Origin of the sequence: Dolichospermum compactum NIES-806, assembly GCF_002368115.1 — a bacterium.
GTDB classification, from domain to species: Bacteria; Cyanobacteriota; Cyanobacteriia; order Cyanobacteriales; family Nostocaceae; genus Dolichospermum; species Dolichospermum compactum.
The window spans coordinates 3,050,186-3,107,856 of sequence record NZ_AP018316.1 but is presented as its reverse complement, the minus strand read 5'-3'; the positions used below and the strand labels follow the sequence as shown (position 1 = coordinate 3,107,856).

Below are 57,671 nucleotides of genomic sequence, written 5' to 3'. Positions count from 1 at the left end.
CCAGAGGAATTTTCTGATCCTTTTTTTCGCGGATTTTTTGGCAATAGAATCCCCACACAACCTAGAGAACGAGTAGAAAGAGGTAGTGGTTCGGGATTTATCATTAATTCATCTGGGCAAATTTTGACCAATTCTCATGTTGTAGATGGTGCTGATTCGGTAACTGTCACCCTCAAAGATGGCAGAACTTTTAAAGGTAAAGTATTAGGTGAAGATGCGGTAACAGATGTCGCAGTGATTCAAATTGACGCGAATAATTTACCCAGTTTAGCTTTAGGTAAATCTGATACTTTACAACCGGGCGAAGCTGTTATTGCTATTGGTAATCCTTTGGGTTTAAATAATACTGTTACCTCTGGAATTATCAGCGCCACAGATCGTTCTAGTAGTGATATTGGTGCTAGTGATAAGCGTGTTGACTATCTACAAACAGATGCAGCAATTAACCCCGGAAACTCCGGTGGACCATTACTAAATGCTCGTGGTGAAGTCATTGGCATGAATACAGCAATTATTCAAGGCGCTCAAGGTTTGGGATTTGCCATTCCTATTAATACTGCCCAAAAAATCGCTGAAGAATTAATTGCTAAAGGTAGTGTTGATCATCCCTATTTGGGAATACAAATGGTAACACTAACGCCAGAAGTTAAGGAAAAAATCATTGCTCGATTTGGTGAGAAAATAAATTTATCTGCAAATCAAGGGATTCTATTAGTCAGGATTGTTCCTAACTCACCCGCAGCTACTGCTGGATTACGTCCAGGAGATGTGATCAAAAGTATGAATAATCAACCCGTTTTGAAAGTTGATGAGGTTCAAAGAATAGTAGAAAATAGTAAAGTTGGCATTCCTTTACAAGTGCAGGTGGAGCGTGATGGTAAAATTTCTCAATTCTTAGTTAAACCTGCACCTTTACCAGTTAACAAGGAAAATTGATATTTGGTCAGTTGTCCCGGATTTCCTGCTCAGATTCTCAAAACTGATAAAACTTGGCGTTGCTAATAGCCCAGATGGCGATCGCCATATTATGCAACGCCAAAATTTTTAATTCACGTGATTTTTGTGTTTATTCTTCATTTCTCATAGCTTTCTTAATCAGATTTAAGCCAGTTTTCTACTTTCAAATTAGGAACGCGAGAAAATTCACGAACATTAATAAAATCAGAGAGTATATTAGTGTCGAGTAAGTAAGAATAAGACATTTTTACAGTTCAATATCATCTAGGGGTAATAATCCTTCATCAACATTGGGAAAATCTTCTTCAATATCATCTAAGGTGGCAAAAATTTCCAGGAGGGATTTTTTATGATAGGGTTCTATGATCAGTTTTCCGTCTTCTTGTCGGATAATTACTTCTGTTGTTGATAGGTTTAATTCTTGAGGAATTGTTAAGGTTTGGGTGTTACCTGCTTGAATAAGTTGGACATGATATTCTGTACTCATTGTCATGATCCTTTTCTGTTGTTTTATGGGATTAGGAAATAGCAACTCGACATCTAAGTAGGTTAGCATTGAAAATCGTCGTTATGGCAAGGCAAGAGGCAAGAGGCAAGAGTGAAGAGTGAATGGGGTTTGGGCGATTTTACTTTTCGTTACAAGATCCCCACGACAACAGTTAATAAGATCCCCCTTCCCGCCCCACCTCGACAAAAATCTGGATCATCACAATCCCAGAACCCCTTTTGGACGTACAATATTCCTCAAACCCTCTTCTGTGATCTTCCGTGTTCTCTGCTGGCGAGTGCTTCGTTTATTCCGTAACTCGTGCGAGGTAGAAGGCGACGCAATCGGAGGGCGATCGCACATCATCAATGATATACTGCTCTCACTTCAAAAATCGGTGATCTATTTAAATTGAAATAAAACTGTCTGATAGCGAAGCGTGGCGCAAGCCATATCAGGATGTCCAGGATTAAAGGATGAACAGGATGGAAACAGGAATTAAAAAAAATAGATTTAATAGATTTGAAACATAATGAATAAATTAGCACCAATCATTAAATTAGGTAATCCGATATTAGGACAAAAAGCTGCTGCGGTTGAGAATATTCAAAGTCAAGAAATTCAAACCCTGATTGATGAATTAATTACCTCAGTTGCTCAAGCCAATGGGGTGGGAATTGCTGCACCACAAATAGCAGCATCCTACCGTTTATTTATCGTCGCTTCCCGTCCTAATGTCAGATATCCCCATGCGCCAGAAATGCAACCAACAGCAATGATCAATCCCCGAATTGTTGCCAATTCTTTAGAAGTGGTTAAAGATTGGGAAGGTTGTTTAAGTGTACCTGGAATTAGGGGTTTAGTTCCTAGATATCAAACAATTGAAGTTGAATATACAGACCGAAACGGCAATTTACAAAAACAAGAATTAACTGATTTTATTGCCAGAATTTTTCAACATGAGTATGATCATCTCGAAGGATTAGTATTTTTAGATCGGGTAGAAAACAATCAGGATTTAATTAGTGAGGAAGAATATCAGAAATCTGTAATTGGTAATAGGTAAACCAAAAAGTTTTTCCCAAAGAGTGATTTTTACGGAGTGCTGACGCTATTGCTACAGATGCAGCAGGCATCACTAACAAAATACGACAGATACTCATGTACTATAGAATACCAAATATATAAGAAATAGTTATCATAATTTGCACTGGATCAAAATATGAAATGATGAAAGTAGTGTGTAGCATATTGGCTGAAAAAATTGACTGTTTCATCTCTAACAAAAGCCACGCGGGGCGAGTCTACAGAAGAACTCGTTTTAACCGACTCAGAAACTCTTGATGAGGTTATTCAGTGTTTAGTAGAAAATTTTTCCATTGAAACTCAAGGAGCCTGTAACCAACAAACTTTATTCGAGATTCTGGTTAAAGCAGCCAGCAGTGGAGATAGTATTGAAAACACTGCTAAATTGTTAAAAAATATTCCGACAGCTAATGATATTAGATATCATCTCAATAAAATTAACAATTTTGAGGAATTAGAAGGGCAAATCAATCAAGCATTAAAAAGTCGAATTCCTTTAGGATTAAAAAAACGGTGTTTAAAAATAGCGATTGATTTAAATTTAATTTGTTATTATGGTCAACCAACATCGTCAGAATTACCCTACATATATCGAAGTGAAGCTAAATCTGGTACTAATTCATTTTATGCCTATGCCACTTTATATGTTATTAGTAATAATAAGCGTGTAACTCTAGCAATAAGAGGTGTTCGCCAATTAAATACTAGTGTGGCTTTAATTACTTATTTATTAGCAGAACTTGAATCCCTAAAAATAAATGTAAAAAAACTCTATTTGGATAGGGGATTTTTTAATACTCCTGTAATTACATGGTTACAGGCATTAGATATTCCCTTTCTTATGCCTGCTATCAAGACTGGAAAAAAAGGAGGAATCAAACAATTCCTCAAGGGTAAAAAAAGTTATAAAACTACCTATACCATTACAAGAGATAAAGATGATTTCGTCACATTTGATTTATGGGTTGTCTGTAAATATAGAAAGGGAAAGCATAAAAAGCATGGAGTTCAATATTTTGTTTATGTTGCTTATAAGGTAAAAACAAATTTAAATTACATCTATCAAGATTATCGAAAAAGATTTGGCATTGAAACTAGTTATCGTCTGAAAAATATTTGTCGAATTAAGACGAATAACAAAAATCCAGTCTTGAGATTACTATTCATTGGAATATCCTTTCTTCTAATTAACATCTGGGTGAATCTACTATGGCTCAAAATCAGTCGTAAAAGGAAAGGTAGTAGATTAATTTATCGCACACTTTTTACACTCAAACAGATGTTAGCCTTTTTATCTCAAGCCCTACAGAGGAAATATCAAGTCGTTGAAAGCATTTATATTCCATCCGGTTAGCGTCAAGAAATTATTAACCAGCTAATCATAAGTAATTATTATCTATACTATGTCTGCTGATTAGAGTATCGAGAATAAAAAAGTATTTTATACTACACAGTATTTGGCGATCTCCCTTCAGGAAAAAACTTTTTGGTTTACTGAATATGAATGGGGGGATAATTCGTAATTGGTAATTCGTAATTCGTAATTCGTAATTGGTAATTCGGAATTGAAGAGTCGGATGGTGATACAGCGCGGTGGGAAATGCCGTAGGTTTGCCCTTCTACCACTTCAGCTTTAGCGGTATATACGAGGGTATATCCCAGACTTTTTAACAGCAGCACAGCCATTTCACGGGTGATACTGGTGGCAGTATCTTCCGCATCCAGCTTATTTAATTGACGTTGAAAAGATGCCCAATAGGCTTTTGCATCACCCCAAGCGATCGCAATTTCATCTTCTAATTTATCAGATTTAAAGTGGTGCGGGTGGTGCGGAGTCTAGCCGTAATCAGGGTTTGAGTGGTGCGGGTACTCCCACCTATAACCCAGGGGACAGAATCACCTGCTACCCAACCTATGAACACGCCCAAAAGAATTGGAAAGTAACCGCCACGATTACGGAAATAGAATACCAGCAAGGATACTTACATCACTGCGAAGTAGAGTACACTACCAAGAACGGATCGCAGATACAAACTATCGGCGGTGGCACAGCCGAATATATTCTAGGGATGGCATAGCATGACCTTTGACAACTTCAGCTTCACGGGTTTTGATTGCAAAGTATGATTGGGCTGCTGCAATTTCTGGTTTTCGTGGATCTCCATTCATTGGGGTAGATATAGCGAAGCTGTCACCAGGGGCAAGATAAGCTGAAACCTTTACTGTAGGTAGGCGGGAAAATACAGCGATCGCATTGCCTTGTAACTTTACCAAAGCAGTTATTGTAGGGGGATTTGAGGCGATCGCTGTCGGACAAAATTGGGGCAAAACTAGGACGCGGCGGTGGCGAATTTTCCCACGCCACACCCTAAGAAATCATAAGATTTTGGGTATATTTTGATGCTGAAATTTAATGTAGTATAACAAGTTGTAAAAATACTACATAGGAGATGCGAGTAAGGATAATGAAATAAACCTGCTAACCCGTCCCCTGTAGTTGTAAGCTGTAGATCACAAGGGTCTATAGTGACTTATGAAAATCAACAGGCACGGGCATAGGAATTTAGAACAGTTGCAAAGGTATTTAGAAGTGAGTGATGAGCAGGTATTAGGCGCTGTTTCGGCGTTATCAATGCTGTCACCTGTGGGTCAAGTTGTTAAACGCTCATTTAACGACCTCTCTACTCCTGAATCAATACGGGTGCAAACTAAACATGATTAGATATGATTAATTGTATATATAAGCATATTTTTATGCACGGTTTAAAATAACTAATAGGTTGTGGGAAGGGTAAATTGAGCTTTAACTTTTGGATCTTGACTAAGCTAACAATAACTTCTATACTATAGTTGTAAGAAAAGGATGCAGCAGACGTGCTTAATGCACGACATCCCGTTACCTGTATGGTCGTGGCAATCCCGGTAAAGACGTTCTGAATACCAAAAAAATATTTTTTGGCGAAGACTCCTTAAGGGGTCTTTGTTATATGTGGCTGTGGTAGTTTCTTGCCAGTTAATAGATTGTTAGCTATAGCAAAAAAATTTACTTTTTGTGTTTTTCCTAAATCTAGCTTAGGATAAGCACTTGTTATGTGTAACCTAAGTTTTTTCTTCTCTCTAAAGGCTGAAAAAGGAATAAAATAATTAACTTCGTAACCATTGGAATCTAAAACTTTAAATGTTGCATAATTTTTATAACCAGCATGAAAAGTTAGTGTTGTTTTCTCACCTAGTGTTTTAATAATGTTGGGTAGATGCTTTGAAAGATGATATCTTTCAATACTAAAAAGCCTTGATTCAGTTGGTGTCTTATATATTGACTGTAATTCTTGATTAGAAATTACATCAGGTATTTTACTTGTAAAACAGTGTGAACTATAAGTTATTAAAAAAGTGTATTCTTTTTGTTTATCCACATCTAAATATGTAACTGAATGCGAATTAAGATGTGATAAGTCAAATATGTTACCATCAAGTGTAAAGTTTCTCCAGCAGTTAACCTCTGGTACAGTATTAAAATTTTTACCCATTAGAGAAGATAAATTGACAATATTTATACATTAACCCCTAGCTGTTTAGTATAACAGTATTTTTTGTGTTTAAATGCTACCAAGTTTTAACCAGAATAAACACAGGTGGAATTGAATCAAGATTAGTGTAATATTGCAAAGAAATTAAAGTAATGTTTCCGAATAGTTTTTGAGTTTGAAAACTAACTTTTACTAACCAACCATCCCATCTGATTACCCAGCTTCCCTGCTTTGGTGAAGGTAAAGCTACCCCATACAAAGGTCATTTCATCCTTACCTACCCTTGGGGTAACACCAATTAATTCTTTTACCTTAGCTGTACTCAATATCCACTGATGAGTAACTGCTTTTTCTAATTCCTCATATTCTGCTAGATGCGATAGCGAAGCGCTGCTGCAAGCAGTTCGCTGATTCCCGATATACCCCATCATTTTCTCAACTAAACCAGCCATAACAGTAATAGCGGTAAGGTTTTCGCTGTTGTCTAGTTGGTTGTCCAGTATGTCTAGTTGATTGTCCAGTTTTTCCAGCGCTGGTACTTCTACTTCAGGGTGAATAGGGAAATTAGCGATCGCTCCCCCTTCCCTGATATGCTTGTCTAGTTTGTCCAGTAGGTCTAACTGCTGTGGGGATATTTTACCCCGTTCTACTGGTTTTATGTCCAGTCCGTTGATTCTGTCATATACCGCTTGACGTGACTCTAAACCGTATCTTCCTTGTAGAGTGGCGATTTTAATCAGTTCTGTGTCTTGACTGTCCATCTTGGTTTGTCCAGTTCCATACTTGACAATTTTACTTTGTCCAGTGACTTGGTGGACAAAAACTTTGTCAGGTTGTTAATAGAGACAACGATGGTACAAGTTGTGATTGAAATTAATCTTCTATATCAGGATAATATATTTGGGTAGCATTATATTCCGCGTTTTCAGTTCTTGTATTTGCGTCACGCACAACAATGTTACGAGTGTTTATACAATTCAATTTGTTGTATATATATATTGCATCAGAAAATAGACCTGAAGAGTCGTCCATGTAATCAGTAAGAAATAAAGAATAAGCATGATAAAGACGAGCTAAGTTCAACCAATTTTTGAGACTGGGTATAGTAGACGAAATATAGTCAAATATGGCTAATGCGTTTATATAACAATCTTGAATAAGTTTTATGTCTTGTTGATACTCACTATCAGTATCACATTGATCATTAGATTCTTTTCTTGACTGTATCTTCAGTTTACGAAAAAGAGTTTCTGCTTTCCAGAAATAAGCAACTCCTATCTTGTCAGTTTTATACGCAATTATTACGTCAAAACATATAAGTGCCAATTCATAATCGTCTTCAAGGAAAAATTTAATTCCAAAATCTAAAAAGTCATTTACCCTGATAAAACCTTTAAGTAAAGCAAGTTGAACTAATTTAAACCCCTTATTTAAAGATAATTTATCTAAAAATAAATTATCTTTGTTATTTTCTTCTTTTAAGTCTACCTCTAACTTGTTTTCTATTAGGTCTACGTCTGCTAGTTTGATAGGCGTATCGCTATAATCAGTTTTATATAAAATTTGCTCATTAAATTGAAGAAAATTCATGTCTTGTATAACATTTTCTACTTGTTCATCAGTTAGTTCAAACCACTCTCCCTTACGTCTATAGTCTTTATATTTATGATGTAGTGTTTTTTCTATTGGTAGAGCGTTAATGACTTCTATACTGGAGACTACGAAAACTTCATAAGGAGATTGTTTACCGTTTAGCTGTTGTAAACGACGAGCAAGATTATCACTCATTCCAATTTTATATCTAGTAGTGTCGCCGCTTCTTACTAAGTAAACAAATTCTGACATAATCGTATTAAAATGGTGTAATAGGTTAGGCACTTTTTTCATCTTCCCAAACCATTACCAATTAATCAACCTAAATATAAACTACTACAATCTGATGGTTTAGCGTGTAAATAGCGGCTGGTAGTAGCAACGGAAGCGTGTTCTAAACAACTAACCAGATGGATAGGTGCGCCCCGGTCTAGCAGCAATTCTCATTTTAAGGCATGACATTTAAACCCTTACATTCATAGGGTTTTACAATTCTTAACAAATTCGGGGTTTGCTGAAATGGCGGAAACTCGTTTCAAAATGAGAATTGCTGTTCAAAATCAGCTTAATTTCTGTTATAAAAAGCGATAGGGGGTAGTACCTACCCCTGAAAATTAATCGAGATGTTAATTGCTGAATTATATTAGCGTATTGTTTCAGGAGGTTAAAAATGAAGTTCTTAGATAATTATAAATTCTCAAAAATTCAAATTACATTAGGTATTTTTTTTCTGTGTTTAGTTGGAATAATAGGGTTTAGTTTATTTAAAGTTTTTCTTGCAGATACACCCGAAAGAAGTGCCAATAAATATTTAAAAGCATGGAAAGAAAATAATGTTAACGAGATGAAAAAATTAAACTGTTTTTCTAAAGAGGTTTTAGATGCTCCTAATTTTGATGTTCAGTCATGGGATATACAGTCATGGAATATAATAGAAACAAAGGAGAATAATGAAAACATGGACTCTAAGTATTTTAGCATTTTTGTAAAAGTAAATTACTTTTATGGTAATAATTCTATCAAACGTACAATTGTTTTTGATGTATGGAATAGTGAAGAATTATTTGAAGCTGGTAAAAGAGCAATAGAAGATAGCCGTCAACAAAGCCTAGCCAAAATTTTGGATTACACAAATGAATGGTTAGGTAAGCCTACCGATGAACCTATTATTGTAAATCGTGAGTCTTATTCACTAGAAAAGTACTGTATTCATGAAATTAAGGAGGATAGTTAGGACTTACGCATTGACAGGAAAGCTTACTGCAATCATCAGTAAACCAAAAAGTTTTTCCCAAAGAGTGATTTTTACGGAGTGCTGACGCTATTGCTACAGACGCAGCAGGCATCACTAACAAAATACGACAGATACTCATGTACTATAGAATACCAAATATATAAGAAATAGTTATCATAATTTGCACTGGATCAAAATATGAAATGATGAAAGTAGTGTGTAGCATATTGGCTGAAAAAATTGACTGTTTCATCTCTAACAAAAGCCACGCGGGGCGAGTCTACAGAAGAACTCGTTTTAACCGACTCAGAAACTCTTGATGAGGTTATTCAGTGTTTAGTAGAAAATTTTTCCATTGAAACTCAAGGAGCCTGTAACCAACAAACTTTATTCGAGATTCTGGTTAAAGCAGCCAGCAGTGGAGATAGTATTGAAAACACTGCTAAATTGTTAAAAAATATTCCGACAGCTAATGATATTAGATATCATCTCAATAAAATTAACAATTTTGAGGAATTAGAAGGGCAAATCAATCAAGCATTAAAAAGTCGAATTCCTTTAGGATTAAAAAAACGGTGTTTAAAAATAGCGATTGATTTAAATTTAATTTGTTATTATGGTCAACCAACATCGTCAGAATTACCCTACATATATCGAAGTGAAGCTAAATCTGGTACTAATTCATTTTATGTATCCGCTCAATAAATGGGGGCGGACTACCCATTCGGGGACGATTTTACGCCATTTGAGGCTTGTCATGGAAGGATTTACCCCGGATTATTGAGCGGTTACCATTTTATGCCTATGCCACTTTATATGTTATTAGTAATAATAAGCGTGTAACTCTAGCAATAAGAGGTGTTCGCCAATTAAATACTAGTGTGGCTTTAATTACTTATTTATTAGCAGAACTTGAATCCCTAAAAATAAATGTAAAAAAACTCTATTTGGATAGGGGATTTTTTAATACTCCTGTAATTACATGGTTACAGGCATTAGATATTCCCTTTCTTATGCCTGCTATCAAGACTGGAAAAAAAGGAGGAATCAAACAATTCCTCAAGGGTAAAAAAAGTTATAAAACTACCTATACCATTACAAGAGATAAAGATGATTTCGTCACATTTGATTTATGGGTTGTCTGTAAATATAGAAAGGGAAAGCATAAAAAGCATGGAGTTCAATATTTTGTTTATGTTGCTTATAAGGTAAAAACAAATTTAAATTACATCTATCAAGATTATCGAAAAAGATTTGGCATTGAAACTAGTTATCGTCTGAAAAATATTTGTCGAATTAAGACGAATAACAAAAATCCAGTCTTGAGATTACTATTCATTGGAATATCCTTTCTTCTAATTAACATCTGGGTGAATCTACTATGGCTCAAAATCAGTCGTAAAAGGAAAGGTAGTAGATTAATTTATCGCACACTTTTTACACTCAAACAGATGTTAGCCTTTTTATCTCAAGCCCTACAGAGGAAATATCAAGTCGTTGAAAGCATTTATATTCCATCCGGTTAGCGTCAAGAAATTATTAACCAGCTAATCATAAGTAATTATTATCTATACTATGTCTGCTGATTAGAGTATCGAGAATAAAAAAGTATTTTATACTACACAGTATTTGGCGATCTCCCTTCAGGAAAAAACTTTTTGGTTTACTGGTAATAGGTAATGGGTAATGGGTAATGGGTAATGGGTAATGGGTAATGGGTAATGGGTAATGGGTAATGGGTAATGGGTAATGGGTAATGGGTAATGGGTAATGGGTAATGGGTAATGGGTAATGGGTAATGGGAAGAAAAATATTATTCCCTTCCCACAATTTCATCAGAATCCTAGTTTTTCTAAAATGGGTTTTGTAGACACAATATGTCTCTCTAAACCCAATTCTTTGGGACTGACACCTAAAGCCAAAGCAATCAATTGGGGTAGGTGTAAGATTGGTAAACCTAATTTTTGACCAATTACCTTTTCTACTTCTGGTTGACGAGAATCTAAATTCAAATGACACAGCGGACATGGTGTGACAATACAATCAGCCCCATTCGCTAAAGCTTCTTGAATATGATTTCCGGCCATTTGGAAAGATTCGGTTGTCGCGTAGCTGGATAAAGGCCAACCACAGCATTGAGTTCTGCCACGATAATATACAGGTGTAGCCCCTACAGCCCGAAATACATTTTCCATTGCTTCGGGTTGAAAAGGATCATCATAGGGCATGGATTTTTGAGCGCGGAGTAGATAACAACCATAGAAAGCTGCACATTTTAATCCACTTAATTTTTTGGTGACTCGCTGGGTAATTTCTTCTAAACCATAATCTGCGACTAAAGCATAAAGAAGATGTTTAACTTCTGTACTCCCCCGATAGGGTGAACAGCCTTCTTTTTCTAATAAACCATTAACTTTGTGGAGATAGTCGGGATTTGTTGATTGGCATTCTTTTAACCGTTCATCAACATGACCGATTACACCCTGGCAAGTGCTGCAATGGGTGAGTAACGGGAGATCTAATGATTCTGCTAAGGCGATATTTCTGGCGTTAACTGTGTCTTCTAATAGTTGAGAATCTTCTTTAAATGTCCCTGAACCACAGCAAGAGGCTTTTTTTAGTTCAACCAGTTCAATTCCCAAGGCTTGGGTGAGAGATTGGGTGGATAGGTACAGTTCCCGACAAGCCCCTTGAGCTACACAGCCAGGATAGTAAGCGTATTTTAGCGGTTTAGATAGCATAGAATTATATTAGGTTTAATGTTTTAGATGTGATGGGCATTTATTGGCAGTTAATTGGGTTATTAAACTCTCTATGTCTCATTTTCAGGATCTCCCTAACATTCAATCCTCAGTTTTAATGATAGAACCTATACTCAGGTTCACTCTTTCCGATAAGATGTATATGCCCAAAAAAAACTTTGTTCATTTAGAGCAAATCATAGCAACTTGTTAAGGACTTTTATTTATGAGCCAAGCAGCAACTTTTGATAAGGTTAAAAAAATTATCGTTGAGCAACTGAGTGTAGAGGATGAGGCTAAGGTTACAGAAGAAGCCAGTTTTGTTGATGATTTAGGGGCTGATTCCCTAGATACAGTTGAATTGGTAATGGCTTTGGAAGAAGAATTTGATATCGAAATTCCTGATGAAGCGGCTGAAAAAATTCTCACTGTTAAAGACGTTATAGAGTATATAAATAATAACGCTCCTAAATCTGCATAGACAAGTCTTAATTCAGTATTGGCGGGTTTAAATGAATACTTTAGGAGTATATTAATTAACTGGATAAACCCGCCCGTACATGAGTGTTAAGTGTCTAAGCTATAAGTTTGACTTCAAAAAAAAGCACTAAAAGTCCGTAATATTGAGCAAACAGTATACTCTTGACTAAGAATACTTAACTCGGAACTCAGCCCTCTTTATTGTCCAATCTGCTGCTTTTTCGCCATATTTAATGTAATCATGACAGACTATAAACGTAACCGCGTTGTTGTAACAGGTGTGGGCGCGATTACACCTATTGGTAACACATCTGCTGAATATTGGGAAGGATTATTAAGCGGACGCAATGGAATTGACTATATCACCGCTTTTGATGCGTCTAAACATAGTTGCCGCATTGCGGGTGAAGTCAAGAACTTTGATCCAGAGAGTTATTTAGAACGCAAAGAAGCCAAGCGGATGGATCGGTTTGCCCAATTGGGTGTATCGGCAGCTATTCAAGCTGTTGCAGATTCAGGTTTGGTGATTAATGACCTCAACGCTGAACAAGTTGGTGTGATCATCGGTTCGGGCATTGGTGGGATTAAGGTATTAGAAGATCAGCAAACTATTTACTTAGATCCTAAGCGGGGTCCTAGTCGTTGTAGTCCGTTCATGATTCCCATGATGATTGCCAATATGGCAGCAGGATTAACAGCAATTCATACGGGTGCAAAAGGTCCGAATTCCTGTTCTGTAACGGCTTGTGCTGCTGGTTCTAATTCTATCGGCGATGCTTTTCGGCAAATTCAAGGGGGGTATGCCAAGGCGATGATTTGCGGTGGTTGTGAGGCAGCGGTTACACCTTTGTCGGTGGCGGGGTTTGCGGCTGCTCGCGCTTTATCAACTCGCAATGATGCTCCAGCCCATGCTTGTCGTCCTTTTGATCGGGATCGGGATGGTTTTGTTATGGGTGAGGGGGCAGGAATTTTAATTCTTGAAGAATTGGAACACGCTCTGAGTCGTGGTGCTAGGATTTATGGGGAGATGGTAGGTTATGGGATGACCTGTGATGCTTATCACATGACTGCGCCTGTTCCTGGTGGTTTGGGTGCAGCTAGAGCGATTGAATTAGCTTTAAAAGATGGGGCGATCGCACCGGAAATGGTTAGTTACATCAATGCTCATGGAACTAGTACAGAGGCTAATGATAAAAATGAAACCGCTGCGATTAAGAAAGCTTTGGGAGAGTATGCTTATAAGGTGGCAATTAGTTCTACTAAATCCATGACGGGACATTTGTTAGGTGGTTCTGGTGGGATTGAAGCTGTAGCGACAATTTTGGCGATCGCTCATAATAAAATTCCCCCTACTATCAACATTGAAAATCTTGATCCTGAATGTGACCTAGATTATGTTCCCCATAATAGTCGTGATCAGGTAGTCGAGGTGGCTTTATCTAATTCTTTCGGCTTTGGTGGTCATAATGTTACCCTGGCATTCAAGAAATTTACTCCCTAATGCCGCCAAGCGGAAGTCAAAAGTCAAGGGTCAAAAGTAATATTTAGCAAGTAAGCTTTGTGACCATTGAGAATGGTTGGTTTATTTACGCCCTGCGGTACTAGTGACTTGCAAATAAAAAATATCCTATCGCTTTTAGCGCAGGGAGCAGGGAGAGAAATTCCTTTCTTCTTATCCTGAATCCTGACTCCTGACTACTGACTACTGTAATTTTGTTATTGGTTGGCTTTTTAGAAGTGAACCTGTGGCAAGTATGATAGAGATCATTCTTTGCTGAACCGTTAGTATGGCTTATGCCACGCTTTGGGAACAGCAAGACCAAATTATTGGCTTTATTCATCACCAAAAACTCAGAACATCCCCCTTGTCCATTGACAATTAGGAATGGGATGATGAGAAAAGTGGGATCACTTGATAATGAACCCAGCAAGAAAAAGCTAAAAAGAGTCCTAACCCGTCGTTAACAATAAGAGATTATGGCTGTTGCAACCCAATCCATCCAAGAACTTTGTATTAATTCGATCCGCTTTTTGGCTGTAGATGCCATAGAAAAATCTAAATCGGGACACCCTGGACTACCGATGGGCGCGGCTCCAATGGCTTTTGTACTTTGGGATAGCTTCATGCGCTATAACCCCAAAAATCCTCAGTGGTTCAACCGCGATCGCTTTGTTTTGTCCGCTGGTCATGGTTCAATGTTGCAGTATGCCCTACTGTACTTGACCGGCTACGATAGCGTTACCATAGACGACATCAAGCAATTTCGTCAATGGGGCGCTAAGACCCCAGGCCACCCCGAAAACTTTGTTACACCCGGTGTAGAAGTCACAACAGGACCTTTGGGTCAAGGAATTGCCAATGCAGTGGGTTTAGCAGTAGCAGAAGCACACCTAGCTGCCAAGTTCAACAAACCAGATGCCAAGATAGTTGATCATTATACTTATGTACTTCTGGGTGATGGTTGCAACATGGAAGGGATTTCTGGTGAAGCTGCTTCCATTGCTGGACACTGGGGATTAGGTAAACTGATTGCTCTTTATGACGACAACCACATCTCCATTGATGGTTCTACAGATGTAGCTTTCACCGAAGATGTTTCCAAACGGTTTGAATCCTACGGTTGGCACGTTCTCCACGTTAAAGACGGTAACACCGATTTAGCCGGAATTGCCAAAGCGATTGAAGCTGCAAAAGCTGTCACCGATAAACCAACCATGATTAAGGTGACAACCACCATTGGTTATGGTTCTCCCAACAAACAAGATACCGCTGGTATTCACGGTGCGGCTTTGGGTCCAGAAGAAACCATCGCTACCCGCAAAAACTTAGGTTGGGAATATGATGCCTTTGTAGTTCCTGAAGATGCTCTAAATCATGCTCGCAAGGCTGTTGAACGCGGTGCTGGCTACGAATCTGAATGGAACACAGTTTATGCTGGTTACAAAGCTAAATACCCCCAAGAAGCGGCGGAATTTGACCGTTTCATTAGCGGCAAATTACCAGACGGTTGGGACAAAGTATTACCTACCTACACAAACGAAGACAAAGCATTACCCACCCGCAAACACTCAGAAAACTGCCTCAACAAACTAGGGGCTGTTTTACCAGAATTAATTGGTGGTTCTGCTGACTTAACCCACTCCAACCTCACCGAACTCAAAGGTGCTGGAGACTTCCAAAAAGGACATTTTGCCAACCGCAACATCCACTTTGGTGTGCGGGAACACGCAATGGGTGCAATCTGTAATGGTATGGCGTTGCACAACTCAGGTTTAATTCCCTACGGTGCAACCTTCCTCATCTTCACAGATTATATGCGGGCTGCTATTCGTTTGGCGGCTCTCTCTGAAGCTGGTTCAATTTGGGTCATGACTCACGACTCCATTGGCCAAGGTGAAGATGGTCCTACTCACCAACCCATTGAAACCCTAGCTTCCTTGCGTGCAATTCCTGATTTAACTGTAATTCGTCCCGCAGACGGAAATGAAACCTCTGGTGGTTACAAAGTCGCAATTGAGAAGTCTAAAGCAAACGCTTCTACTTTATTGGCGTTCACTCGTCAAAACGTTCCTAACTTAGCAGGTACATCTATTGCGGGTGTCGCTAAGGGTGGATATACAATTGTTGATTGTCAAGGTACACCAGATATTATCTTGATTGGTACTGGTTCAGAAGTAAGCCTTTGTGTGAGTGCAGCGGAAAAATTAACTGCTGAAGGGAAGAAAGTTCGTGTTGTTTCTATGCCTTCTTCTACCTTATTTGATACACAAGACGCAGCTTACAAAGAATCTGTTCTCTCTAAAGCTGTTACCAAGCGTCTATCTGTAGAAGCAGCTAGTAGCTTCGGTTGGCACAAATATGTTGGTTCTGAAGGCGACACCGTAAGTATTGATACTTTTGGTGCTTCTGCTCCTGGTGGTACTTGTTTGGAGAAGTTTGGCTTCACTGTTGATAATGTTTTAGCTAAAGCTAAGGCTTTGTTAGGTTAATTATTGCAGAATATTTTCTGATTTTGTTAGGTGGGCTGAATAAGCTCACCTTTTTTATGGGGTAATTACTATTATCGCAAGGTGGAAGTTAAAAGTTAAAAGTAATAGGTTATACTCCCATCCCCCACACCTCCAAACAGCGACTCCTAAACCTTGACATTATAGTACGTGGGGACTCCGCGAAACTTGCTGTTTAACAGCTAAACGCCCAGAAGATGAGCCAGTGCGGTCTTGGGGTTTCCCCAAGTAGAGCAACTGGCGGTATCAGCACGCACTTTTGTGCAAACGTACTGAGTCTGGGAACTTGTGCAAACAAGATATTAAGATTGTGAAATCTTAAGAATCCCCGTGTCTTTAGACCGGGGAGTGTCAATTCCTAACTTCCTAGTAACATTAGGAAATTTTCAGCGAAATAAAAATATTTTCATGATTGACTTGAGAAAAATCACACATCGCGCTAGTCTTCATAGCGTCAACCCGTGAAACTCAAACCATGACAAACCACCCCCAAATACCCCCCTGCACCTGGAAACGTCCCATTGGCTTAGGCTGGGAGAAACCCTACACCGTCCGTTATCCTAGTAATATAGATGATGGTCCCTGGCACGGAATGCCTATTGGTGGCTTTGGTGCAGGGTGTATAGGACGTTCTTCACGAGGAGATTTTAACCTGTGGCACATTGACGGAGGAGAACATACTTTCAAAACTGTTCCCGCTTCTCAATTTAGTGTTTTTGAATCTGGACAAGCTTACGCATTATCTACACAACCTCCAGAAGATCATACACTGCAATCTTGGCAATGGTATCTACCTTCTCCACTCTCTGTTGACGGAGAGGGGATGGGGGTGAGGTCAGGTACATATCATGCACTTTATCCCCGCAGTTGGTTTGTTTATGAAAATGTCTTAAAAACTCAATTAATCTGTGAGCAATTTTCGCCAATTTGGGCAGATAATTATCAAGAAGCTAGTTATCCGGTTGCGGTTTTTTTGTGGAAAGCACACAACCCGACAAATGCACCAATTACTATTAGCATCATGCTAACTTGGGAAAATATGGTGGGTTGGTTTACCAATACTTTGAAGTCTCCCGAAGTTAAAGTTAGAGATGATGGCAGTCCTGTTTATGAATATCTACCACCTTGGGGAGAAAGTCAAGGAAATTATAATTGTCTAGCAGAAGATGATCAATATTTTGGTTGTGTTTTAGGTCAAGTTTCTAATTATCAAAATGTTCAAGAAGGAGACGGAACTTGGTGTATTGCGACTACCAAAAATCCCCAGGTGGAAATATTTCATCATTCCCGATTTAATCCGGTGGGTAATGGTGAAGATGTTTGGCAAAGTTTCTCTACAGATGGTTCTTTACCTAATTATATAGATGAAAATCCCGCAGATGAAAATACTCGTTTAGGTGCGGCAATTGCGGTGCGTTTCACTTTGCAACCTGGGGAAAATTTAGAAGTTCCTTTTGTGCTAAGTTGGGATTTTCCCGTTACGGAATTTGCAGCGGGGGTGAACTATTACCGCAGATATACAGACTTTTTTGGTTGTAATGGTGAGAATGCTTGGCAGATTGCCACTACTGCTCTTAAAGAATATCAGAATTGGCGATCGCTCATCGAAAATTGGCAAAACCCCATTTTAGAAAAATCAGATTTACCTGACTGGTTCAAAATGGCTTTATTTAACGAACTCTACGACTTGACCAGCGGCGGAACTCTCTGGAGTGCCGCCTCGGAAATTGATCCCGTTGGTCAATTTGCTGTGTTAGAATGTTTAGATTACCGTTGGTACGAAAGTCTAGATGTGCGATTATACGGTTCTTTTGGACTGTTGATGTTATTTCCTGAATTGGAAAAATCCGTAATTCGCGCTTTTGCTAGGGCAATTCCCCAAAGTGATCATAGAACTAGAATTATTGGTTATTATCTGACTATCAAATCGGAAAGTCCCCACGCAGTTCGCAAAATCGCCGGTGCGACACCCCATGATTTAGGCGCACCCAATGAACACGTTTGGGAAAAAACCAATTATACTAGTTATCAAGATTGCAACCTGTGGAAAGATTTAGGTTGTGATTTTGTATTGCAGGTATATCGAGATTTTCTGTTTACCGGTGCAAATGATATTGCGTTTTTAGCAGATTGTTGGGATGCTATTGTCCAAACTCTCGATTATGTGAAAACTTTTGATCTCGATGGTGACAGTATACCGGAAAATTCCGGCGCACCTGACCAAACTTTCGATGATTGGCGCTTGCAAGGTGTCAGTGCTTATTGTGGTGGTTTGTGGTTAGCTGCTTTGGAAGCTGCGATCGCTATTTCTAATATCTTAACGAACCACAGAGGCGCAGAGGTCACAGAGGTAGAGTTACAAGGGTCTATTTATCAAGGTTGGTTAAATCAATCAAAACCAATTTATCAGGACAAGCTTTGGAATGGTGAATATTACTGCTTGGATAGTGAAAGTGGTTCTGAGGTAGTTATGGCTGATCAGTTGTGTGGGCAATTCTACGCTCGTTTATTGAGTTTACCAGATATTGTCCCCAGCGATCGCGCTTTATCCGCCTTAACAAAAGTATATGATTCCTGTTTTCTCAAGTTCCAAAATGGTAAATTCGGCGCTGCTAACGGTGTTCTTCCCAATGGTTTACCAGAAAATCCCAATTCTACACATCCTTTGGAAGTTTGGACAGGCATCAATTTTGGTCTAGCAGCCTTCTTAGTGCAAATGGATATGAAAAATGAAGCCATGCGATTAACTGAGGCTGTAGTAAGGCAAATTTACGACAATGGCTTGCAATTCCGCACCCCGGAAGCTATCACCGCTAATGGCACTTTCCGCGCTAGTACCTATCTCCGTGCTATGGCTATTTGGGGAATTTATTTGCTAATTCGTTAAATCCCACCTCGTTATTTCCCCGACTCCTTAGAAAAATCGGGGATGTTTTTGTTCACAAATATCTAAAAAATACAGAATTTCTTAATATTAAGTTTCACAGGATTTTCGGGAAATTTTATTTTCCTGTTGTTTCCGGAATTGCGCGAAAAAATCAGTAATGGTTAAGAGTTGAGGAACTTAAATCTGAAAACCAATGTTTTAAGATCCACTTCTTTTCCCTCATTTAACGACAAGGGTAACTTCTAAACCCACATAGAACATAAAATTAGTCGTTCTCACCAAAAATGGACAAATTTTCTGCTCAGGTATCATGGGGTTAACTGGCGCTCACAAAGCCACTGAAAAACCAGAAGTCAGCAATTAGCTAATAAATCACATCAGTAATTGCGTTGGACAGAAGCTATGGCAATGATAGCACGTTTAAACGGTAATCACTTCAAGTAACTTTTTTCCCAAACACTGCAACACAATCACCGATTCTCTAATTGATTTAGGGATGTGGTAGATTAAAAAATTGAAATTACCCAATCAAAAAATTCTCCAATTTAGTTGACAACAGATGAGAATCTATCAGTAGACTCCAATTGTATAAAAATATGAGTAGTTGCAGGATAGTTGAATAAAGCAAGGACAGCAGGAGCTTTATCAAGCTATTTAGTCAGGTTGGTCAGGTTCAAACGCGGAATGTGGGATCTATGACTCGCAGTATTGGTGATAAGCTCCCACTTAGTTTGCAAATAGTCAAAAATTTTGACCAGAGCGAACTGCTTGCAGCAGCGCTTCGCTATCGCTTGAAAAACACCCTCGTTGTTTAACAGCTTAAACAGCTTGGGAGTTACACTATAACTTCCTCATTCTTATCTGTCAAGCAATTATCTCATGAATTTTTGGGGAAGTTATCCAGAAAATCCAAGTTGGTAATTTTTACTCAACACTTAACAGCAGCAGTTCACATCTGCAAATTTTAGCTGATTGAATCTATTAAAAATTCCTTAGCCATAGGAACTCAATTCTGATTTGATACCGAAGTATCGGCTTTAACCAAAAGAATTTGCGGCGATTGGCAATAAATAATGATAGTTATTTCTACATAATTATCTTAATTAACATCCTGTAATCTTACTTATAGCAATAAATTGTATACATATAATTAGCAGTTTACTAATTTCAGTGAATGGCAATACTGCCTAATAAATAAATAGCTATCAGTAAACAGATAAGATAATAGTTAAAGGTTCATGGTGATACAGTTTTCGTTATCCATATCTAGCTGGATTTCTTCTTGATCCAAAATTCACCATCTTCATGAAATTAATTAACCGACAATATTAGTGTGTTCACAATAAAATATTTTGCTAATTTTTGAATTGTTTATTAATTGATATGTATATCTATTTACCAAGATTATAAATTGATGAAATGCTTATACAGCAAGAGTTATATCTGAATAAAATGGGAACTTAAACTTTTTTGTTTCAATAAAAATTTATTTTTTTGGGGTATGACTGTTCATTAAAACTATTTATATATTAGGAGCTTAGGTAAACCATATTAATGGTGTTTTTGTCTTGTATGACAATGATAACATCTGCCATTGAGATTAAAGTGGGGGGTAACACCCCTCATTTTTTGCCAAGTGGGGACAAAACCCAAACTTGCACAAGACATAAGTAAATATCTAGATAAGTTCAGTAAATTTAACTTAAATCTTGCCACCTTGGCAGATGACATTAGCGACAAAAAATAGTATAAATAAAAATGTGGCTTTTGAAATTGAGAAATTAATGGTTTTCCCGATTCCACTGGTGCAATTGTCAGCTTTTACAGCAAAAGCGGCAACATTAATGGTAAGAAGTTATACAGCAGTAACTAGGGTGAAGCCAAAAATTTCCACTTGGAAGTTTCAACAGTACACAACGGCATCTACAAAAAGCTAGGTCGAACTCAATTCCTCTCGGTAGAAATCAGAAAATTTGGTAAATTTTTACCTTTGATTCATTAGTAAGTATAAATCTGAAGCCCAGAAGCAATTAATACATATCATCTGGAGTGAGCTATAGATATTACTAATTGAAAACTGTAAAACTGCCTAGAAAATCAGGGTATACACGGCAAGCACAGTAGTACAGAGGCTTGATTAAAAACAATCAGGTTTTCAATCACAGGTCAGGTTATGAAAAAAATCATCAGGTCAAATGCGTTTTTTAGCTCAGTTCAACGGGCAGTTTTAGAGATGCAGTTCTCTGAAATCCCTTCTATCCAGGTATCGGTGTTCGCAATTACCGTATTTTTGCCACAAGTTGTTACTCTTTTCCACATCTGCCACCAATTGATTATTTATAGGTTCTGGTCATTCCCGCAACAGCAATTTGGCTGAAGACCATCGCATTTGCAGAAACTGGACTAATTTACTCAATTCAAGAATAACTAAGATTATGAATCAAGATATTGCTGGCAGTGGTAACAACTTAGAACCAAAAATCCATCCCGAACAGTTAGACCAAGTAGTCGAAGCGATTTTGGCAGGGAAGTATTCTTGGGCTTGTGTTTTAATGTTACGATTTGTGGGCTATAATCCAATGCACTATATCCCTTATCGGACTTATAACCGCATTCTCAAAGAGAATGCTCGTATGAGTCGCTCCAATCCCCAAAATAATGAAACTCTAAAAATTGCTAACTCCACCACAGAGAAGAGATCCGAAGGTAATCTGGCATCTAACTGTTTAAGTAAGATTAAGGATATAGCCTATATGGAAGTGGGAGGCAAGCATCATACTGAAGCACGCGCCAACAGTAGAGAAAAAAAGTCGGCATAGTTGCTGATAATTTCGTAATTGCTTGTTACTCAGATCAGTTGATCGGCAATGTGAGTAACTGCAATTACTGACTTCGTTGTAAAAATCTGCCAGAATGGCAAATACACACTGATAACATCCTATAGATTAGAAATAGCAACCTAAACAAAGATTCATGGCAGACTAATTGCATTTTTCCCAAAAAACTGTTTGCGTTTGCACATGAAAGATAGAGGCTGATTGTTTTGGCATTCAGTTCCTGATTAATTAAATAAATTCTTCATTAAGACTGATGAACCATAGCTAAAGGTGGTTCTTTTTCCTAAGAAGTCTGAATGCTTTTCAATTGGGGTGGTGGATTACCCGAATAAAATTGATATGGCTAGATAACTTCTACTACCAAATTTTCTGTAAATAAGGTTTGGCTCACTTTAGTTATTAAGGTAGATGAGGAAAGGGAAAGATTATGGTCAAATCATGCTCTTACTTACAAATTTTTACTGTTATGTCAACTGGCAATTGATATAACGTTGACACTCCCCGCTCTCTAAAGAGACGGGGATTCTTAAAATCAAATAAATAATCTTAATGGCGATATCAATGCGCCTCTACTGATTTCACTACAACTTAATCCTAGTAGTCTGTCAAATAAATTTTGACGGATAAATAAGAAATGAACCACGAAGGGCGCAAAAAGCGCGTTCGCGAAGGGTCTCGTTAGGGATAGGAAGAAGGAAGAAGAAAAATTTATTTACCCGTCAATTAGTTCTTGACAGACTACTAGCTTTACCGCTACTTTTCGCAGAATATTTGCAGCACCATTGCAGTCTGCGTTTATTTTTGTACCATCTTAAGAACAGTATAAACATCTACTAAGTAGGTGAACAGAATAAAACCAAACTGTGTAAAGAAACGTAAAATAACTGAAAACTTCTTTACTCTTTACTCTTTACTCTTGCCTTACTATAACGACAATTTTCAACGCCAACCTACTTACTCTATATATTTTTATCAACTTTAAGTTAATATGAATTTTATATAAAGTTTTCATGAAGTTTAGATGAAGATTTTATTTTTTATATAAATTCTGGAAGAAGATGTAGCAGAATTTAAAGATAAGAATTAAAGCTTTGTCACTTTTTTATCTAAACTAAATGACTAATGCCACGCTATCAGACAGACAATTTCATATTTAAGAAAGTTTGCTGATGAGAGTTTTCTATTTTTAGGATAGTGTAAGAGATAGATTACATCCTGCTTGGGTTTATTTAGTGTGAGGCTACAATTTTTGAAGAGTTCCGTAATTGTTAGCATAAATTAATTAATTGAAGTACCAGTGTTTATCAATAGACTCCAATCTCAATTAGGGGTAATATCATTCCCTATGTAGATTTTTGGCATTAGCAAGCTAAATCTTGGGCGTTTATTTATGGGTGTTTTGCCAGACAATGCTGTTTATTGGGGGGACATAACAGCTATGCCTGTTAAATAGATATTGAGAATTAAATGAATATTCAGGAAATATCATACAGATTAAATATTGCATATCTGTGAAAATTTTTGCATCTGGATTTCAGCAATAGATGTAATAGATGAATTTGCCCGAATTTGAAAGTAGAAAGCAACTGGTAAGAATTATGTCATCTTATTCTCATCAAGATCAGTTTGTGAATATTTACGATACTTATGAAAGTAAGTTTTTAACACCTTTTCAGCGGAAAGTGTTGCTAAAAAATTTACAAAATAATTCGCAACCAGAATATCGGCGACGAATTGAGATTATGTTGTTAGCAGATATGGGAAAGTCGCAAACTCGTATTTGTGAAATGATTGGTTGTTCTCAGGAGATGGCGAGATACTGGATCGGTATTGCTGAGGCGGGGATGGCGCATAAATGGAATCAGCGACCATTGGGTAGACCAAAGATTGTTAATGATGAATATATTGAAAGATTGAAGGAATTAGTTAATTGTAGTCCCCGTGAATATGGCTATGCTTTTGGTGATTGGACGGCGCAATGGTTGAGTAAACATTTGGCGAAGGAGTTGGGAATTCAAATTAGCGATCGCCACATTAATCGCCTACTTAAACAAATGGGACTGTCTACTAAACGCAAAAGTTCCCCATTGATAACTACTGAAAATCAGGATTTGGCAATTAAAATTAGTGATTTGCATTCTCTACCTGAGCCTAGTTTTCATTGGTCATTTAATCTCATGCAGACCAATAAATAATAGTGTTTTGGAGGTTAGGAAATGCTATCAGCGTTTTCTCAGGAACAGTTAGCTACATATATTAAGCAAGTCTTGGGTGATGGATTATCAGATCAAGTAGTTACAGATTGTATCCAGGCTTTAGAAATTATTGAGCCACCGGTAGCAAAGCAATTTTGGCAAGCGACTACAGCCAATCCGGGAATTTATATTGTGCTGTCGGGTAAGGTAAGATTGCTTGATAGCTCCAACAATTTAATTAATACTCTCACGCCAGGATCATCATTTGGGGAGTTAACTTTATTTCCAGTCCAAGATTTTAGCAGTTATGTTGCTAGAGCTTCTGTGAATTTAAAGGTTGCCTATCTTCCCGAAAAAACGGTGAAAAAGGTTATGGGAGAATTTCCTCGTGTTTATAATTTCTTGCTGAATAAAGCAGAGTTAATTAACACTCCTAAGTCTCCAGATATACCGATTGTTGAATTGCCAAGAAATGGCAAAGTTGTTAATTTCTCTCAACCAATTTTTCCCGCACCAACATCAACAAAGAAACGCTCTCAATATTTTCCTATTCCTACTGTTATTGCTGGCAATTGGTGGCGGAAATTTACTAAACGCTACCCATTTTTTGAACAACAAAGTGCTGCGGATTGTGGCGCTGCTTGCTTAGTTATGGTTGGTCGTTATTGGGGGAAAAACCTGAGTATTAATCGGCTGCGGGATCTGGCTAATATTAGCCGGAGTGGTTCATCTATGCGGAGTTTGAGTGCAGCGGCGGAAAGCCTGGGTTTTGCTACCCGTCCGGTAAAAGCCAGTTTGGATAAATTTGCTCAACAGCCTTTACCAGCGATCGCACATTGGCAAGGCAAACATTACATTGTTGTCTATGAAATTACCAAAAAACAGGTAATTATTGCCGATCCTGCCATTGGTCAACGTCGGCTGACTACTAAAGAATTTCTCGCAGGTTGGACTGGTTACGCTTTACTATTACAACCTACAGCTTCCCTCAAAAAAACCCCAGAAGCTAACACGCCGTTTTGGCAGTTATTGGATTTAGTTAAACCTCATTTTCAAGTTCTCCTAGAAGTATTTATTGCTTCGGTATTAATTCAACTATTTGGATTAATCACACCCTTATTTACGCAACTTTTATTAGATAGGGTCATTGTTCAAGGCAGTGTTTTAACTTTAAATACTGTCGGGTTTGGATTGTTAATTTTTGGTCTGTTTCGGGTTGCTATTAATGGGTTAAGACAATATTTACTAGATCACACAGCCAACCGCATTAGTATCGCCTTAATGGTAGGTTTTATTAAACATACATTTAGTCTACCACTGGCATTTTTTGAATCTCGTTATGTCGGAGATATTGTCTCCCGTGTCCAAGAAAATCAAAAAATTCAACGTTTTCTAACTGGTGAAGCTCTTTCTATTGGATTGGATTTACTAACAGTCTTTGTTTATGTGGGATTAATGTTTTGGTACAGCCCACCAATGGCATTAATGACATTAGCAATTGTGCCACCATTTGTAATTTTAACATTCTTTGCCACACCATTTTTGCGGCGAATTAGTCGGGAGGTATTTACAGCAGGGACACTGGAAAATAGTTATTTAATTCAAAGCTTGACGGGCATTTCTTCAATTCGCTCAATGGCTATTGAACAAACGGTGCGTTGGCATTGGGAAGAATTGCTAAATAATTTAATCAAAAAGAACTTTAGTGGCCAAGTAATTAGTAATCAACTGCAATTAGTTAGTTCTACTATTCAATCTTTGGCAAGTACAGGATTATTATGGTTTGGAGCTTGGTTGGTGATTCAAAATCAACTTACCATTGGTCAATTAGTTGCCTTTAATATGTTATTAGGCAATATTATTCAGCCTTTCCAAAGATTAATTATTTTGTGGAATCAGTTACAAGAAGTAATTGTCGCCACAGAACGAATTAATGATGTCTTGGAAGCACAACCAGAGGAAGATTTAGAACAGAAACCTCGACAATTTTTACCCAGATTAATTGGCAGAATTAGTTTTAATAATGTCACCTTTCGCTATCATCCTGAAAGTGAGATTAATATTTTAGAAAATCTCAGTTTTGAAATCTTGCCTGAACAAACTGTAGCAGTTGTGGGTCGCAGTGGTTCAGGAAAAACAACACTTTCTAAGTTGATTTTGGGTTTATATCTAGCGACAGATGGAAGAGTTTTGATTGACAATCAAGATGTTACTAGTATTTCCTTACATTCCTTGCGATCGCAAATTGGAGTTGTTGATCAAGATACCTTTTTATTTGGAGGAACAATTCGCGAAAATATCACAATTGCTCATCCAGAAGCTTCCTTAGAAGAGATTATGGAAGCAGCCAAACTTGCAGGTGCAGATGAGTTTATTAAAAGAATGCCAATGGGTTATGAAACTCAAATTGGTGAAGGGGGAGGAATGTTATCTGGAGGACAACGCCAACGGTTAGCAATTGCCCGCGCATTATTAGGAAATCCCCGACTTTTAATATTAGATGAAGCCACCAGTCACCTGGATGCCGAATCAGAACGGATTATTCAGAACAACCTCAAAAAAATCCTGCAAGGACGTACAAGTGTAATTATTGCTCACCGTCTTTCCACAGTTCGTCATGCTGATCTAATTTTAGTCTTAGATCGTGGTGTTTTAGTAGAAAGCGGTACACATGAAGAATTAATCACCAAAAGAGGACATTATTTCTATCTTAATCAACAACAATTAGCACAAACAAATTAATTTTTTAATAACCAGATCCTCAATTTATTACATAAGTTGGGGATCTATCACCAAAATTCTCCAATTATTTATGCCACAGTCAGTTTACACCCAACCAAAAACTACTATAAATCCGCCACATCAACCTGAATCTACTACTTTCAATCCAAATCAGCAAATCCAGATATTAGATAAAGCCAAGGATTGGTTTTATGGAACAGAGGAATTATTAGATGCTTTACCAAAAGCATGGACTCGTTCCATGTTGTATTTACTAGTCAGTTTTGCTGCTATTATTTTACCTTGGGCAATGTTAACTAAAGTTGATGAAACTGGTAATGCTAGTGGGAGAATAGAACCCAAAGGTGCAACACAAAAATTAGATAGTGCGGTAACTGGTAGTGTTATTAATGTCAACGTTAAAGAAGGTACAACTGTTAAAGCTGGACAAGTTTTATTAGCAATGGAATCTGAGATTTTACAAACAGAACTTCAACAAGCACAATCTAAATTAGAGGGGCTAATTAATCGCCAATCTCAACTAGAAATATTAAAAAATCAAGTCTTGATGTCAATTAATATTCAACGTCAGCAAAATCAATCTCAATCATTAGAAAAAATCGCGCAACTTAATCAGGCTCAACAAACATTTGAGACTAAAAAAAGTGCTTATAATTTCCAAAATCTGGAAAAATTAGCTCAAATTGATCAGGCAAAACAGAATATACAATCTACTCAAACTAACTACAGATTAGCTAGAAGTCGCTTACGTCGAGATATTTCTGAACTTAACCGTTATCATCTACTATTAAAGGAAGGAATAATTCCTCAAACTAAAATAGTAGAATTAGAAAAAATTGCTGAAGAAAGTCAACGTTCCCAAGAAGAAGCAAAATTTAATCTGCAAACAGCAAAATTAAGACTCAAGGAAGAAGTCAGTCGTTATCAGTCACTAATGAATCAAGTTAGATCAGATATTGAACAGGCAAAACTACGGTTACAAGAAGAAGAAAGTAGTTATAAAAGTTCTCTGCAAGGCGGAGAATTAGTTTTATTAAAAAGTCAAGAACAGTTTAAAGACATTCAAAATCAAATCATTTCTCTTCAATCAGAAATGATGCAAACAAAGGGACAAATTACAGCCTTAAATTTACAACTAAAACAGCGAACTATTCGTTCTCCTATTGATGGCATAATTTTTGAATTACCTATTAAAAAATCTGGTTCTGTTGTCCAAGTAGGACAAATGATTGCTCAAATTGCTCCCGAAAATGCTCCCTTGATTTTAAAGGCACGTATGCCCAGTCAACATAGTGGTTTTGTCAAGGCAGGAATGCCAGTGAAAATTAAATTTGATGCTTATCCTTTCCAAGAATACGGAATTGTATCAGGACGGATTAGTTGGATTTCACCTAACTCTAAAGTTCAAGAAAATAGTTCTAACCGCATAGAAACTTATGAATTAGATATCGCTTTGGAAAATCCTTATATTCAAGTCGGTAACAAACGGATTCCTATTACCCCTGGACAAACAGCAAGTGCGGAAGTAATCATTCGTCAGCGTCATGTTATTGACTTTATCTTAGATCCATTCAAGAAGTTACAGAAGAGTGGTTTAGAGCTTTAAATAAAATTAGTATCGAAGACATAATTTATTAAATTATGTCTTTTTTAAAAGACGGTAATATGCAACTTTTTGATTATTTTTAAAAGAAAACTGTCAAAATTAAATTGTTACATCTATTAAAGATATAGAGGATAAGACAATGAATAAAATAGTAATAGATGACTTGTATAATAGTCATTTATTTACCTTCATTGATGATTTAAAACCACCAGAATTAGGTGTTTTATTAGGAAGAGGTTTAGGAGGGTTTTATCCCCCTTTAGGGCTAAGTCCTAATGTTTTTATAACCACTGTTTACGATGGTATAAATACCATCTCAACAACTTATGAAGGAGCCGGTAGCTTTCATGATAATAAATTTAATACGATAGATTACGCTCGGACAGTTAATGCTTGGGTAAATCGTTAATTATTTCCGCAGATTCAAGGGCATTTTGTCACATTTAGCAAAACTATTCACTGTTTGATAAGGAAGTAAGATCATGGCTACAATCATAATTTCTGACTTACAGGAAAAGATGTTTTTGGATGACTTAAATTTAGAGCAAATACAGAACATATTAGGTAGTAGTATTATACCTTTACCTTTCTTGGGTGGACGTGGTGCTGATGTTGCTTTAACGACTATTTATGATGGTATAAATAACTTAGAAACAGCATATCGTGGTCCATTGAGTTTCTACGATAATAAGATTTTTACTCTTGATCTGGCGAGAAGTGCTGTTTATTTAGTATTGTGAACAATTTTTAGTTGGTTGTTTTTTCTTCTTTACACACTCTTAATGCTTATCTACGAGGAAGTAAAAACTTCCTCTTTTTTGTTGTTCTTGCTGGTAGTTGATAATTGTTTACAGTTACAGCAAATTGTCATCAAACCTGGAACAAGAACCCCTCTCCGCAAGCGATGAGGGGGCTAGGATGTACCTTATATGATTGGAAATCGCTGTATATGAAAACTGCTGTATGTTATAATTTACTATTATGGATATGAATTAGTGCATATAAGCAATGATAGAAATTTCCCAGACAGTAATTATTCCTGATAGCGATATGGAAATTACTTCAATTCGTTCTCAGGGTGCAGGTGGTCAAAATGTTAATAAGGTGGCTACTGCTATTCATTTGCGCTTTGATATTGGGGCTTCTTCCTTACCAGAAATCTATAAGGAACGGCTTTTGAAGTTAAAAGATCATCGCATTACCCTTGAGGGAGTTGTGGTTATTAAAGCGCAGGAATATCGCAGTCAAGAACAGAATAAGGAGGAAGCTTTCAGACGACTTCAAGAACTGATTAAAAGTGTGTCTGTGTTACCCCGAAAACGTAAACGGACTAAACCAAGTCGCAATTCTCAAAGAAAACGTCTTGATAGTAAAAATAAGCGCGGACAAATTAAGTTGACTAGAGGAAAAATTACAGAATAATCAACTTTGATATATATTACCTTCCTAACATTTTATCTCGCAAATGTTTTATGCGATCGCGTAATTTTGCAGCATCTTCAAATTCCATCTTCTTCGCTGCTTCCTTCATCTGTTTTTCCAACAGGGTAATTAACTCTGGAATGTCTTCCAAAGATAGTTCATCTAAATGTTCATCAACCATTTTTAAATCAGTGGAATTTAAGCGTCGGGAAGCATCTAAAAACGACAAAATTGAATTAGTTTGCTTTTTAATAATCTGTTGCGGTGTAATTCCATGCAATTTATTATAAGCCATTTGAATTCCTCTTCTTCTATCAGTTTCATCAATGGCTTTAATCATACTCCCTGTTAATTTATCAGCATATAAAATCGCTTTTCCTCTAATATGACGCGCCGCCCGTCCGATAGTTTGAATTAGAGAACGTTCAGTCCGCAAAAAACCTTCCTTATCTGCGTCCATAATCGCCACTAAAGAAACTTCCGGTAAATCTAAACCTTCTCGCAGTAAATTGACACCGACTAACACATCAAAAACACCATTTCGCAAATCTTGTAATATCTCAATCCGTTGAATGGAATTAATTTCTGAATGCAAATATCTGATTCTAATTCCTCTCTCTTCTAAATATTCAGTCAAATCTTCCGCCATGCGTTTAGTTAATGTTGTGACTAAAGTTCTTTCTTGACGGTCAACACGATCTTTTATTTCTCCTAATAAATCATCAATTTGTCCTTCTGTGGGACGCACAAATATTTCTGGGTCAATTACTCCCGTCGGTCTAATTACTTGTTCAATAATATTTTCTTCCGAAATTTCTAATTCCCAATTTCCTGGAGTCGCAGAAACGAAAATACATTGATTGACTTTTTGCCAAAATTCTTCAGCTTTTAAAGGACGATTATCCGCCGCACTGGGAAGCCGAAAACCATGATCTATTAAGACTTTTTTCCTCGCTTGGTCTCCGTTATACATTCCGCGAATTTGGGGAACGGTAACGTGAGATTCATCTATTACTAATAACCAATCTTTAGGAAAATAATCAATTAAACATTCCGGTGGTTCTCCTGCTTGTCTTCCAGCTAAATGACGAGAATAATTTTCTACGCCGTTACAATATCCCACTTCTCGTAACATCTCCAAATCATAACGAGTGCGTTGATCAATGCGTTGCGCTTCAACTAATTTACTCATTGATTCTAGAGTTAGTTGTTGCTGTTTTAATTCTGTGGCTATATCTTCACAAGCTATTTCTACTCTTTCTTTGGGGGTAACAAAGTGACGCGCTGGGTAGATATTTACTGCTTCTAAACTGTGGAGAATTTCCCCACTCACAGGATCTACATATCTAATTGCGTCAATTTCATCTCCAAAAAATTCCACGCGAATAATTCTATCTTCATAAGCAGGAGAAATTTCTAAAACATCACCCCGAACTCGAAATTTCCCTCTCCCCATTTCGATGTCGTTGCGAGTATATTGAACTGCGGTTAAATCTCGTAAAACTTGACGCGGATCAATTTCCATTCCTAGTTGTAACTTAATTGCGGCTTTCAGGTATTCTGACGGCATTCCTAAACCGTAAATACAACTAATTGAAGCTACAACAATCACATCCTTGCGTTCAAATAAGGAACGGGTGGCGGAATGTCGTAACATATCTATTTCTTCATTAATTGCTGATGTTTTTTCTATATAAGTATCAGTAACGGGTAGGTATGCCTCGGGTTGATAGTAATCGTAATAACTGACAAAATACTCAACTGCATTATTAGGAAAAAACTCCCGCAGTTCGTTACACAACTGGGCGGCTAATGTCTTATTATGTGCTAATACTAGGGTCGGTCTACTGACTTTTTCAATGACTGCGGCTATGGAAAATGTCTTACCGGTTCCTGTCGCACCCAGTAATGTTTGATAATGATTTCCTTTTTGAATACTAGCAGAAAGTTGAGCGATCGCTCGTGGTTGATCACCGGTGGGGACAAAAGGTGCTTGGAGATTAAAATCCATTATCTAGCTTCAACGTTACACCTAGCAATTCTACACAATTTCTCAGTTTTGCGTTTGGCGCGAAATTTTTTTTGGGGAGTTTGGGTTGCAACATCGTCGGCGATGTGCTAGATTAATATAATCGAGTGTAAATAAAATTTTTATGAAAGCAAAGATTTCCATTATCAGAATATCACGCCTGGCGGCGCAAGTCAACCCCCAAAACCTGAATTTATTTTTGCCGGCTCAAAAAAGCCGCACCCAATTGATTTATTGTTAAAATCCTTGTAGTAACCGTTGAATAGAAATTTTAATTTCTGGAAATGCTAAGGGAGATATTTCACCGCAAGTAAATGTTAATTCTCTAGCATAATTACCATTTATTGGTTCTCTAAACACTTTTAATTGTTGATTTTTTAAGTCTACTACCCAATACTCATTAATTAATGCAGCAGCATAGGTTTTACGTTTTATCTCTAAATCTTTACTTAAAGTAGTTTTAGAATATTCAATTAACCAAAATATATTTTCAGGGTAAGGATGATGAGTACGATAAATAGCACGCAGTGGTTCAACTATTGCTAAATCTGGTTCTGGTTCTGAATTGCTATTAGGTATTGTAATAGGTTTTGCATCTCTTACCAGTGCTTTTGAACCGAGTAATTTCCGCAAATATTCAGCAGAATCAGTATTAATTTGCGCGTGTTCTGGTCCTTCCGGTGCCATGTTGATAATTTCTCCATTTAGTAGTTCAACTTGACGACCAGCTAAAAGGCCAATTTCAATCATGCGATGATAGTCGTCTAAACTCCATTTAGCAATAGTAACTGTCATAGTTAGTTTTCCTAAAGCTAGGGTAAGATTTTCATTTTAACTTGAATTTGATACAGCAATTGTGTATCTAATCCAAGTGCATACCCCTATAATAGTCGGTTTTAACCGACTTGAGCTATTAGACAGGGAATTTATTCCCTGGCTTCTGGCTACTTCTGGCTACTTCTAGCTGCTTCTGGTTGCGTTAAAATTTGTAATATGCTAAAGGCTGGTTGTGTATACCGATTATATCAAGTGCAATGGGATAAGAGCAGATAGATAAAAATATTATCAGAACTGGTTAAAATAGAAAATAACTCTATTCCTGTTTTGAAATGATACCAGAAGCAAATATTGAAGATGTTCAAGAACCAATTACCAACGCATCACCGGAGGTAAAGCAAATTATTGAGAAGGTATGGAGATTGGAGAAAAGCCGATTAGATAGAAAGAGTAAAGGTCATATTAATGATGATATTCTCACTATTGTGAAGGAAGCGGTGCAATGAAGCTAACTTCGATTAAATTATGTAATTTTCGTTCTTTTTATGGGAAAACCCCAGAGATAAATTTAGCTGGTGGAGATGTTCGCAACACTACTATGATTTATGGTAGTAATGGCGCAGGTAAAACTAGTATTTTGAATGCGTTTACTTGGGTTTTATATGAAAAGTTTAGTGCGGCTTTTGCGTCAACTGAACAGTTAGTAAATAAACGCGCAATTGCAGAATCTCAACCTAGTCAACCTGTGGAATGTTGGGTAGAAGTTGGTTGGGAACATGAAGGTAATCGTTATCGTGCTACTCGTGGTTGTCGGGTTTATAAAAATGAAAGTGATGTGATTGAAGCTGGGAAAACTCAGTTAAAAATTCAAGTTGCTGGAGATGACGGAAAATGGTATTTCCCACTTCAGCAAGCTGAGGAAATTATAACTCAGATTTTACCAGCAAGTTTACATCAATATTTTTTCTTTGACGGTGAACGCATTGAAGAAATTGTCCGTTCTGATAATAAAGCGGAAATTTCCGAAGCAATTAGAACTTTTTTGGGTGTAGAAGTAATTGAACTTTCGATTAAACACCTGAAAGATGCGAAAAAGTCTTTGGAAACTGAGTTAAAACATATTGGTGACGCAGAAACTAAACAGTTATTGAATCAGCAAGAAAAGCAAGAACTGGAAATTGAAAATATCAATAAACGTCAAACGGAAATAAATCAAGAGTTGGAATATCAGCAAACTTTTAAAAAGGAAGTTAGTAATAAATTACGAGAATTGAGTGCTGTTAAGGAATTACAGGAGAGAAAGCAAAGTTTAGAATCTCAAAAAGACAGTTTGCGGGAAGAGTTGAAGAAAACACGGGAGAATTTGAAAAAAACTATTTCGGCACGGGGTTATACAGTTCTGTTATCGGAAACTACGGCTAAGTTTCGGGAAATATTCACAGATTTAAAACAAAAGGGTGAATTAACAGCAGGGATTTCGCGGGAATTTGTGAATGATTTACTCAATAGTGGACGTTGTATTTGTGGTGCAGATTTAAGGGAAGGAACTCATACTCATTTTCATGTTAAGAATTTGATGAGGAAATCTGGTTCTTCCACTGTGGAAGAAACGGCAATTAGAATGAGCGCGCAAGTTGATGAAATTGATAAACAAGCAGTTGCTTTTTGGGAAGAAGCGGATAGGGAACAAGCCAGAATTCAACAGTTAAGGGAAAATCTCAACCAAGTTGAACTGGAATTAGCGACTATTCAAGAACAATTACGAAAAGATCCCAATGAAGAAATTAGTAGTTTACAAAAACGTCTGGATGAAATTGAAGCTACAATTGATGAGTTAAATCGAGAACAAGGTGCAAATCAACAGGAAGTTTCTCACCTGAAAACAGATATTGGTGCTTTGATAAAACAAATATCTAAGCAAAAACAAAATGAGGAAAAACAATCTTTAGCACAGCGTCGCATTAATGCTACTCAAGATGCTATTGAACGGTTATCGGAAGTTAAAAACCGTCAAGAAAATCAATTTCGTCTCCAATTGGAACAGCGAGTACAGGAAATTTTCTCAGATATTTCTTTTACTCCTTATGTTCCCAAAATTAGCGAAAAGTATGAGTTGAGTTTGGTGGAAAATACGACGGGAATTGAAGCACCAGTCGCAGCTTCTACAGGAGAAAACCAAATTCTCAGTTTATCTTTTATCGCTAGTATTATTGATAAGGTGCGTGACTGGAGTGAAAGACGAAAAATGATCATGCTTCCTGATAGTAGCACTTTTCCCATTGTTATGGATTCTCCTTTTGGAAGTTTAGACGCTAATTCCCGTCGTCACATTGCGCGAACTATTCCTAAGTTAGCAAATCAGTTGGTTGTGTTGGTGACCAAAACTCAATGGAGGGTGGAATTTGAGGAGGAAATTGCTGATAAGATTGGGAAGGAATATGTGTTAGTTTATTATTCTTCTAAACCTAATTGTGAACAGGATTTTATTGAGTTGGGGAGGGAAAAATATGCTTTGGTGCGACAGAGTTTGAATGGTTTTGAATATACGGAAATCGTAGAAGTGGAACGAAATTAATATATCTCACGCAAAGGCGCAAAGGAAGAAAGAAATGGTAGTTAGTTCTTTAAGTTTGGTGACAGATAGTTGGGTAAAGGTAAGTTGGGATGAGTTTCTGGAAGTTACTAAACATTCTGATTATCAGCAAGGAAGATTTTATTTTTATCAAAATTATATGAGGGTAGAAATGTTACCAGTTGGTTCAATTCATGGAAATAATAATAATGTTGTTGCAAATGTTGTGAATTTTTATGCGACATTGAAAAACATTAAAATTAAAGGTTGGGTAAATACCAGTTTTCGCAGAATAAATGAAGGAGAATGTCAACCTGATTTAGCTTTTTATATTGGTGAGAAAATCAAATTTCCACCTTTAAATAATTCTCCTGTGGATATTAATGAGTTAGCAGCACCGACTCTAGTGGTAGAAGTGGCTGCTTCTTCTATTAGTGATGATTTGGGTTTTAAGCGGTTACTTTATGAACGGTTGGGGGTAAAGGAATATTGGGTAATGAATGCTAATAATAATGATATTATTGCTTTTGAAATTATTGATGGTGGAAGTAGGAGAATTGAGGAATCAAAGGTTTTACCAGGTTTGCAAATATCTACTGTTCAGGAAGCTATTCAACGCAGTTTAACTCAAGATGATGGTGAGGTTAATCGCTGGTTGTTGCAAATTTTCGGTTAATTTGTTTTACGGAAAGTCAGGAGGTAAATGTCATGGTTGCTAATTTTGATCCAAGTTATATGAGTCCTTTGGAGTATTTGGAGTGGGAGGAACAACAAGATATTAAACACGAATATATCAATGGTCAAGTTTTCGCTATGACTGGGGGAACTATTCCTCATAATGACATTGCTTTTAATTTAGCTTCTGGGTTAAGAAATCATTTAAAAGGTAGTAAGTGTCGTGTTAATATTGCTGATGCGAAAGTGGGTGTGTCTGAAACGGGACCGTTTACTTATCCTGATGTTGTTGTTAGTTGTCACCCTAAAGATAAACAAGCTATTAAGTTTATTCAATTTCCTAGTTTAATTATTGAGGTACTTTCTCCGAGTACGGAAGCTTATGATAGGGGGGGAAAGTTTCAGCTATATAGACGGATTCAAACTTTGCAGGAATATGTTTTAATTAGTGCTGATAAAATTGGTTTGGATTGTTTTCGCTTAAATGAGAAGGGTTTATGGGAGTTACATCCTTCTGTTGAGGATGATGAGGTACATTTGGTTAGTGTTGATTTTACGTTTCCTCTTTCTCTGGTTTATGAGGATGTTTTTTGATTTTTTTTCTCTCGCAAGTCATGAAAAAATGAACCACGAAGGAGCGAAGGACACGAAGGAAAGAAGGTTTCAAAGATATTTTGCGTGAGTCTGATGGATTTTTTTATCACGCAGAGGCGCAAAGAGGAGTGTGAGAGTGTGGTATTAGTTAGTTAGGTTTGGTTTATGATTTTAAGGGTCTATATTTTATAATTATGGCGGCAAATAGAATCAAAATTGCTCAAGATAAGGCTGAGTTGGTCAAATCGTTACTAGCGTCTAAAGAAACACCGGGAGTTTTCCAAACTTATGTGGAGGTGATGATATTTGCAGCAGCATTAGGAGTAAAGTATAAAAAAAGTGTTCCTTTAGGAGATACTACAAAAAGAGAGCCTTCTCCAATTCCACAAGAAAATTTTGCTTCACTGGGTTATGACAAAATTATCAAATTATTAGGAATTGTTGAGACAAGTGATATCCAAATACTTGCTTCTAGAGAAGATGAATATGAGGATAAACGGACTCAAGTATTTGAAGAGTATGCTAATGGGGGATTAGAAATATTACAAACTGAATTACGCGGAATTGTTGATTATGAAATACAATTTCTATTGATTTTAAAAAAAGCAATAGATTATCAAGAAAATAATATAGAAGGAGAATTTAATTTAACTAGATTTTTAAAATAATCCATTTTGTTTGTGTTTTTTACCAAGTAGTGAAATATGAATAATCTTCGTTTTTATTGTGAAAAGTTTTCTAAGTTAAGAGTAAGTAATAGCCGAAAACGTGGTAATGCTCAATATAAACCAATATTAGTTTTAACCGTAATTGATTTGATTATGAGAGGAGTTATTACCAATAATCAAATTTTTGTATCAGATGAATTAATTCAAGCTTTTAATAAATATTGGAATGTTATTGGCTCACAATCTTATAAAGGGGGTTTACACTATCCATTTTTTCATCTGCAAAATGAGGGATTTTGGCACGTAGAAATTAAAGCAGGTTTTAATAATTTACAACCAAAAACAACTAACCAATTAAAACAGGCTGTTGAATACGCATATTTAGACAGTGAATTATTTAACTATTTACAAGATGAATCTTCTCGCAAAGAATTAATTGATGCACTTGTAGCTGCTTTTTTCTCGGATAATGAAGATGAAATTGAGGAATTTCTACAAATTAATCAAACATTTCAAGATTATTCAGAAGTAGAAAAACTAGATGATATTGGAAATTTACCCAACAACCCTCAATGGAGTTTAAAAAAAACACTAATTAGAAATGCTTTCTTTAGAAAAGCGGTTGTTTCTGTATATGATTGTCAATGCGCTTTTTGTGGGTTGAAAGTTACTAAAACTGGTAATCAAAATATTGTTGACGGCGCACATATAAAGCCATTTTCTGCTTTTTATGACAGTAGAATACATAACGGAATAGCACTTTGTAAAAATCATCATTGGGCTTTTGATAGGGGTTGGTTTGCTGTTGATGATAAATACAAAATAATCGTTAGCAAAGAATTAGAAGAAGTATCTCCCCATGCTAGAACAATAACGGAATTTCATGGGGAAATACTCATATTACCGAAAGTAGAGAAATATTTTCCAGATATTGAAGCTTTACAATGGCATCGTTATAATATATTTCAGCCTTAATTAGCTATTATTATAAAATAACCGGAAGTCCTACATCTTGAGGTTTTACCAATTTTCCATCAAAACCTATAGTTTGTTCTTCCATTGTCCTAGCATTAGCTAAAGCTTTACGTAAAGCAGTAACTTCCATTTTTTCAGTCATTCCTCCCAACATATAAATGAATAACTTCACAGCTAAATCTTTTCCTACTACCTGTACCCGCTTTTTATTGGGGTCATATAAAACCCCATACCATAAAGATTGAGGATATTCCATATTACTAAAACCCCCTTGACGGTCAAATTTCTCCAACTTCTTAAAAATATCCGTCAAAGTAAAACCTTTTTTAAATACCAAAGTTCCCAAAGCTTGCGCTAAAGCAACTTGAGAAACTGGACGAAATAACATATTTCCCTCACCTCCGTCTTTCTCAAAATGGAAGCGCCGCAAAACAGTTGTATCTTCGTGTTCCAATATTTTATAACTGGGAAGATTAGCTAAATTATCAAAAAGTAATCTAAAATCAGCAATTCCTTCCTGAATTTCTTCATTTTCTGGACGCATGGGAATTAACCCTTTTTCCAAAGGTTTCCAGTGGGGGAACTTTTGCCCCAAATACCTTTCGGACATATCTTGTAAGGCTTGCAAGGTCGTCAAAACCGTAGAATTAGCAGCTACTGTGGCACTATTCCAATTAACACGGGGATTGCGATTGGGTTTTTGTTCTAAAAGTGGATGTGTAACGGCAATTTTTCGCGCTACAATAGCAAAACCATCATCTTCATTTAATTGTGCTAACTGACCTTTAGTTAAAGGTGCAGCCATTAAATTCACATGAACAAAAATTGATCTTACCCGTCGTTTTGCTTCTGTATGAGTTTCTCCAGTATTCACCGCACAAATAAATTCAATGCCAATTTTTTCTTTAGATAAATTTTGTAAATAAGCAGGTTCTACTTGATATTTATCAATCAAATCAGATAGAGTAATAAAACTTTCGTCAGCAGTTTTATCCTTTTTATAACGTTGCAGTTTACCAGATTTAATTAACTCCATTAAACCTTGGACACCCATTAATCTATGCTGACCATCTAAAGCATAAATTGTCACATTGTCTTCAGAAATATTCAGTAAACCGACTTTACCATCTTTATCTAAAGGTATAAAATCAGTAGTCGCTTTTTTAGCCCGTCCTTGACTATCCCACTCCGCTGCTTTGGGGTTATCTACCCAAGGTTGATTAATTACTACCAACACAGCCGGAAATTTATGGTTTTTTCTCGCTGCTAAATACTGTACTAACGGTGCTTGACGCGACCAGTCAACAGGACGTTGTTGAATGTCATCAATACTATCAGCATCAATTTCAATATTCTCTGTCTCTGGGTTGTACTTTTTTTGTAGTAGGGGTAAACCAGACGCAAAATGTACCCGTCCCGCGAACCATTCCAATGTCACAGAACCTACATAAGCCTCAGTACCCCCCATTTCGGTTTTTTGGACAAGAATTTGGTCTTTCTTCTCTAAAAACCTGTCTAGCAGCAAAGCTAATACCTGTTTATCCTTATTTTCCCGTTCTAGATACTCGTTAGCGAGTTGATTATTTAGTGTATCTGTACTATCATTCATGTGAATTTTTGAAAACTTAGTGATGAACTCTTGCTTTATTGTCCAAAAAAATGGATACTAGGGATGCAATTTTTAAAAATATGTTGCACGCATAGCTTAAGTTTATTTATATACTAGATGATTCCATCCCCACAAAGGGAAGTATTGATTCTATGTTCATATATCCACAGGTAAGGAAAAATGACTACAGGACAACAGCCAGAAAATAAAAATCAGCCGAATCGTACTGTACCAGAGTTAGTGGAGTATATCCAAGCTTTGACGACAGAAATTCAAGAATTGTATTGTTTAGATGAGATACCTTGGGTAGTAGGCTATTCAGGTGGAAAAGACAGCACTGCTACTTTACAGCTTATTTGGAATGCAATTTCTGGACTTCCAGCGGAAAAAAGAACTAAACCAATTCATGTAATTACAACAGATACAGGGGTAGAAAATCCCTATGTTTCTGCTTGGGTAAAAAGTTCATTAAAACAAATGGAAGTAGCGGCTGAAGAGCAAAAAATGCCAATACAACCTCATTTACTACAACCAGAAACTAAACAAACATATTGGGCAGGTTTAATTGGTAAAGGCTACCCAGCGCCACGCAATAAATTCCGCTGGTGTACTGGACGGCTAAAAATTGAGCCTTCTAATCTTTTTATTCGTGACGTTGTGAGAGCTAATGGTGAAACAATTGTTATTTTAGGAACTCGCAAGACTGAAAGCATAACTCGCGGTTTGATTATGATAAAACGTGAAATAGGTCGAGTCAGAGAGCGCCTCTGTCCTCATCCTAATTTAATAAATTCTTTACTTTACACACCTATTGAAGATTGGCGAACTGATGAAGTTTGGATGTATTTAATGCAGTTTTCAAATCCTTGGGGATATAGCAATAAAGATTTATTTACTATGTATAGAGGTGCAACAGCAGATAATGAATGTCCTTTAGTTGTTGATACTTCTACTCCTAGCTGTGGTAGTTCTCGCTTTGGTTGCTGGGTTTGTACATTAGTTAATAGTGATAAATCTATGCAAGCAATGATTCAAAATGATGAAGAAAAAGAATGGTTACAACCATTAGTTGATTTTCGTGCTGAATTAGATGTTGACCGTGACCGCGAAAAAAGAGATTTTCGTCGGTTACGGGGAGAAGTTCAATTATTTGAACGTAATGTAAATGGTGAAACATCTGTTGAACCTATACATGGTCCATATACAAAATATTGGCGAGAATATTGGCTAAGAAAATTATTAGCAGCGCAAAAAGAAATGCGTGAAAATGCGCCTGAAAGTATGCGGGATATTACCCTTATTTCTCAAGCAGAATTGAGTGAAATTCGCCGAATCTGGTTAGAAGAAAAACACGAATTTGATGATAGTGTCCCCCGCATATATGAAGAAGTCACAGGAGAAGTATTTAAAGATCCTCGTCCTGGTGCAGATCAAAGCATACTTGGTAGTGATGAATGGGGAGTATTAGAAGAAATCTGTGAAGGTGACGGAATGCACCTAGAATTAATGGCTAGACTATTAGATACAGAAAGACAATTCAAGAAAAAAACTCGCCGTGTGGGTATCTACGAAAGCCTAGAAAAATGCTTTGATACAAGTTCCCGTTCACCAGAAAAAGCGATCGCAAATGCCCATTTAAAACGGGATTTAAGACAAGCAGCATTAGAAGGTGATGTTGCCACAATTCGGGAAAAATTCAAACAATTAAGTTTAGGAGATACCGCCGAAAAACAAGAGACTAAACCACAAACTTGGGCTAACTTCAAATATGCACAGAAGAACCCAGATGATAACCCAGACCAATAGAATATCCTCCCCACCCTCGTTCCTAGCCTCTGGCTGGGAATGCCAATCTTGAGGTTCTACCTCAACTCATTATAACCGAGGCAGAGCCTCTTGACAGCATTCCCTGTCAGAGACAGGGAACGAGATAAACATCTCTTTTCTTTCTTCCTCTGCGTCCTCTGCGCCTCTGTGGTTCGTTAAAAAAACACAAAAAAACACAAAAAAACAACAAAAAATCATGATCTTCCTAGAATTAGTCCTGCAAAACTTCGGTCCTTATGCTGGAAAACAAATCATCAACCTCAACCCCCAAATTGACGAAGATAACGCCCGCCCAATTATTTTATTAGGGGGAATGAACGGCGGCGGAAAAACCACCCTAATGGATGCCATTCGCCTCGCATTATATGGACAACGCGCCCAATGTTCAACCAGGGGAAATCTGAGTTATAGTGATTTTCTCACCCAATGTGTGAATAGTAAAAGTACCCCCACAGAAAAAACCAGAATTGAATTAGTTTTTGAACATATCGAAGAAGATAGACCAATAAAATATCGGGTTGTGCGGACTTGGGAAAAAAATCCTAAAGATGGAAAAGACCATTTAGGAATATTAGGAGATGATGAAACATGGCCAATTGATTCATTAGTAAATATTTGGGATGAGTATATAGAAAATATCTTACCTATAGGCATTTCCAATTTATTTCTCTTTGACGGTGAACAAGTGAAAGAACTTGCAGAACAGGAAATACCGCCGCCCATAGTTGTGGATGCGATTAACGGACTTTTGGGTTTAGAATTAGCTGATAAATTGGCAATTGATTTAGAGATATTAGTAAATCGCAAAAAACGAGAATTTGCAGATACAAAAGATTTAGAAAAATTAGCAGAAATTGAAACTCGACTTCAGGAAAAACAGGCAGAATATGAAAACAATCAGATAAAACTCGCAAATCTGAATATTGAAGTTGGAGAATTAGAAAAGATTCATGAAGAAGCTTTAGATAGATTTGTAAATGAAGGTGGTAAAATTGCCGCTGAACGTAGTCAATTAGAACAACAAAGAGAAGAGAAAATTAAAGTTGCGAATAACGTCCGTGAATCTTTATGTGAACTAGCTGCTGATGTTTTACCTTTAGCCTTAATTAGTCCTTTATTATCTCAAGTCCAAAGACAGGGAGAAAAAGAACTGAAAACTCAACAAATCCAACTAGCGAAAGATGTATTAATTGCTAGAGATGAAAGATTACTAAATTGGCTACAACAATTAAATCTGGAAAATAATAAAGTTACTAATATTCAATCTTTCTTAGCTGAAGATATCAATAACTTATATACTAATAACTTATCAACAGAAAATAATTGGTTAAATGGAGATGAAGAAAGTTTAAGTTTACTTGACAATATAACTTATCGTTTACAAACTTCCCAAAATACCGCCCAAAAGCAATTAGATGAATTAACTAATTGTGAAGAAGAAATCCTCACCCTAGAAAGACAAGTCCAAACTGCGGCTGCACCGGAAGAATATACAAAACTACAAAAAGCAGTAAAAGAGGCACAAACTGAATTTAATAAACTTAAATCTCAGTCAGATATAATGACTCAAAAACTGATAGAATTAGACACAGAAACCAAAAGATTGAGACAAGAACTAAATGAATATACAGTAGAAAATCTTAAATATCAAAATAGTGAACATATTATTGATTCGGCGTTAAAAGTTCAAGAAACATTAAAAGTGTTTCGAGAAAGATTAACCCTGAGAAAACTGAATAAATTAGAAGAAGAAGTAAAAAACTGTTTTCTATACTTATTACATAAATCAGACTTAGTACATCGCATTGCTATTGATAGTAAAAGCTTCGGATTATCATTATATGATTTAAACGGGAAACCAGTCCCCAAACATCGGCTTTCTGCTGGTGAAAAACAACTATTAGCGATCGCATTTTTGTGGGGATTAGCCAAAGTATCAGGAAGACGCTTACCCGTCGCCATAGACACCCCATTAGGAAGACTCGATTCCTCCCACCGTAACAACCTAGTAGAAAGATACTTCCCCTCCGCCAGTCATCAAGTAATCCTCCTTTCCACCGACACCGAAATCGGCAAAAAAGAATATCAAAACCTGCAAGAAACCGAAGCCATAGCCCGTGAATACCTACTCCAATACAACTCAGGTAAAAGAGAAACCACAATCAAACCCGGTTATTTTTGGTAATAGGTAATAGGTAATAGGTAATTGGTAATGGGAAGACCAGATTTTGAAGAGTTACAAGTGTATAAATTATCAGAAAAATTAGCAAATGAAAGTTGGAAAGTAGTTATGGGATGGGATAATTTTAGTAAAGATACAATTGGTAAGCAGATTGTGCGTTCAGCAGATAGCATTGGGGCAAATATAGCAGAAGGTCGAGGACGTTATAACTTTCAAGATAATAAACGCTTTATTAAAATAGCTAGAGGTTCTCTAAATGAAACAATTCATTGGTTGCGGCTTGCTTATGCCCGTCATTTATTAACAGTTGAACAAGTAAATATTCTCAAACAGATAATTCATGAACTTCCCGCCAAGTTAAATGCTTATTTAAATTCGATTGGTAATGACTAATAGATTTTTCCAATTACCAATTACCAATTACCAATTACCAATTACCAATTACCAATTACCAATTACCAAAATCATGGAATCACCAATAGAACGTATTAAACTTTCCCAAACAGCCAAAGAACAACTACTCAAACTTAAACGCAGCACAAAAATCGAACAATGGAACATATTATGTCGGTGGGCGTTTTGTCGTTCCCTCGCAGAACCAGCAGCACCTTCCCCCGTACCTATCCCCCAAGATAGCAACGTCGAACTGACATGGCGGGTTTTTGGGGGAGAAATGTCCGATATTTTGCTTTTAGCCCTCAAACAACGCTGCTACAACGACGGCTTAGACACCGATAGAGAAACCCTAATTACGCAATTTCGCTTACATTTGCATCGCGGTATTGGTTACTTAGCCGGAGATCAGAATATTAAGAAAATTGAAGATCTAATTGAACTAGCCACAAAGAAAGTAAAATGCTGATTTTGCACTTCTTGTTCCAGCATGGCAAGATAATCTTATGAAAGAAATTCAAGCACTCAGACAGGCCTTCCAAAGCCAGAAAATGGGTGCTTTATTGTTACTAGGTTTTGCATCAGGTTTACCACTATTCCTCACCAGTAGAACCCTACAACTATGGATGCAAGATGCTAAAGTTGATATTGCCAAAATCACCTTATTTGGGTTATTAAGTTTACCTTATTCCTTAAAATTCCTGTGGTCGCCCCTATTAGATAGATTTACACCACCATTACTAGGTGGCAGAAGAGGGTGGTTAATTATTACTCAAATTGGGTTAGTATTAGCGATCGCTGCCCTTGCTATTCAACAACCAGCCCAAAGCGATCAAATATTACAAATCCTCGCCATCAACTGCCTGATTATTACCTTCCTCAGTGCCACCCAGGACATCGCAGGTGATGCCTACCGTACCGACATTTTAAACCCCCTAGAGGCGCAGCCAGGGGCATCTGTATGGGTATTAGGCTACCGGATCGCCCTATTTATTACCAGTTCTCTCGCCTTAGTCCTAGCAGATTACTTACCTTGGAATGTCGTATATTTACTCATGGCAGTAATTATGGCAGGAAGTATATTTACCACCTTGTGGTCGCCCGCAGAACACAAACTCCAAGACAAAACACAACTAGCGCCCATTTCCAGCCAAGACGTGATTTTTATAGTCCTGATCACCTTACTAGTAGCCGGGTTAATTGCCGGCGTTTTTGTCGGCTTCATTCCCCAACCCGTGTTTTATTGGTTATTAGCGGGATTATTAGTTGCTTGGATAACGACATCATTATTATTACCAAACTCTCTCCTCAATGAAATTACAGAAGATAGTCCTCCTCAAAACTTACAAACAGCTATTTTCCTACCCTTTAAAGAATTTTTTCACCGCTTTGGCATCAAACAAGCCAGTTTAACACTAGGTTTTATATTACTTTATAAACTAGGTGATTCCCTGGTTGGGATTACAGCCAACCTATTTTTACGAGAAATAGACTTTACCAAAACCGAAATCGGCGCAATCCAAGCAGGAATGGGATTTATTGCCACCACCGTCGGCGTATTAGCTGGGGGGGTAATCATGACCAAAATTAACTTAAATCGCAGTTTGTGGCTATTTGGGGCGCTGCAATTACTCAGTAACTTAGGTTATTATGCCCTGGCGATCGCTTATAAAAAAGATTATTCCCTACTAATCATCGCCGTAAACATCGAAAACTTCTCCGCTGGATTAGTCACAGTTGCTACAGTCGCCTTTTTAATGAGTCTCTGTAATCACCGATTCACAACCACCCAGTTTGCTTTATTCTCCAGCCTCATGGCCATTAGTCGAGACGTACTTTCCGCCCCCGCCGGCAGTTGGGCTACAGCCACAGGTTGGCCGACATTTTTCTTACTTTCTCTTGTAGCGGCGTTACCTGGTTTGCTACTATTACCTATTGTTGCCCCTTGGAATCCCAAGGTATTGGCAACCACCAGACCAGGACTACAAGAAGAAGATATATGGGAACACAAGTAGTTATTCTTGTCGGTACATTTGTTCTAATAGTGACAGGTCTATTACTGGGCTATGTCCTCTCACAATTAGTTCTCCAAAGTCTGCCTTTTAACCACGTCACACTTCTGGGAACTATCAGCCTGATCCTAATTTTTGGGACACTTTATTACGTCCTATTTTGGCAACTGCGACGCGAACCCCTGCAAGCACTCAATCCCAGCATCCCCAACCAACCAGACGAAGAAGTGACCGGCAACTACCTCAAAAATCGCCTCATCGCTAGATTATCTGGAGACGTAGCGGCGGCGGAAAGACTAATTGAACAAGCCAAACAAAATGTTCCGGGAATGCCCGAAAATTGGTACTGTGAAAAAGTCTTAAATGAGTTAGACCAAGATCAGCCTTAAGATTAGGGCAGAAATAGACAAATTCATTTTGCTTAGTGCAAGTTGGATTATTTATTTTTGGGAATTCGCTAGAATTAATACTGTTGCTATTTATTCATAAACAAAAACATGGCTATTTTTCGTCAATATATCGCGCCTTTCCTGGCCATCTTGATATTTACGCTGGCTTTAGTAGCCGTGAGCGCCCGCATCTTTTTACCCTCCGATATGGCAGCCCCCGCACCTATTGGCATGATCATTAAGTAATTGGGAAATAAGTCTATTGTGAATTTACTCCCCGGCTATTCTGTTCGCCAAGGTTCTACCCTCGATAAAGCCCTCTTGGTCAAGTTCATGCAGCGCACTTACCAAGAACAATTCCCTGATCAAAACTTTTCCCACCTAGCACATACAGTTGAACAATACTTCTGTCGTAATACCCCCCTATGGTGGGTAGATGCAGAGGTAAGGGAGCAGGGGGCAGGGGGCGGGGAGCAGGGAGCAGGAGGAAATAATTTTCCAATCACCAATCACCAATCACCCGTAGCTTGTTTATGGGTGGGGAATGCTATAGATCAGGTTAGTGGCGATCGCCATCCGCACATCTTTCTCCTCTACGTCATCCCAGAATATCGGCGCAGAGGACTTGGTAAAGCCTTGATGAATTATATAGAAAATTGGGCTAAACAAAACCGTAATGCCTCTGGTGAGCAAACCTATCACCAAATCGGACTACAAGTATTTCTCTCCAACACACCCGCATTAAATCTTTATCATCAACTTGGTTATCAAGAACAATCCCTCTGGATGATAAAATCACTCTAATTAGGGAACAGGGAACAGGGAACAGGGAACAGGTTACAGTTGAATAATTATGTACGACGAATACGAACTCAGCCTACTCGACAGCGAAGGGGAGCTTATTACCCCACTAGACCAAATAGAACCACTGACTGATGAATCAGAAGTGGAAAAGCCTGATGTGGAATTAATGCTGGTACTCCTAGCCCATCCCCAACCCCAACAACGGATGTTAGCAGCGCGTGCTTTTTGTGATATTCAAGATGAACGAGCAACACCTCATCTCATCCATCTTTTAACAGATAATTGTCCCCTAGTGCGAGTTAGCGCTGCTTATGGTATCGGACGTAACCCAGCCAAAGAAGCCGTAGAACCCTTAATTAGGCAACTCAACCGCGATTTTAATGGTTATGTTCGCAAAGGCATAGTCTGGGCTTTAGGTAATTGTCGCGATCGCCGTTCCTTAGCACCTCTCACAGATGCCCTGAGAACCGATATTCCCGCCGTCCGTCTCTGGGCAGCCAGCGCCCTAGCACAGATGACAGAAGTAGGTTATGAAGCCATCGTCGGCGCAATTCCCGCCCTAATTGAAGCCTTAGTTACAGACCCCATCGCCGCTGTACGAAGTAACTCCGCTTGGACAATTGGCCAGCTTTGTAAAGAACTACCATCTAACGTCGTCTATGCCACAGCTATAGACGCATTAATCCAAGCTTTTGCCGAAGATAAAGACTTAGGAGTGAGAGCAGACACCAAAGCCTCACTACTGGGCGTTGGCGATCCTCGGGGCTTACAATTAATCGAAACCCTAGAACAAGAAGGATGGTTTTAGCTTAAATACCATTCCTTTGACGCATATTTAATCTTCTTTCGCCAAAACAGATGAGTCGTTCAATTGATTTTTCTATTCCCTGTTCCCTGTTCCCTGTTCCCTGTTCCCTGATATAAGAAAGACTTTTGTTAATTATCAGTCCGCTTGAAGACAAGTATTGATTAATTCCTCAACTCCCGCTACTGGGAAAATACTGACATTTAATTTTTGAGATACTTCTGCAACCGTCATATCATCTAGAAATACCAATTCCCCATGCTTCAGCATGACACTAGGTAATAAAATTCCCTCTCCTAAATCTTGCCCTTTTAAGTTTAAAAGTAAATCATGTCCGGTTAATAAACCAGTCACACTGATACTTTGTCCCCAATAATCGCTAGATAAAGCTCGCATCTTCACTTCTAAACCGGCGACAGTATTTAACTGTTCTACCAAGGGTTGAAATGCTGTTTCCACTGCATTACCTACCACCCAAGTTAATCTGCGTTGATTGATAATTTTTGGTGGTAATAACTCAGTTGCAGTTTGGGTAAACTGTTTAATAAATAAGCGAATTGAACCCACACCATTATCAATTTGCGGATATTCTTCATATTCAGCTTCAGTGGGTAATTCTTCTCCAGCAATTAAAAACCATTCATCAGCTAACCAGACGACACTAGAATCATATTTTTTCCGAAATTCCTGGGAGAGTAATTTAACTTGATAAATTACCTCTTGGGCTTTTTCCCGCGTTACAGGTACGAGTTCATCTTCCTGGGGACGAAACCGTGTCAAACCCACCGGAACAACTGCTACTGATGCTACGGTTGGTAATTCTCCAGTATGAAAAGATGTTAAATCCCGCAATGTCCTTTCTAAATGTTCACCATCATTTATCCCAGGACAGACAACAACTTGAGCATGAATTTGCAATCTTCGTTCTTGAAACCAGTGAAGCTGGGATAATATTTCCCCACCGCGATGATTTTTTAAAAGTCTAATTCTCACATCAGCTTCCGTAGAATGCACGGAAACATACAGAGGCGATAACCGCATTTGTTCAATTCTTTGCCATTCTTTCGCGCTTAAATTCGTTAAAGTTAGATAAGAACCATATAAAAAGCTTAACCGGTAATCATCATCTTTTAAATATAAACTAGTCCGTTTTCCTGGTGGTTGTTGATCAATAAAGCAAAAAGGACAGCGGTTATTACACTGAATTAAACCATCAAATAAAGCTGTGGCAAATTCTAGTCCTAAATCATCATCATAATCCTTTTCAATTTCGACATGATGGGTTTTCCCCGTCGCATCTAAAACTTCCAATTTGAGAATTTCATCAGCACACAAAAATTGATAATCAATTAAATCACGGGGTTTTGTGCCATTAATAGCCACAATCGCATCACCGGCTGTAAAGCCAATTTCCTCCGCAATTGAGTCAGGCAGCACCTTGGTAATTTTAGCAGGTTGAATGGTAGTCATGGGAACAGGGAACAGGGAACAGGGAATTGAAAACTTCTGCATTCTCCTGACTCCTGAATTATTACATAACAGAGTTATCCTTGCCAACCGGCAGCGATCGCTAATAAAATAGAAATGCCAAAAGCTAATCTATACCAAACAAAAACCAACGTATTTTTAGTTTGCAAGTATTTGATTAAAAAAGCAATTGATAAATAAGAGAAAATAAAGGTAGAAACAATGCCAACAACTAACAGAATTACAATATTATTTGGTAATTCTCCAGATTGAAACATTTTGAAGATCTTCAAACTTTTATATAAAGTCGCAATCGTCAAAGTGGGAAACCCCAACAAAAAAGAAAATTTCGCGGCTGCTTCTCTTTCTAGCCCCAAAAATAACCCAGTAGTTAAGGTTGAACCAGAACGAGAAACTCCCGGAACTAAAGCTAAAGTTTGTCCTAATCCTACCAGAATACCATCTCGAATTTCCAAAGCATTGAAACCTCGTTTACGAGTTCCAAATTTTTCCGCTAAACCTAGCAGCATCGCCATAATTACCGACATAATCGCAATAATCAAGGAACTTTCGGGAATTACATCTTTTAATAAAAATCCAATAGTTAAAGCCGGAATTGTCCCCACAGCAATCCCCACAACAATTTTCCCATCTTCACTTTCCCAGTCTTTAGTTTGAAAAGCTGTAATTGCACCTTTCACCAAACCAGAAATTACAGCCCAAAAATACCACAAAATGGCAATTACACTCCCAAATTGAATAGCATCAACAAAATCTTTAGAACCAAGTTCTTTCCAACCAAATACTTTAGTTACAATGATTAAATGTGCCGTGCTACTAATTGGTAAAAACTCGGTAATTCCTTGCACAATTCCTAAAATAAATGCCTGGATTACTCCTTGAACCAAATCAACTTGACTAGCTACTTCGCTAGGCGCTCCTACCTGTAACAGTTGTGATAATAGTAAATCTATACTATTTAACTCTAAAATTGTTGTCATTAACTAGACTCCCAAAATCAATGCGTAATTATAGCAAACTATCCAACTTTACTTGGTCGTAGTCAGTCTTTTTAGACAAAATCTTATTAAATAGGTTGGCGTTAAAAATTGTCGTTATGGCAAGGTAACAGGGAACAGGAAGAGAGTTTTGAGTGATTTTACTTTTCTTCACATACCTTTAAATTTTTCTGTTCACCTACTTATCCTGATTCTGACAATTAAATGGACAAATATTATTTTGTTATTTCTCTGTGTCTGGGAGCTATTTAGGAAATTATTATCTTGATGAATAAAAAATCTATCTATATATGAGCGCACACTTTCCCACTCATACCATCAACATACCAAAAACTCGGAACACTGTCAAGCCCCCTAGCTGAAATCACCAAAACTCGTTTGATTATTGATAAAATTCTCAATAATCATGAGAATAGACCCCCCATAATTGAGAAAGTCCTTTTTTACAAAAATCCTATACAAATAACTTATCATTCAATCACCATATTCCCAAATTATTTAATTAATCTGATGATTTATCAATACCAATTCGCCAACGTAATCATAATATGTCTGAAAACTTAGCCAAGGTCATGATCCTATGCCTTTCCTGCTTGAGTGCATACCTCTATAAATAAATTTCATGTATAATCAAGATGCCCCCCTGGGGGATTTTCAGTTATGATATTCTGAAGATAAGTAAAGTTTAGTAACAAATATTAGAAACTTTGATTAATCATACATTTTCTGCCTATACAGCTACTAACCCGACTGTAGATATCAATCACAGCCTGAAAAATTCTCATTTACCAAATTTCCTATCTTCCCGACAAAATTGGTTAATATTTTTAGCATCAGTATTTTTAGTATCAATACCAGTGTTCGTAGAAGCCCCATTGGTGCGATCCTTTCCTATTCTGAGCGTATTAATGACAGGCTTTTGGGTGTGGCTCAGTATTAAATTAATGTCACGTCCCCAAACCTATTTATGGGGAGATTTACTTTTTGGCTTTAGCTGGACTTGGTTAACAGGAGCGATTTATTGGGGTTGGTTAAGATATGAACCAATCTGGCATATACCGATAGAAGCACTAGGATTACCTTTTGCTGTGTGGTGTTTAGCGAAAAATTGGGGCAAGGTCGGCAATTGGTTTTACCTTGGTTCTTTACTAGGAACGGTTTTAACCGATATTTATTTTTATTTGGTGGATTTGATGCCTTATTGGCGACAAATTATGATCACAGATCCATCTGGTGCTTCACAAATCTTACAGAATGCCCTGGCGCAAGTCCAAACACCTTGGGGAGAAGGCTGGGCAGTCATTCTTGCCCTGATGCTGACGACAGTGGGAACAGGATCTTTACTTAATAAACAATGCCATTGGTATGCCTTTGGAGGCGCAGTTTTGAGTACAATTCTAGTAGACAGTCTCTTCTTATTAGCAGCAGTTCTGGCGTGACATTCCTATTAATTTAGGTAAACACCGAAAAATGGGCGCAGAGGTGCTATGAGGTCAGATTTTTGCCAAAAGTCAAATCAAACCAAATAGTCCTAAATATTATGGATATTGATACGCTGTATATTAGTTTTTGATGACTGTTGTGCAAGCTCTCAAGCTTAAACCATGAAGCTAAACCATGAAGGAGCTAGGATCAAGTTAGAAAAGAAACTACACTGACATCCTTAAACTTCCGGCTTATGCCCTAAAGTTCGTGGCTTTTGGCTGCAAAATTTTATTATTCCTTGAAAAAAAGAGGTAAAAATCGTGAAAGGATTGGTGCGTTTATTCACTGTATTTACATTGTTGCTAGGTTGCTGGGGAATACTGGGAACTACCCAGACAGCCCAAGCTGTTAGTTTCAATAGCTTTGTAGGAAATCAAGTTCCAGTTTTAGCGATCGCTCGTCAAAATAGAGCAGATCAGAAGCTAGGAACAGAGTTTGGTAAGAAAATTGATTTGAACAATACCAATATCGCTGCTTTCCAACAATATCCAGGACTGTATCCTACATTGGCGAAAAAGATCATCGCTAATGCTCCCTACGAAAAAGTAGAAGATGTATTAAATCTACCAGGATTGAGCGATCGCCAAAAAGAACGTTTGCAAGCTAACTTGGATAATTTCACCGTGACAGAATTGGAGCCTAACTTCAACGAAGGCGACGATCGCATTAACAACGGTATTTACAGATAACTAAGGGTTGGGGATTGGGGACTGGGGACTGGGGACTGGGAATTGAAAACATATTCCCAATTACCCATACCCTAAGTTGAGATTTTAAATTTTGGGCTGTAAATCCCAAAAATCATCCAAATCACAAAAATCATAGTTATACCTTGTTCCCTATTCCTGGCTGTAAATCCCAAAAATCATCCAAATCACAAAAATCATAGTTATACCTTGCCCGATATAAATATTCCTAACCAATTCGATGTTTTAGTAGTCGGTGCTGGTGCAGCAGGACTATATACAGCCCTATGTCTACCCACATCCTTACGAGTCGGCTTAATTACTAAAGAAACAGTCTCACTCTCTGCCAGTGATTGGGCGCAAGGTGGCATAGCCGCAGCCGTAGCCCCAGAAGATTCGCCAAAACTGCATATTGAAGACACATTAAAAGCAGGGGCTGGTTTATGCGACATCGCCGCTGTCAAATTCCTAGCCGAACAAGCCCCCAGTTGTATTCAATCCCTAGTTAACTTAGGCGTAGCTTTTGATCGTCATGACAGTAACTTAGCTTTAACCCTCGAAGCAGCCCATTCTCGTCCTCGCGTGCTTCATGCAGCCGATACCACAGGTAGGGAAGTTACCACCACCCTCACAGATCAAGTCCTGCGTCGTGAGAATATCAAAGTCATTCAGCAAGCCTTGGCTTTGAGTTTATGGATAGAACCCCAAACCGGTCAATGTTTGGGAACTAGCCTATTTTATCAAGGGAAAATTACTTGGATTAGAGCCGGGGCTGTCATTTTAGCTACTGGTGGCGGTGGTCAAGTATTTGCCCAAACCACTAACCCAGCAGTGAGTACAGGTGATGGTGTGGCGATCGCTTGGCGGGCGGGGGCAATTCTCCGGGATTTAGAATTTGTCCAGTTTCATCCCACAGCCTTGAGTAAACCGGGACGTTTTCTGATTAGTGAGGCTGTGCGTGGAGAAGGGGCGCATTTGGTGGATGACACCGGGCGACGTTTTGCCTTTGATTACCACCCAGCAGGAGAACTAGCACCCCGTGATGTGGTCAGTCGAGCTATTTTCAGTCATTTACAAAAAACGGCCGCTGACCCGGCTACAGCGAATGTCTGGTTAGATATGCGCCCCATTCCCCCTGACAAAATTCGCCACCGTTTCCCGAATATCATCGCTGTTTGTCAACATTGGGGCATTGATGTCTTTACTCAACCCATTCCTGTGTCACCTGCTGCCCATTATTGGATGGGTGGTATTCTCACAGATGTGATGAATTCCACGAATATTCCCGGTTTATATGCCATTGGAGAAACTGCCAGTACGGGAGTACATGGTGCTAATCGTTTAGCCAGTAATTCGTTGTTGGAATGTATTGTCTTTGGGGCGCAAATGGCTAATGTTGATTATGAAAAATTGCAACTGGGAAAACAGGAATCTGCTAATATTATTGAAACTGAAACTTTGGCAGTTAACCCATCTCTAATTGAGTGGGAAAATCAACAAAGACAATTAGCAGAAATTCGCAAAAATTTACCTCGTGTAGTTTGGCAAAGTGCGGGTATTTGTCGAGAACAATCAAGTTTAGAAAATGCTGTTTCTCAAGTTGCATCTTGGCAAGAAGACTTTGCGGCTTTACCTTTAAGTCAATTATTATTGAGTTTAAAACCGACACAATCAGTTAATTTTCAACAACCACAAATTGAAAAGGAATTGCGGCTGTGGGCTGAAACTCGTAATTTATTAGATATTGCCGAATTAATTCTGAAAAGTGCTGTTTTTAGAACCGAAAGCCGAGGTGGACATTACCGTTTAGATTACCCTAAAACTGATCCTAATTGGCAAGTGCATACTCTTGTCCAAAATCAGGAATGGGTAATGGGTAATATTATCTCCGGTGGTTCTACTCTTCCCTTTATGTAAAACAAAATTTATTGTAGGTTGGGTTGAGAAACGTTCACGAAGTAGGGTGTGTTAGCGACAGCGTAACACACCATTATCAAGGATTCTGTGCGTTACGGATTTCATCCTAACGCACCCTACAATACTGTAATCGTTAAGGAATGATACACTTTAAATTACCTAAATTAACCATTTGTTCCTGAGACTGGGGAATAGTTAGCTCAAAATTACAAATACCCCCTTCATAGTCCACATTAGCTGGATATTTTCCCAGAGCAACACTGTCTAAATAAAAATATCCTTCTTTACCAATAGGTGAGTTAATAATTTGATTATTCACAGTTATATTTAACTGACCATAGGAAGGAATCACAGTTTCTCCTGATGTTTCTACCGACAAAGTACCGACAAGACTCTGAATTAGTTGCACAGGAAAACGCACAACCGCCCCACCTCGAAAAGGTGGGGTAATTACTTTTTCATTAGCATCAATTTTGTAGTTTAAAGGAATATCCTCATCTTGGATTTTCAAATTATTCCCATTGTAGGGACGCAAATTTAATAACCTGCAATTCTGATTTAATGTGGAATGGTGCGTTACGCTGTCGCTAACACACCCTACTTTTTTACTTTTGCAGTTTATTTAATTCACATTCCTTAGTCTTAATCTCTAGCGGAAATATTTAAAGTTTTTCGGACCTGTATAACCAGTGATCTTTCCTAATTCCTCTAGAGTCTGGACTCCGCTATAGCTTTTACCATTAATAATCCAAGTGGGGAAACCTTCGATTTTTGCAGCTTTACATAATTCTGGTTTACCATTGGGACTATCGCCAGCGCACTCTACCTTAGAATTATCATTAATGATTTGATAAGCCTCTTTACCAAAAAGTAGCTTTTGTTCGTGACAATGGGGACACCAATAGGCTACATATTCCTTAGCACCAGATTTAACAAGATGTTGGGCTAAAGCTATTTCTGCTGCACCAGATTTAGTGGTAATTTCCCAGCCAAAGTCAGGATTTGGTTGTTCTTTAGGTGTGAAGGTAATTGCTGTGGGTTTTCCATCAGTTGATTCAGTAATGTTACCTGATGGATTTACTTGAGAATAAACTCCTAAAGTCCCAATTAGCGTCACCATTGCCACAATCACAGCCGTAAATAAAAGTTGTCCGATGTCTTCCCAATCTCTACCCATGACGGTTAACACTAACATAGTTAATGCAAACAAGGCAGAGGCAATACAGTAAGGACATAAGGCTTTGAGTTGAAATGCCAGGACATACATTAAGTATCCACTAAAAACTGACATAGCGATCGCTCCCACAAACAGCAACCACCAAGTTAAATTTTCTAGTTGTTTCTGACTTTTGTGATTTTCCCCTGCGTTCAATGCTAAGGGAGCTAAAGCCAATATCAACATCCCCATGTATGCCAATAAACCAAATACAGGTAATGGTTGACCTAAAACCGTAGCCCAAGGACTAGAAAGGACATCCACACAACCTTTAACATTTTCTGGGGTAGTACAAACCGGAGTGCTGCCGGTCAGCTTTTCATAGGTGAGATAACCTGTATTTAGGATACCAAAACCAGCAATAGTTGCGATCGCCGGACGCGACCATTTATGAATCCAAGGAGTAGAACGACGACGAATCATAATATTGGTGATTGGTAATTGGTAATTGGTAATTGGTAATTAGTTCAGAAATCTTCCAATCATCTAAATCAAGAAAATCAAAAGAATCATAGTTTAGACAATAGAGGTCTGCGGGCAGCTTCGACAAATTGGCTGACGCGAATTGGATCTATTGGTTGCTGAATTTGACCATGACGTTTCAGAGAACTAGAAACAATCACCCCATCTGCGGCTTGTAACAAAGTCCCCACATTTTCCCAACTTGCACCACTACCAATAAAAACAGGAGTACCAGCAGCCGCAACACTAGCCAGTTCCAAATCTTCCTGGTCAGGAGGACTACCAGTAGCCCAACCAGATAAAATTACCGCATCAGCCAAACCTCGTTCAATAGTATCCTTAACAGCAACCGTCAAATTAGGAGAACTCAAAGACCGGGCGTGTTTTACCAAAACATCAGCAAAAATTTTTACATCAGATCCTAATTCCCGACGATATCGTAATAATTGATGAGCTTCCCCTTCAATTAAACCTTGGTCTGTTGCCATCACACCCGTGAGAACATTAATTCTCACAAACTGGGCATTAACGCAACTAGCAATAGCGATCGCACTTCTACCATCATTGCGTAACACATTTAACCCCAAAGGCACAGTCACTAAATTCTGAATGCGTTGCACAACCACAGTCATCGCACTCACAACTGCGGGGTCAACTTGATTTTTCGTAAATGGGGCATCAAAAAAATTCTCAACGATAATCCCATCTACCCCTCCACTGGCAAGGGCTGTGGCTTCTTGTTCAGCGCGGTCAATCACTGCTTTGAGACTACCTCCCCAACGGGCTGAAGTCGGAAGAGGGAGCAGATGTACTACGCCAATAATTGGTGTTCGGGTTTTAAATAACTGATGAAAACAACGCAAGATTATAACCTATAGCCTATTACTTCATTAGCAATACTCACTGAATACTCAAAACAGCTTTATTTGCTATTTTAGCTATCTAGTATCAAGCTTTTAGCTAACTTGTTAACTAGATACTCAATACTCACAGAATACTCACTAAATATTTAGTTTACCAGTCACCTTATTGTACTAAATAGTAGTTTACTTAACTCCCTAACCTTACTGCCCTATTGTACGCTAGTCGGTCATACAGTCAGGGCAAGCTATCGTACTTCGTAACCTTGACTTCCTAGCCTTGCCTAGCTACCAAAGGTTATTCTAGCCAAACTAACCTTTGTTACCTAACAGTTCATTAATCATTTCTTGCTGCCGCTTCAGTTGTTCTTTAAGCAGTTCTAACTCTGATTTTTGGTTATCAACCTGTGATTGGTTAGCAGGTAATTCTGGATTGATTTGTG

General features: G+C 37.8%; 52 protein-coding genes and 2 pseudogenes (1 of these 54 cut by a window edge). 37 read left to right on the top strand and 17 right to left on the bottom strand.

Annotated features, from left to right (window positions below; genetic code table 11):
- Positions 1-936, top strand: partial view of an HhoA/HhoB/HtrA family serine endopeptidase gene (locus CA730_RS14705; RefSeq protein ID WP_096668366.1) — the 3' portion only. Its footprint begins 327 nt before the window's first position; only the last 936 of its 1,263 coding nucleotides appear in the window; the start codon falls outside the window, past its left edge; its stop codon occupies positions 934-936.
- Between the two features lie 268 nt (positions 937-1,204).
- On the opposite strand, the gene CA730_RS14700 is transcribed toward CA730_RS14705, so the two are convergent.
- Positions 1,205-1,444: an antitoxin gene (locus CA730_RS14700; protein ID WP_096671556.1), complete on the bottom strand. Its 240-nt coding sequence runs from the start codon at positions 1,442-1,444 to the stop codon at positions 1,205-1,207.
- Between the two features lie 532 nt (positions 1,445-1,976).
- On the opposite strand from CA730_RS14700, the gene def reads away from it, so the two are divergent.
- Together def and CA730_RS14690 are read left to right on the top strand one after the other, a co-directional pair.
- A complete protein-coding gene (gene def, locus CA730_RS14695; protein ID WP_096668363.1) occupies positions 1,977-2,510 on the top strand; it encodes a peptide deformylase in 534 nt (177 codons plus the stop codon).
- A gap of 198 nt (positions 2,511-2,708) precedes the next feature.
- Positions 2,709-3,884: an ISH3 family transposase gene (locus CA730_RS14690; RefSeq protein ID WP_096668361.1), complete on the top strand. Its 1,176-nt coding sequence runs from the start codon at positions 2,709-2,711 to the stop codon at positions 3,882-3,884.
- Between the two features lie 137 nt (positions 3,885-4,021).
- Here CA730_RS14690 and CA730_RS25180 read toward each other — a convergent pair whose 3' ends face one another.
- Positions 4,022-4,210 (bottom strand): hypothetical protein, encoded by a 189-nt coding sequence (locus CA730_RS25180; RefSeq protein WP_231939848.1) that lies wholly within the window; start codon positions 4,208-4,210, stop codon positions 4,022-4,024.
- Positions 4,211-4,564: 354 nt separating this feature from the next.
- Positions 4,565-4,897 (bottom strand): hypothetical protein, encoded by a 333-nt coding sequence (locus CA730_RS14675; protein ID WP_096668355.1) that lies wholly within the window; start codon positions 4,895-4,897, stop codon positions 4,565-4,567.
- Between the two features lie 166 nt (positions 4,898-5,063).
- Between CA730_RS14675 and CA730_RS14670 the strand changes: the two genes are divergently transcribed.
- Complete coding sequence (locus CA730_RS14670) at positions 5,064-5,252, top strand: hypothetical protein (protein WP_330221265.1); 189 nt, start codon at positions 5,064-5,066, stop codon at positions 5,250-5,252.
- Positions 5,253-5,499: 247 nt separating this feature from the next.
- Here CA730_RS14670 and CA730_RS14665 read toward each other — a convergent pair whose 3' ends face one another.
- The 4 genes from CA730_RS14665 to CA730_RS26085 all read right to left on the bottom strand — a co-directional run bounded on the left by CA730_RS14665 (position 5,500) and on the right by CA730_RS26085 (position 8,093).
- Positions 5,500-6,060, bottom strand: coding sequence for a heat-shock protein (locus CA730_RS14665; protein ID WP_096668353.1), 561 nt, complete (start codon positions 6,058-6,060; stop codon positions 5,500-5,502).
- 182 nt (positions 6,061-6,242) lie between these two features.
- Positions 6,243-6,821 (bottom strand): hypothetical protein, encoded by a 579-nt coding sequence (locus tag CA730_RS14660; protein WP_231939847.1) that lies wholly within the window; start codon positions 6,819-6,821, stop codon positions 6,243-6,245.
- Between the two features lie 112 nt (positions 6,822-6,933).
- A complete protein-coding gene (locus tag CA730_RS14655; RefSeq protein ID WP_157749985.1) occupies positions 6,934-7,905 on the bottom strand; it encodes a GIY-YIG nuclease family protein in 972 nt (323 codons plus the stop codon).
- 65 nt (positions 7,906-7,970) lie between these two features.
- Complete coding sequence (locus tag CA730_RS26085) at positions 7,971-8,093, bottom strand: hypothetical protein (RefSeq protein ID WP_269076471.1); 123 nt, start codon at positions 8,091-8,093, stop codon at positions 7,971-7,973.
- A 230-nt stretch (positions 8,094-8,323) separates the two neighbouring features.
- On the opposite strand from CA730_RS26085, the gene CA730_RS14645 reads away from it, so the two are divergent.
- The 3 genes and pseudogenes from CA730_RS14645 to CA730_RS14635 all read left to right on the top strand — a co-directional run.
- Positions 8,324-8,887, top strand: coding sequence for a hypothetical protein (locus tag CA730_RS14645; RefSeq protein WP_096668347.1), 564 nt, complete (start codon positions 8,324-8,326; stop codon positions 8,885-8,887).
- 240 nt (positions 8,888-9,127) lie between these two features.
- Positions 9,128-9,571, top strand: a pseudogene (locus CA730_RS14640) (ISH3 family transposase); the annotation flags it as partial.
- Positions 9,572-9,681: 110 nt separating this feature from the next.
- Positions 9,682-10,413: pseudogene (locus tag CA730_RS14635) on the top strand (transposase); the annotation flags it as partial.
- Positions 10,414-10,438: 25 nt separating this feature from the next.
- Here CA730_RS14635 and CA730_RS25665 read toward each other — a convergent pair.
- Together CA730_RS25665 and CA730_RS14625 are read right to left on the bottom strand one after the other, a co-directional pair.
- Positions 10,439-10,723, bottom strand: coding sequence for a hypothetical protein (locus CA730_RS25665; RefSeq protein WP_096668345.1), 285 nt, complete (start codon positions 10,721-10,723; stop codon positions 10,439-10,441).
- Complete coding sequence (locus CA730_RS14625) at positions 10,723-11,628, bottom strand: CoB--CoM heterodisulfide reductase iron-sulfur subunit B family protein (protein ID WP_096668343.1); 906 nt, start codon at positions 11,626-11,628, stop codon at positions 10,723-10,725. Before CA730_RS14625 ends, CA730_RS25665 begins: the two co-directional genes overlap by 1 nt.
- Positions 11,629-11,854: 226 nt before the next feature.
- Between CA730_RS14625 and CA730_RS14620 the strand changes: the two genes are divergently transcribed.
- From CA730_RS14620 to arfB, 12 genes are all read left to right on the top strand, one after another.
- Positions 11,855-12,109, top strand: a complete 255-nt coding sequence (locus CA730_RS14620) for an acyl carrier protein (RefSeq protein WP_096668341.1) — start codon at positions 11,855-11,857, stop codon at positions 12,107-12,109.
- A gap of 240 nt (positions 12,110-12,349) precedes the next feature.
- Positions 12,350-13,609: a beta-ketoacyl-ACP synthase II gene (gene fabF / locus CA730_RS14615; RefSeq protein ID WP_096668339.1), complete on the top strand. Its 1,260-nt coding sequence runs from the start codon at positions 12,350-12,352 to the stop codon at positions 13,607-13,609.
- 476 nt (positions 13,610-14,085) lie between these two features.
- On the top strand, positions 14,086-16,098 hold the full coding sequence (gene tkt / locus CA730_RS14610) for a transketolase (protein ID WP_096668337.1): 2,013 nt from the start codon (positions 14,086-14,088) through the stop codon (positions 16,096-16,098).
- Positions 16,099-16,591: 493 nt separating this feature from the next.
- Positions 16,592-19,003 (top strand): GH116 family glycosyl hydrolase, encoded by a 2,412-nt coding sequence (locus CA730_RS14605; protein WP_096668335.1) that lies wholly within the window; start codon positions 16,592-16,594, stop codon positions 19,001-19,003.
- 1,709 nt (positions 19,004-20,712) lie between these two features.
- Complete coding sequence (locus tag CA730_RS14600) at positions 20,713-20,940, top strand: hypothetical protein (protein ID WP_157749984.1); 228 nt, start codon at positions 20,713-20,715, stop codon at positions 20,938-20,940.
- 498 nt (positions 20,941-21,438) lie between these two features.
- On the top strand, positions 21,439-21,822 hold the full coding sequence (locus tag CA730_RS14595) for a HetP family heterocyst commitment protein (protein WP_096668331.1): 384 nt from the start codon (positions 21,439-21,441) through the stop codon (positions 21,820-21,822).
- A 1,616-nt stretch (positions 21,823-23,438) separates the two neighbouring features.
- Entirely contained in the window at positions 23,439-24,035 is a 597-nt protein-coding gene (locus CA730_RS14590; RefSeq protein WP_096671552.1) for a helix-turn-helix domain-containing protein, read from the top strand.
- A gap of 21 nt (positions 24,036-24,056) precedes the next feature.
- The gene (locus tag CA730_RS14585) at positions 24,057-26,777 is read left to right on the top strand and encodes a peptidase domain-containing ABC transporter (RefSeq protein WP_096668329.1); all 2,721 of its coding nucleotides are present in this window, start codon (positions 24,057-24,059) and stop codon (positions 26,775-26,777) included.
- 70 nt (positions 26,778-26,847) lie between these two features.
- A complete protein-coding gene (locus tag CA730_RS14580; protein WP_096668327.1) occupies positions 26,848-28,383 on the top strand; it encodes an HlyD family efflux transporter periplasmic adaptor subunit in 1,536 nt (511 codons plus the stop codon).
- A 139-nt stretch (positions 28,384-28,522) separates the two neighbouring features.
- Complete coding sequence (locus tag CA730_RS14575; protein ID WP_096668325.1) at positions 28,523-28,792, top strand: hypothetical protein; 270 nt, start codon at positions 28,523-28,525, stop codon at positions 28,790-28,792.
- A 73-nt stretch (positions 28,793-28,865) separates the two neighbouring features.
- Entirely contained in the window at positions 28,866-29,123 is a 258-nt protein-coding gene (locus CA730_RS14570) for a hypothetical protein (protein ID WP_096668323.1), read from the top strand.
- A gap of 268 nt (positions 29,124-29,391) precedes the next feature.
- Complete coding sequence (gene arfB / locus CA730_RS14565) at positions 29,392-29,805, top strand: alternative ribosome rescue aminoacyl-tRNA hydrolase ArfB (RefSeq protein WP_096668321.1); 414 nt, start codon at positions 29,392-29,394, stop codon at positions 29,803-29,805.
- Positions 29,806-29,821: 16 nt separating this feature from the next.
- Here arfB and uvrB read toward each other — a convergent pair whose 3' ends face one another.
- Together uvrB and CA730_RS14555 are read right to left on the bottom strand one after the other, a co-directional pair.
- Positions 29,822-31,819: an excinuclease ABC subunit UvrB gene (gene uvrB / locus CA730_RS14560; RefSeq protein ID WP_096668319.1), complete on the bottom strand. Its 1,998-nt coding sequence runs from the start codon at positions 31,817-31,819 to the stop codon at positions 29,822-29,824.
- Between the two features lie 252 nt (positions 31,820-32,071).
- The gene (locus tag CA730_RS14555) at positions 32,072-32,629 is read right to left on the bottom strand and encodes a Uma2 family endonuclease (protein WP_096668317.1); all 558 of its coding nucleotides are present in this window, start codon (positions 32,627-32,629) and stop codon (positions 32,072-32,074) included.
- A gap of 314 nt (positions 32,630-32,943) precedes the next feature.
- On the opposite strand from CA730_RS14555, the gene CA730_RS24435 reads away from it, so the two are divergent.
- The 6 genes from CA730_RS24435 (at position 32,944) to CA730_RS14530 (ending at position 38,095) form a co-directional block, all read left to right on the top strand.
- Positions 32,944-33,117 (top strand): hypothetical protein, encoded by a 174-nt coding sequence (locus CA730_RS24435; protein WP_157749983.1) that lies wholly within the window; start codon positions 32,944-32,946, stop codon positions 33,115-33,117.
- The gene (locus CA730_RS14550) at positions 33,114-35,186 is read left to right on the top strand and encodes an AAA family ATPase (protein WP_096668315.1); all 2,073 of its coding nucleotides are present in this window, start codon (positions 33,114-33,116) and stop codon (positions 35,184-35,186) included. Before CA730_RS24435 ends, CA730_RS14550 begins: the two co-directional genes overlap by 4 nt.
- Before the next feature lie 34 nt (positions 35,187-35,220).
- Complete coding sequence (locus tag CA730_RS14545; RefSeq protein ID WP_096668313.1) at positions 35,221-35,859, top strand: Uma2 family endonuclease; 639 nt, start codon at positions 35,221-35,223, stop codon at positions 35,857-35,859.
- A gap of 32 nt (positions 35,860-35,891) precedes the next feature.
- Positions 35,892-36,452 carry a Uma2 family endonuclease gene (locus CA730_RS14540; RefSeq protein WP_096668311.1) on the top strand — a complete coding sequence of 187 codons (561 nt, stop codon included), beginning with the start codon at positions 35,892-35,894 and terminating at the stop codon, positions 36,450-36,452.
- Positions 36,453-36,646: 194 nt separating this feature from the next.
- Positions 36,647-37,120 (top strand): DNA phosphorothioation-associated protein 4, encoded by a 474-nt coding sequence (locus CA730_RS14535; protein WP_096668309.1) that lies wholly within the window; start codon positions 36,647-36,649, stop codon positions 37,118-37,120.
- A 36-nt stretch (positions 37,121-37,156) separates the two neighbouring features.
- Positions 37,157-38,095 (top strand): HNH endonuclease, encoded by a 939-nt coding sequence (locus CA730_RS14530; RefSeq protein WP_096668307.1) that lies wholly within the window; start codon positions 37,157-37,159, stop codon positions 38,093-38,095.
- A 10-nt stretch (positions 38,096-38,105) separates the two neighbouring features.
- Here the strand turns inward: CA730_RS14530 and CA730_RS14525 are convergent, their stop codons facing one another.
- Positions 38,106-39,704, bottom strand: a complete 1,599-nt coding sequence (locus CA730_RS14525) for a DGQHR domain-containing protein (protein ID WP_096668305.1) — start codon at positions 39,702-39,704, stop codon at positions 38,106-38,108.
- 180 nt (positions 39,705-39,884) lie between these two features.
- On the opposite strand from CA730_RS14525, the gene dndC reads away from it, so the two are divergent.
- The 9 genes from dndC to CA730_RS14485 all read left to right on the top strand — a co-directional run bounded on the left by dndC (position 39,885) and on the right by CA730_RS14485 (position 48,119).
- On the top strand, positions 39,885-41,510 hold the full coding sequence (gene dndC / locus CA730_RS14520) for a DNA phosphorothioation system sulfurtransferase DndC (protein WP_096668303.1): 1,626 nt from the start codon (positions 39,885-39,887) through the stop codon (positions 41,508-41,510).
- 217 nt (positions 41,511-41,727) lie between these two features.
- Positions 41,728-43,716, top strand: a complete 1,989-nt coding sequence (dndD, locus tag CA730_RS14515) for a DNA sulfur modification protein DndD (RefSeq protein WP_096668301.1) — start codon at positions 41,728-41,730, stop codon at positions 43,714-43,716.
- 27 nt (positions 43,717-43,743) lie between these two features.
- Positions 43,744-44,106 carry a four helix bundle protein gene (locus CA730_RS14510; RefSeq protein WP_096668299.1) on the top strand — a complete coding sequence of 121 codons (363 nt, stop codon included), beginning with the start codon at positions 43,744-43,746 and terminating at the stop codon, positions 44,104-44,106.
- A gap of 73 nt (positions 44,107-44,179) precedes the next feature.
- Positions 44,180-44,575, top strand: a complete 396-nt coding sequence (dndE, locus tag CA730_RS14505; RefSeq protein ID WP_096671550.1) for a DNA sulfur modification protein DndE — start codon at positions 44,180-44,182, stop codon at positions 44,573-44,575.
- A 37-nt stretch (positions 44,576-44,612) separates the two neighbouring features.
- Positions 44,613-46,121 (top strand): AmpG family muropeptide MFS transporter, encoded by a 1,509-nt coding sequence (locus CA730_RS14500; protein WP_096668297.1) that lies wholly within the window; start codon positions 44,613-44,615, stop codon positions 46,119-46,121.
- Positions 46,106-46,507, top strand: a complete 402-nt coding sequence (locus CA730_RS14495) for an ABC transporter permease (RefSeq protein ID WP_096668295.1) — start codon at positions 46,106-46,108, stop codon at positions 46,505-46,507. The genes CA730_RS14500 and CA730_RS14495 overlap by 16 nt, the downstream gene beginning before the upstream one ends.
- A gap of 108 nt (positions 46,508-46,615) precedes the next feature.
- Complete coding sequence (locus CA730_RS24915) at positions 46,616-46,753, top strand: hypothetical protein (protein WP_172891190.1); 138 nt, start codon at positions 46,616-46,618, stop codon at positions 46,751-46,753.
- Between the two features lie 18 nt (positions 46,754-46,771).
- On the top strand, positions 46,772-47,311 hold the full coding sequence (locus CA730_RS14490) for a GNAT family N-acetyltransferase (RefSeq protein WP_096671548.1): 540 nt from the start codon (positions 46,772-46,774) through the stop codon (positions 47,309-47,311).
- Positions 47,312-47,360: 49 nt separating this feature from the next.
- The gene (locus tag CA730_RS14485; protein WP_096668293.1) at positions 47,361-48,119 is read left to right on the top strand and encodes a HEAT repeat domain-containing protein; all 759 of its coding nucleotides are present in this window, start codon (positions 47,361-47,363) and stop codon (positions 48,117-48,119) included.
- A 135-nt stretch (positions 48,120-48,254) separates the two neighbouring features.
- Here CA730_RS14485 and CA730_RS14480 read toward each other — a convergent pair whose 3' ends face one another.
- Entirely contained in the window at positions 48,255-49,586 is a 1,332-nt protein-coding gene (locus CA730_RS14480; protein WP_096671546.1) for a TIGR03279 family radical SAM protein, read from the bottom strand.
- 74 nt (positions 49,587-49,660) lie between these two features.
- Entirely contained in the window at positions 49,661-50,584 is a 924-nt protein-coding gene (locus tag CA730_RS14475) for an undecaprenyl-diphosphate phosphatase (protein WP_096668291.1), read from the bottom strand.
- 725 nt (positions 50,585-51,309) lie between these two features.
- Here CA730_RS14475 and CA730_RS14470 point away from each other — a divergent pair.
- The 3 genes from CA730_RS14470 to nadB all read left to right on the top strand — a co-directional run bounded on the left by CA730_RS14470 (position 51,310) and on the right by nadB (position 54,690).
- Positions 51,310-52,041, top strand: a complete 732-nt coding sequence (locus CA730_RS14470; protein ID WP_096668289.1) for a DUF3120 domain-containing protein — start codon at positions 51,310-51,312, stop codon at positions 52,039-52,041.
- A gap of 306 nt (positions 52,042-52,347) precedes the next feature.
- Complete coding sequence (gene psbU, locus CA730_RS14465) at positions 52,348-52,776, top strand: photosystem II complex extrinsic protein PsbU (protein ID WP_096668287.1); 429 nt, start codon at positions 52,348-52,350, stop codon at positions 52,774-52,776.
- A gap of 207 nt (positions 52,777-52,983) precedes the next feature.
- Entirely contained in the window at positions 52,984-54,690 is a 1,707-nt protein-coding gene (gene nadB / locus CA730_RS14460) for an L-aspartate oxidase (protein ID WP_096668285.1), read from the top strand.
- Positions 54,691-54,823: 133 nt separating this feature from the next.
- Here the strand turns inward: nadB and CA730_RS14455 are convergent, their stop codons facing one another.
- The 3 genes from CA730_RS14455 to btpA form a co-directional block, all read right to left on the bottom strand.
- Positions 54,824-55,201: a hypothetical protein gene (locus tag CA730_RS14455; protein ID WP_231939844.1), complete on the bottom strand. Its 378-nt coding sequence runs from the start codon at positions 55,199-55,201 to the stop codon at positions 54,824-54,826.
- Between the two features lie 138 nt (positions 55,202-55,339).
- The gene (locus CA730_RS14450; protein WP_096668283.1) at positions 55,340-56,329 is read right to left on the bottom strand and encodes a vitamin K epoxide reductase family protein; all 990 of its coding nucleotides are present in this window, start codon (positions 56,327-56,329) and stop codon (positions 55,340-55,342) included.
- 86 nt (positions 56,330-56,415) lie between these two features.
- Complete coding sequence (btpA, locus tag CA730_RS14445) at positions 56,416-57,231, bottom strand: photosystem I biogenesis protein BtpA (RefSeq protein WP_096668281.1); 816 nt, start codon at positions 57,229-57,231, stop codon at positions 56,416-56,418.
- Positions 57,232-57,671 lie beyond the last annotated feature (440 nt).

Coding starts and splice junctions, on each gene's coding strand:
- CA730_RS14700 (WP_096671556.1), bottom strand. CDS start 1,444: ATGAGTACAGAATATCATGTCCAACTTATTCAAGCAGGTAACACCCAA.
- def (WP_096668363.1), top strand. CDS start 1,977: ATGAATAAATTAGCACCAATCATTAAATTAGGTAATCCGATATTAGGA.
- CA730_RS14670 (WP_330221265.1), top strand. CDS start 5,064: ATGAAAATCAACAGGCACGGGCATAGGAATTTAGAACAGTTGCAAAGG.
- CA730_RS14665 (WP_096668353.1), bottom strand. CDS start 6,060: ATGGGTAAAAATTTTAATACTGTACCAGAGGTTAACTGCTGGAGAAAC.
- CA730_RS14660 (WP_231939847.1), bottom strand. CDS start 6,821: ATGGACAGTCAAGACACAGAACTGATTAAAATCGCCACTCTACAAGGA.
- CA730_RS14655 (WP_157749985.1), bottom strand. CDS start 7,905: ATGTCAGAATTTGTTTACTTAGTAAGAAGCGGCGACACTACTAGATAT.
- CA730_RS14645 (WP_096668347.1), top strand. CDS start 8,324: ATGAAGTTCTTAGATAATTATAAATTCTCAAAAATTCAAATTACATTA.
- CA730_RS25665 (WP_096668345.1), bottom strand. CDS start 10,723: ATGAAATTGTGGGAAGGGAATAATATTTTTCTTCCCATTACCCATTAC.
- CA730_RS14625 (WP_096668343.1), bottom strand. CDS start 11,628: ATGCTATCTAAACCGCTAAAATACGCTTACTATCCTGGCTGTGTAGCT.
- CA730_RS14620 (WP_096668341.1), top strand. CDS start 11,855: ATGAGCCAAGCAGCAACTTTTGATAAGGTTAAAAAAATTATCGTTGAG.
- fabF (WP_096668339.1), top strand. CDS start 12,350: ATGACAGACTATAAACGTAACCGCGTTGTTGTAACAGGTGTGGGCGCG.
- tkt (WP_096668337.1), top strand. CDS start 14,086: ATGGCTGTTGCAACCCAATCCATCCAAGAACTTTGTATTAATTCGATC.
- CA730_RS14605 (WP_096668335.1), top strand. CDS start 16,592: ATGACAAACCACCCCCAAATACCCCCCTGCACCTGGAAACGTCCCATT.
- CA730_RS14595 (WP_096668331.1), top strand. CDS start 21,439: ATGAATCAAGATATTGCTGGCAGTGGTAACAACTTAGAACCAAAAATC.
- CA730_RS14590 (WP_096671552.1), top strand. CDS start 23,439: ATGTCATCTTATTCTCATCAAGATCAGTTTGTGAATATTTACGATACT.
- CA730_RS14585 (WP_096668329.1), top strand. CDS start 24,057: ATGCTATCAGCGTTTTCTCAGGAACAGTTAGCTACATATATTAAGCAA.
- CA730_RS14580 (WP_096668327.1), top strand. CDS start 26,848: ATGCCACAGTCAGTTTACACCCAACCAAAAACTACTATAAATCCGCCA.
- CA730_RS14575 (WP_096668325.1), top strand. CDS start 28,523: ATGAATAAAATAGTAATAGATGACTTGTATAATAGTCATTTATTTACC.
- CA730_RS14570 (WP_096668323.1), top strand. CDS start 28,866: ATGGCTACAATCATAATTTCTGACTTACAGGAAAAGATGTTTTTGGAT.
- arfB (WP_096668321.1), top strand. CDS start 29,392: ATGATAGAAATTTCCCAGACAGTAATTATTCCTGATAGCGATATGGAA.
- CA730_RS14555 (WP_096668317.1), bottom strand. CDS start 32,629: ATGACAGTTACTATTGCTAAATGGAGTTTAGACGACTATCATCGCATG.
- CA730_RS24435 (WP_157749983.1), top strand. CDS start 32,944: ATGATACCAGAAGCAAATATTGAAGATGTTCAAGAACCAATTACCAAC.
- CA730_RS14550 (WP_096668315.1), top strand. CDS start 33,114: ATGAAGCTAACTTCGATTAAATTATGTAATTTTCGTTCTTTTTATGGG.
- CA730_RS14545 (WP_096668313.1), top strand. CDS start 35,221: ATGGTAGTTAGTTCTTTAAGTTTGGTGACAGATAGTTGGGTAAAGGTA.
- CA730_RS14540 (WP_096668311.1), top strand. CDS start 35,892: ATGGTTGCTAATTTTGATCCAAGTTATATGAGTCCTTTGGAGTATTTG.
- CA730_RS14535 (WP_096668309.1), top strand. CDS start 36,647: ATGGCGGCAAATAGAATCAAAATTGCTCAAGATAAGGCTGAGTTGGTC.
- CA730_RS14530 (WP_096668307.1), top strand. CDS start 37,157: ATGAATAATCTTCGTTTTTATTGTGAAAAGTTTTCTAAGTTAAGAGTA.
- CA730_RS14525 (WP_096668305.1), bottom strand. CDS start 39,704: ATGAATGATAGTACAGATACACTAAATAATCAACTCGCTAACGAGTAT.
- dndC (WP_096668303.1), top strand. CDS start 39,885: ATGACTACAGGACAACAGCCAGAAAATAAAAATCAGCCGAATCGTACT.
- dndD (WP_096668301.1), top strand. CDS start 41,728: ATGATCTTCCTAGAATTAGTCCTGCAAAACTTCGGTCCTTATGCTGGA.
- CA730_RS14510 (WP_096668299.1), top strand. CDS start 43,744: ATGGGAAGACCAGATTTTGAAGAGTTACAAGTGTATAAATTATCAGAA.
- dndE (WP_096671550.1), top strand. CDS start 44,180: ATGGAATCACCAATAGAACGTATTAAACTTTCCCAAACAGCCAAAGAA.
- CA730_RS14500 (WP_096668297.1), top strand. CDS start 44,613: ATGAAAGAAATTCAAGCACTCAGACAGGCCTTCCAAAGCCAGAAAATG.
- CA730_RS14495 (WP_096668295.1), top strand. CDS start 46,106: ATGGGAACACAAGTAGTTATTCTTGTCGGTACATTTGTTCTAATAGTG.
- CA730_RS24915 (WP_172891190.1), top strand. CDS start 46,616: ATGGCTATTTTTCGTCAATATATCGCGCCTTTCCTGGCCATCTTGATA.
- CA730_RS14485 (WP_096668293.1), top strand. CDS start 47,361: ATGTACGACGAATACGAACTCAGCCTACTCGACAGCGAAGGGGAGCTT.
- CA730_RS14480 (WP_096671546.1), bottom strand. CDS start 49,586: ATGACTACCATTCAACCTGCTAAAATTACCAAGGTGCTGCCTGACTCA.
- CA730_RS14475 (WP_096668291.1), bottom strand. CDS start 50,584: ATGACAACAATTTTAGAGTTAAATAGTATAGATTTACTATTATCACAA.
- CA730_RS14450 (WP_096668283.1), bottom strand. CDS start 56,329: ATGATTCGTCGTCGTTCTACTCCTTGGATTCATAAATGGTCGCGTCCG.